We start from the raw sequence: 57671 nt of genomic DNA on the forward strand, positions 1-57671 counted from the left end.
GAGCCGATAGGGGCGTTCGTGCAACAGCCCCCTTATCCTTTACTTAGACTTACTTCACGACATCTCCGTGCCAGTCCTTGATGCCGCCCATCTCAACGATGTTCGTGTAGCCCATATCAGCGAGCTTTTGCGCCGCCTGCTGACTGCGTACGCCGCTGCGGCAGTAGACGAAAATCTTCTGCGCCTTGTCGGGCAGTTCCTTCGGCGGTGTCGTATTGATCGACTCATTCGGAATGTTGATCGCATTTGGGATATGTCCGTCCGCAAACTCCTGCGCTGTCCGCACATCGACAATCAGATATCCTGTCTCCGTCGCCATCATCTTCTGTGCCTCATCCGAGGTCACGCGCTGAAATGCCGCCATTCCCTGCTCCTTCCCCGCTGTTGGCCCGGAGGACTGCGCACTGCCGCAGCCACAGATTCCCAGCGTCAAAACACATAGGCAAAGTGCCATAAATCGTTTACACATAGATACACCTCATCCAAAAAACATTATTCAAGCGGCCCATGCCAGTCTTGAAGACCGCCCATCTCAACAATATTTTTATACCCCATATGGGCAAGGCGATTCGCAACATTCATGCTGCGCACGCCCTTGGTACAGTATACAAAGATCGTTTGATCGCGATCCGGCAGATCCTTTGGAGGATCCTCTCCAATACGGTTCTCAGGGAGGTTTATTGCGTGCGGAATATGCCCCTGCGCAAACTCCTCCGGCGTGCGCACATCGAGGATCACATAGCCCTGCTCTTGCTGCATAAGTACCTGTGCCTCATCGGACGTGATGCGCCGATATTTTGCCTGATCCTTGCGTTCCCTGACGGAGTCCCCTCCGCAGGCGGTCTCGGTGAACGCCATAACTATAAGCAGCAGGACAGCCAACAGTTTTCTCATATATTCCCCCCCAAACGAGTGCAGATAAAACACGGCGGTCTATCGGAAACATATCATAATGAGGCCGCCGATGGAGGGCAGTGCGACAATCCAAAAGCGGAGCACTGTCCGCGGTGCAAGGTGCGTCAATTTTGCACCGCAGTATGAGCCAATCGAGAGTGCAGTAAGTGTCTGAAGAAAGATCCACATCTCAAATTGCCCATAGAAAACATAGCCGATCCCTCCGCTGACGGCAATCGGAACAATGATCATCATCGTCGTTCCAATTGCCTGCAAAAGAGGTACTCCAAAGGTGACCATGAGTGCGATCTGGATATACGCCGCAGAGCCAATTCCAAAAGCCCCCGAAAGCACTCCGCACAGAAAGCCGATGGGCAGTCCATAGAGATAGAGCTGACTCCCCGTGAGAAGTTCCTCGCGCACGTGAATTCGCCGTGCAAGCCACTCTGCCTGATAGATGCGCAGATAGAGGAGAAATGCACTCGAGAGAAGCATCACACCGGTGAGAAGGCTGAGGTTCGGTGCCTGCATATGGTTGGAGATCACCGCCCCAACGAGGGCCCCTAAAAATCCGCCCATACCGAGGACGACGCCTGTTTTTACGACGACCTCCCCCTCGCGGTAGTGACTGACTGCCCCCGAGAGTGTCGTAAACGCCATCGAGCCCAGCGCAACGGCAAGAGCCTGATGAATAGGTACGCCAAACCCCACCACGAGGAGTGTGATAATGACACCACCGCCGCCAGCTCCGACGAAGCCAATAATCCCTCCCATGAGAAGCATAGACAGAAAGAGCATAATACGATTCTCCATAGGAACACGGAGTTGTCCGCTCCCTGTAGACACAAAAGGAGCTGCACAGCAGCTCCTATTTATTGCGATGGTGACGCCTATGGGATTCGAACCCATGAACCCGCCGTGAGAGGGCGGTGTCTTAACCACTTGACGAAGGCGCCACATATGTCAACAGGAGATACTATAGCATGGAATCAGGGAAAAGGCAAGTATTTTTTTCGCCGTTCGTATTAGGCCGAGAGCCGTGCAAGAGCTGCCTTGAGACGCGCAATACCTGCCTCTCTGCCGAGAATGGCGAGGAGCTCCGTCGCACCGCCCGGCGTCACTGCCTGCCCCGCTGCTGCGATGCGCAGCACCCACATAACCGTCCCTTTCTTCCACCCCTCACGCTCGATGCACTCCTCGAGCAGTGCGTAGAGGAGCTCGTTCTCCCAGCGGTCCTCTGGCAGCGCCGCTAAAATATCGATGAGCTCCGGCAGAAGCTGCTGGGCAGCCTCAGGGGTTACCTTGTTTCGCTTGTTCTCATAGAGCGCGGCATCAAACGGCGGCGTCTCAATCAAGAACTCAATCGCAGGGCGCACATCGGAGAGCTTCGCAACGCGCGTGCGGAGGAGTCCCGCAATTGCCGCCCACTGCTCCTCGATGTGCTGCGGCAGCTCTCCGGCATAGGGACGTGCCGCCGCAGCGAACGCCTCATCCGACATCGCTTTGAAATACTCTCCACTCATCCAGCCTAGTTTATCATAGTCAAAAACTGCCGGCGATTTGGAGAGCCCCTCGATGGAGAACGCCTCAATCAGCTCATCCATCGAGAATATTTCCTGATTTGTCGTCTTTGGGTTCCATCCGAGGAGTGCCACATAGTTCACAATCGCAGCAGCGGGATAGCCCATCTTCACAAGATCGTCAAAGCTCGTTGCACCATGCCGCTTTGAGAGCTTGCTCGTCTTTCCTGTCTCATCGTCACGACCCATGACAGGAGCGAGATGCACGAACACAGGGGGTTCCCAGCCGAATGCCTCGTAGAGGAGGACATGCTTTGGCGTCGAGGTGATGAACTCCGTTCCGCGGATGATATGAGACACCTTCATCAGGTGATCATCAATGACATTTGCAAAGTTATAGGTCGGCATGCCATCACGCTTGAGGAGCACTTGATCCTCGAGTTCCGTATTCGGAATCGTGACGTTGCCATGCACCACATCGTGAAACGTTGTTTCACCGACCAGCGGCATCTTCTGCCGAATAACATATTCCTCGCCGCGTGAGAGATGCTCCTCCACCTCGCTGGGACTAAGATCGCGGCAAGTGCGCGGATAGCCGCCGAAGGACTTTCCCTCCTCGGCGGATTCCTCAGCCTCCTCGGCATGATGGCAGAAACAGCGGTAGGCGTGCCCACTCTCAACAAGCTGCTCTGCGTATTTCTTATAGATCTCCATGCGCTCGCTCTGAACATATGGACCATAGGCACCGCCGATCTCATCGGGCCCCTCATCGGGAACAATCCCTGCAGCATCGAGTGTGCGCCGAATGAACTCCACTGCATCCGCAACGTAGCGATTGCGGTCAGTGTCTTCAATACGCAGGATAAACGTCCCGTCGTTTGCGCGGGCAAATAAGTACGCATAGAGCGCTGTACGCAGGTTGCCAATGTGCATATATCCCGTCGGACTCGGTGCAAAACGGGTGCGAATCTCCGTATTTGTCAACTCATTTCCTCCCAAAACCAATTCCATGCGTCAGCCGCGCAAATAGCTGCACAACGCACGGAACATGATGAGTGAACTCATCGCGCCCGGATCCTCGATCCCGATGCTGCGCGGTCCAATGAGAGCGGCACGTCCCCGTCGTGCCGCAATCGTCTTTGTGTACTCCGCCCCCATACGTCCGGCATTCAGCGCATCCTCGAGACATTCGCGCAGGCTCTTTCCGTCTGCATTTTCAGCACGGAATGCATCGCGAATGGGGATGAGCGTATCGAGCATGGTCTTGTCACCGCGTTCAGCTCGCCCGCGGCGCTGGATCGCATCAATTCCGGCACTAAAGAGCTTCTCGAAGCTCTGTACGTCGAGCCGCGTCTTATCGTTTACGGCTTCGCTTGCCCGCATAAAGGCAATGCCATAGAGAGGTCCTGCAGCCCCTCCCACATTCTCGATGAACGCTCGCCCAATGTGATAGAGCACATCTTTGACGGGCGCATCGGGAGGCAGGTCTGCCAGCTGCTCCTTTGCGGCAGCGAAGCCACGCGCCATATTGAGACCATGATCCCCATCTCCGGTCTTTGCATCCACGGCTGTGAGGTAGTCCTTCTGGGCCATAATTGCGGTGATGACCGCATTCACCGCATCCCGAACATTTGCCATCTAAATCGCACCAACTTTCCCTGTAGTTGAATTATTCCATATTCTCTCGTATATTATAACACGGGATTTTCTCAAGGAAAAGAGGCTGAATATATTTCGATAAAGTTTTCCGAAAAGACAGATTTCACATTCTTACAACAAATTCCAATTCCTCTGTTTGTCAAGTCTTGCGACGTACTTTTTTTTATGATATCATAATGAACAAGAAGGTGAGCCTTAGATGTGCGTGTGCCTTAGCAATGTCTAACCTACAGATCTTTTAGGGAATCCGAATTGATTCCGATGAACGTGATGCACTTCGGTGAACGCGGCAGTCGGACTTAGGGTACCCACCTGCTTTACGCAGGTATAGACATATAAGTCATACGGCATTTCAGACCCCTCTCTTGTGGTCAGAGCGGAACTGCCCCTGCGGCGGCTCCGTTCTGACCTTTTTGCATCCGGTCCTAAGCACAGATTGGCAGGATTTTTTCAAAAAGAACCGAATAAATAAAAATAGTATACGTTAGTTTTCAAGGGAGATCGAAATGCCGGATCTGGATAAAACAAATGAAGAAATGAGTGCAGATGCCCCCGCAAAGAGACGCGGCCGCCCGAAGAAGCACGTGCACGAGGAGACGGAGGATACGTCTGCCAAAAAGCGCGGGCGCCCCAAGAAGAGTGATGCAGGCACGCCGCCGTCGCCCCTGCGCCACGAGCGTCCGACAGAGCTTGTCTTTGCACTCGATATTGGAACACGCAGTGTTATCGGCATCGTTGCCGAGCAGCGTGATGGTCTGCTCCATATTCTTGCAACGGAACGCATGGAGCACAAAACGCGTGCAATGCTTGACGGACAAATTCATGATGTGCCGCAGGTCGCCGCTATCATCCGTGAGGTCAAACGCCGCCTCACCGAGCGGACGGGTGCACTCCAAAGTGCTGCTGTCGCCGCTGCCGGACGAGCCCTCTACACCATGACGGCAGAAGCCGAGCAAGACATCTCAGGCATAATCACCCCTGCACAGCAGCGTGACCTTGACTTTGCCGGCGTACAGGCAGCACAGCGAAAGCTCGCTCACTCGCATACGGTCGACGATCCGACGCGCTACTACTGTGTCGGCTACAGCACGATCCGCTACACGCTCGACGGCAACGAGCTCAAGACACTTGTCGGACAGCGCGGGCGACACGCACAGGCAACAGTCATCGCAACCTTCCTCCCCCGTCAGGTCGTTGACTCCATGCAGTCGGCGCTGCGTGAGACACATCTCGAGATGCGTGCGCTCACGCTCGAGCCGATCGCGGGCATCAACGTCCTCATCCCGCCGACGATGCGCCATTTGAACCTCGTCCTCGTGGACATCGGTGCGGGCACCTCTGATGTCGCCATCACACGCGGCGGCTCTGTCATCGCCTACGGCATGGTCCCCATGGCCGGCGATGAGATCACAGAGGCCATCTCACGTGAGTACCTCCTCGACTTCAACATCGCTGAGGACATCAAGCGCAAGGCCGCAGACGGACAGGATGTCTCATTCACGGACATCCTTGGCATGAAGCTCTCACTCACTGCCGAGCAGGTCGTTGCAGCAATCCGTCCCGGTGTTGACAATCTTGCAAAAGCAATTGCAAAGCAGATCATCGAACTCAACGGTGAGCCGCCGCAGGCAGTCATGCTCGTCGGCGGCGGTGCACTCACCCCCATGATGCCAGAGCTTGTTGCACAGGCACTGGATATCCCCGTGTCACGTGTTGCCGTGCGCCAGCCCGACGAGGTGGACGGCGTTGCGGGGCTCCCGGAGGAGCTTCATGCTCCTGATGCGGTCACACCGCTTGGCATCCTGAAGATTGCCTCGATCAACACCCTGCATTTCCTAGCTGTCTGGATCAACGACATCGAGTACAGTCTCTTCAACTTCCGCGAACTGAATGTCTCCGACGCCCTGCTTGCCGCCGGCATCAACCTGCGCAAGTACAACGGCCGCCCCGGCATGGGACTCATGATCACCGTGAATGGTGAAAGGCGCAGTTTCCCCGGCACGATGGGCACGCTCGCACAGATCACCATTGACGGCAAGAGTGCAGACCTTAACTCCCCCATCCATGACGACTGCCGGATCAAGCTCGTTGCGGGTGAAAATGGCACACAGCCTGAGATACACCTCAGTGAGGTCATTGGTGAGCTCGACAGCTACCCTGTGGTTCTCAATGGCGAGGAAATTACTGTCACCGCCAGTGTCCTTATCAACGAGAATACTCCCGAGGGCGATCCCGTCCTCCGCGACGGCGATGTCATCGTCTCAAGACGCGAGCGCACCCTCGGCGAGGTGCTCCGTGCCGCGAACCTCCCCCCGACAGGACGACGTATTTCTTATACACTGAACGGAGAGGCACGTCGTTTCTCGAGTCTGCCGAAAATCACGCTCAACGGCGCAGCAGCACCGCTCTCAACGATGCTGCATGAGGGCGATGTCATTGAGTACGAGGAAACTGCCATTCCGACAATTGAGACCGTACTTGATCTCTCTGCCTCCTCCTATGCAATGATCACGTACGAAGGCAGGGAGCATGCCGTACCTGCTTCTGGGTTTGCACTTACCATCAACGGCCGCGAAGCCTCGCCCGGCACTGTAGTGGAAGACGGTTCGGTCATCACACATCAGAAGGGCTCCGGCAGTGCCAACGTAAGTGAAGCACTGCTCGCTGTCGGATTTACTCCGCCGCCTGCGACCAGCCGTGTCACCTTCACCATCCTCGTCAACGGAGTCAAGGCAGATTTTACGAGTCCCATTCACACAGGCGACACGCTCGAGGTTGCGTTTACTCCGCTGGAGTCACTCAACAATACATCCGATGTCTCTCCTGCTCCCGGCACTCCTGCTGCCAGCGCCATTCTGGGCAGCATTGCTGCACGTGCGGCGCTCACACCAACCGATGAGACATCGTCCACAGGTGCACCTGCTCCACAGAGCCCGAGCGGCACAATCACGATTGACTCTCTCATGCGCTACGACTGATCTTTGCATCATAAGAGGGCGTTCTATGAAGCATATTGCTTCATAGAACGCCCTTTTCGTTGTCATTGCGCAGAGACTTCCAACGATCATGCAGCCAGAACCACTCCTCTGGATACCTCCGCACCCATTCCTCAATGCGCGTGTTGATCGTCTGCGTCATACGCCGGATATCTGCCGCGCGATCATCCGTCTTTTCGACCATGAGCCCCTTTTCCACAGTGAGAACATGATGCCCATCCGCCTCTCGATGAATGAACACGGGGAAGATCGGTACATCGCAGCGCCGTGCAATCGCCGCAGCGCCCGTGAAAGCGTTCGTTCGCTGCCCGAAGAAGTCAATGATGACACCATCACGCAGCGCAGGATCCTGATCGCTGATGAGACCGATAATCCAACCTGCATCGATCATGCGGAACATCTCACGTACGCCCGTATGATAGGTGATGTGCATACCTACGAGGGCACGGTATTCGTTGATGAAGCGATCCATCCCTGCTGCGCTCTGCTTCTTTGCCACGCCGACGATAGGAAGCCCCGCACAGGCGAACGCTCCGCCCATTAGTTCCCAGTTGCCGCTGTGAGATGTAGCAAAGATTGCCCCTCTCCCCGCTGCGACGGCCGCACGAACCTCATCCAACGCGCCTGTGATCGAAACGTAGTCCTCCATGCGCGTCCTCATGACAGGAAAGCGCAGAACCTCCATCAGCATGGGACCAAAGCGCAGACTGCTCGCCCGCGCGATGCTCTCTGCCTCTGCCTCCGACGTGCCGAGACATCGGATGATCTGCTCCTTTGCGAGCAGCTTTCGCTTGGTCGGGACAAAGTTCCACGCCATCCGTGCGAGGCCCGCTCCGAGTGCCATCGCGGTATTGTGCGGAAGGAGACAGATGAGGAAGCTGAGGAGTTTCACCCCATAGTACGAGAACATCTCAGGGTTTCCCGCGCAGGTCCTCGAGTTCTTTTTCGAGGGTCTTGATCTTTTTCACCATCTCGGGCAGGCGCCGGATGGCAGCCTGAACACGCAGCCACTCCGTATGCGGCTGTACGGGGAAACCCGCACAGAAAACGCCCTCAGGCATATCCCCGATAATTCCGGAGCGTGCGGCATAGACCGAGTTCGCCCCGATATTAATGTGCCCAACCGTGCCGACTTGTCCGCCAAAGGTGACGTTATGCCCCACCTTCGTCGAGCCGGAGATCCCCGTCTGGGCAACAATGAGACAGTTTGCCCCAATGTTGCAGTTGTGTCCGATGTGGACGAGGTTGTCGATCTTCGTCCCCTTTCCTATGACGGTAGTCCCAAGGGTTGCACGGTCAATGCCGACATGCGCACCGATCTCCACATCATCCTCAATAACGACACCACCGACCTGCGGCACTTTCGTATGGACGCCCGCCTCAGTCGTAAAACCAAAGCCATCCGCCCCGATGACCGCACCGCTATGAATCGTACAGCGTGCACCAATACGACAGTGCTCCCGCACCGTCGCACTCGGATAGATGACCGTGTGATCGCCGATCTCACTGTACTGCCCAATGTATGCATGGGGATAGATGGTCACGCCTGCACCGAGGACAGCGTGATCATCAACATAGGCAAAGGGAAGAACCGTCACGCCCTCCCCGATTCGTACATCCGCCCCGATGTACGCCTCATCACTGATTCCGACAGCATGCTCAATTGGCGGTGTAAAGATTGTCAACAGCTTTGCAAATGCCGCCTTTGGATCGGACACGAAAACAACGGGGCACGAAAATCCATCCGTGCCGATTGGTAGAAGGAGCGCCCCTGCCTTTGCCGCGGTACGTGCCGCATCAATATGTGGAGGCACGGCGAAGGCGAGATCATTCTCGTGTGCTTCGTTGAGTGCTGCGAGGCTGCGGATCACGCGTGTACCATCACCACTGACTGTGCCTCCGACAAGCTCCGCAATCTCATTGACTGTCTTTTCCATGCTTCATGCCCCTTTTATTGGAGTTTTTGAATCACTTGATCCGTAATGTCCATACCGCCCATAAGTACGCTCGGGTATGTCTTGGAGGAGTCCATGACAACGTCTAATTTTTTTTCCTTCACGATATCCTGTACAGCGACATTCATCTTCTGCTCCAGCTGAATGCTGTACATCTGGTTGAGCCCCGCCATCTTGCGCTGGGTCTCCATCTGAAGCTGCTGCGCCTCCTCCGGCGTCATCGCAGGGTTCGCTTCGAATTTCGACTGCGCCTCCTGCTGCGCCTCCATGAGTTTTTCGTTTGCCTCAGCAACCACCGCCTTAATTGCGGGGGCCTCCTCTTGGACGCGCGTGCGGTCGAGAGTTCCGATGTGAACCTGTCCACAGCCCGCGGCAAAGACAGGCAGAGCGAGAAGAGCGACCGCAGCCGCCTTACTGATATAGTTCATTTGTAGATTAGTCCTTTCGTTATTTGATGGTCTGCATTTCACGCACCATCTCAGCCGTCACATCATGTGCGGTAGCACTTATGATCGGCGCATAGCGGCGCACTGTAAATGGCTCTGTCTCCGCCAGCAGGGTCACGCCACTGAGTTGCGGGGAGGCAAGCACAAGAGAGAAATGGTGCTGGATGGCAAGCTTGGCCGCACGGCTCCGTATGTCACGCATAATCTCGGCCTCGAGCGCCTCTGCCTCGCTGCGTACGACGGCAAGCCGCATAACGCGTGCTGTGAGTGCAGTCTTTCCGTCGTGTGCCGCGAGTGCACGCGCCATCTCTGAGGCGCTGCGCTCCTCCACCTCTTTCTTGAGGCGTTCCGCTTCAGCCTTCTGTGCAGCCACGGTGTCCTGTGCACGCTTCGTCCAAGCCGCCTGTTGGGGCTCCATCCGTGCAGCAACACGAGCGCGAATCTCCTCTTGCCATTGGTGATACAGCACCATCTGACGTTCAGCGCGCTCCTGTTTGAGCACCTCACGCTCTGCTTCCCACCCGGCACGCTCGCGAGCGAGCTCCTCCGATGAGACGTCGGGACCGTGCATCGCACGCTGATTATCAATCTTGAGGTTGATATTCAGGATAGCATTGAGATACTCGTCATCGATTTCCTTTTTTCGTGCCTCATATTGAGCTTCCGTTTGCTTGCGATAGACCTCCGTGAGACGCTTCTGCTCACGCTCAAGTTCCACGCGCGTCGAAATGACCGTCTGCGCATTTTTCTGCCAAACCGAGTCATCAAATGGTGCTTCATCTGTCTCCGGCGGCTCAATCTCGGGAGATTTCGGAAGATCGCGCAAGAGCAGAGTAAGCGTTCGTTCCTCGGCACGCAGTGCGGAGAGTCGCTCATAAGACGGATGGGCCGCCAGCACCTCTGCGAGACGCATCGTGCCGATATCGCTTTCTTCCAGCGGTGGCTGCCGATCTCTCATGAGGAAGAACACAGAGATGAGGAGCGCAAGGAGGCATGCTCCGCCCACGAGGATTTCCCTGCGTTTCGTCTGCCATAGATTTCCCACAGCACACCTCCTGCATTTGTCCGTTTACAAAAATGTACCGAGCAGCGCTCTGCCCGGTACATATGCGCGGTTTCTGAGAATTACTTGCTCAGCTGCTTGACGACATCCTGCGTGATGTCCTGGCCGCCGTAGACCACAGCGCCCTTCTCGATGACGACAGAAAGCCCCTTCTTCTCAGCAACGCTCTTGACCGCGTCCTGGATGCTCTTCTCGATGGGCTCCATCAGCTCTTCATTCTTCTGCTGAAGACGCTGCATCGTCTGCTGGTAGTAATCCGACTTTTCCTGATCGTTCATCTTTGCAGACTTCGTCTCGAAATCCGCCTGTGCCTCCTGCGAAGCTTTCTGCATCTCTGCATTGGCTGCTGCGAGCTGAGGATGCTGGCTGCCGACCTGGCGATAGTCCACAACGCCGACGGAGGAGGTAGCTGCCGAGGCAATGCCCGAGCCGCTCTGTGTGAGTGCGAGTGCAACCACCGAGCCGACGAAGACGACGGCGATGAGAATGCTGATAATCTTAACCTGCTTCTGCTGCAATTTGATCATGAATAAAATCTCCTTTTCTATCCGACCTGTCGGTATCGTGACCGAACGCTCCTATTATAACAAAGAGCGGCGCTCAGTTCAATATTATTTTACAACGCGCTGGGCAACCATCGGTCTCTCCGAAAACTCCATATTTGCGAGTTTAGGGCAGCTGAGAGGATTGTTCAGCCAGTTCTCATGCGTAAAGGTCGCATCCACGATCTTGGGACCGTCCTGAAAGCGATAGGTGGAGCTGTAGACGCCATCCACAATGCTCTGGTGGACGAGGGTCGCCTTGCCGTACAATCCTTCCATATCACTGAGAGTCAGATCCGACCGGAGGCTGTCAAAATTTTCCTTCGTGATGACATTCTGCGCATCACGTGCCCCCTGCAGCGCACCGGGGCCCGGTGCACGCTCTGCAGTCTTTCCGCCGCCGCAGCCCGCAACAAGCATGGAGGACGCTGCGAATGCCGCTGCCACAAGACCGATTTTGCTGACCTTCATCATGACAATCCCTCTTTCTGATCAAACTCTCCTATACTTTTTCTATCATACACTATTCTGTGCGTTCATTCAAGGAGAAATCCTCACGGGATCGCCGCTGCACGTCGATAGACACGCAGCTTCGTCCGCCCCTCTGTTGGCTGCGTGCCAAGGAGTTCCCACTCCTGCGCGACAAACTCCGCCTCAAAGGCGTCAAATGCATGACGCTCAAGAACGAGGTAAACCGTTCGGTCGATCGGCAGCTCGTCCAGGGGGAGGAATGGCATGACATTCTTGCTGTTCCAGCTCATCTCCTTCGGCGCACGCTCGGCAATCTGCTCACGCGTTGCGAGGGCATACATCGTATGCCCTGTATAGTAGGGCACCGTCGCCGTGTAGTCCCCATAACAGACTAAGAGGTCGTCCGGCTTCATCGTCTGAGAGAGAATCGATGAGATTTCCTTGCCGCTAAAATGCCCGTCACTCTCTGAGTAGTTCGTCACAAGAGCAACGACGACAAGGTAGAGTGCCATGCCAAGAATCGCCCCCGTCTTAAGTATGCGCGGGTTGCGTGAAAGGAGGCGTGCCGTTAGAATCGCCGTCGGCAGAAAGGCAGGAAAGCTGTAGGTCGGATACTTCGTTGCCATCAGCTGAAAGAATACGGGAACCACGATTGCCCAGACGAGCAGGAAGAGAGACCGTACATCGATGATCGGCTGAATGCGCCACGCACGGTAGAGCGCAAGCGGCAGGGCAAAACTCCAGGGGAACATCCCGAGGAAATAGATACCAAGGTAGAAGTACCAGACATCCCACTTCGCATGCTCAGATACGGTCGCACGCAGGACGTTATGAATCCCGAGAAAAGTATTGATGAAATCCGCCCCGTGGGCAAAGTACATATAGAGATACCACGGTGCACAGACTGCCGCAAAGACGAGAAGCCCTGTAGGGAGCGCAATGCGCCCGAATGCAGACAGATCACGCCGGATGAGAAGGAACACGAGGATCACGAGCCCCGGCAAAAGGAAGCCGACCGGCCCTTTCGTGAGAACCCCTAGTCCGGCAAAGGCGTAGGCGATGTAGAAGAATCCTCGCCGCTGCTCATAGTAGCCTAGGAAGAACGCCCCCAGTGTGCCCCCGAAGAATACAAAGAGGCTCATATCCGTAAGAATCAGCTTTGCAAGCACGGAGTAAAGGACGCCCGTCCCAAGAATGATCGTCGACCAGAACGCCGTTCGCTCATCGTAGATCCTGCGTGCAAAGACATAGGTCAGGAGCAGGCCCAGCGACCCAAAGAGCGCAGGGAAAAACCGCGCAGCAAAGTCCGTCACGCCGAATAGGGAGAACGCTGCAAGGAGCTCCCAATAGAAGAAAATGGGCTTGTCGTACCAATAATTACCGTAGATCTGAGGGGAGAGCCAATCACCTGCAGAAAGCATCTCCTTCGCCGTCTGCGCGTAGTTTACCTCGACAGGCGCCGTCACGGCCAGCTGTCCATTCCCCCAGAAATAGAGCAGGACAAGGCATAGGATTGCTGCGCTGCTCGTAAGCCGTTCGTTCATATGCCGTCCTCCCTGTGTTCCTCTTCTGAAGCGTGCCTATTATCGCAGGCGATCAAATAGAGCGGTCGATTTTTCACCTCTTGCAGAATACGTGCAATATATTCACCGCATACACCGAGCATCATCATCTGCATGCCGCCGAAGAAAAGACTGCACACGACAATTGTTGACCAGCCAGGCACTGTCGCCCCGCTGAGCGTCTCAAAGAGAACGTGGAGAAAGAGCAGAACGGCGAGCAGCGCAGACAAGACGCCCACGTAGAAGGCGACACGCAGCGGCTGCACTGAGTATGCCAGAATCCCATCGAGCGCAAACGAGATCATCTTGTGCAGAGAGAATTTAGAACGCCCTGCAAAGCGTTCATGCGCTACGAACTCAACGATTGTCTTGCGAAAGCCCATCGCTCCCACGATCCCACGGATAAAGCGCGCGTGTTCCCGGTAACGGCGCAGAGCAAGCACAGCCTTTCGATCCATCAAGCGGAAATCCGAACCGCCCTCCTGGATCTCCACATCCGAGAGTGCGTTGAGGAGGCGGTAATAGTACTTTGATGTGAATCGTTTGAAGAGGGAGACCCCCTCTGTCGTCAGGCGAACCGTCTGGACGATATCATATCCCGACTCCCATTTTTCAAGGAGGATAGGCAAAAGTTCCGGCGGATGCTGCATATCGCCGTCCATCGTGATGACGGCATCACCATCTGCATGATCTGTTCCGCAGGTAAGTGCCAGCTGATGTCCTGAGTTGCGTGCGAGAAAGATCGACTGCACATGCGTGTCGCGTTCCCCTAGCGTACGGAGAATCTCACGGCTCTGATCTCGCGATCCATCGTCAATAAACAGGATCTCATATTCGTAGGGCAGTCTCTCCATGACCGTCTCGACCGCCTGGACAAAATGCTCAATATTATCCTCCTCGTTGTAGACTGGGACAACGATTGAAATCCGCTTCAAAGAGCCTTTCCTCCTTTCATTTAGAAATGTCCAATCAGGCGCAGCCAGGTATCATTGCGATCGACCATCCCCGCGAGGCTCAGGAAATCATGGAGCTGATACCGCAGTTCCCACTCCCATGCCCCTGTATTCGTCCAGTGCTCATACCGCAGGAGCCAGCGTGGATGAATCTCATAGCTCCCTGCAACGGAGATTTCCTGATCTCCCAACTCGCAGCGCAGCTCCCCCGTCAGTTGGGGAAGCAGTGCACGCGCATACCCTATCCGCCAGTCAAATCTCATATCCTCAGGCGCTGCATCCGTCTCAACATAGAGCTCATCCCGCGCGCTGAGCATCTGCCCTGCGTGCAGACGCACATGCAGATCGCGCTGCTCATTGCTGCGCTTCTCGTGCGTACGCCCAATATCGAGCCAACCGGTGAGGCGCAGACGATACCGCGTCGTATCCGTCCGACTCATGACCTCCATGCGTTCGCCCGGTCTAATCATCACACGCGAGCTGAGATGCAGAGGGCGAAGATTACCCGCATGATCAAGCCCCTCTGCAAGCTGCTGTTCAAATACAGAGCAGTGACGCGCAACGAAGGCAACGGGCACGCCCACAAGGCGATTTACCGCCGTCTCCATCGCTGCACGCTGCGACAGCAGCGTGACATTCGGGATCGTATTCGATCGCATGGAGAGATCCACTGTACGCACAACAGGCAGTCGTGGATAGACTGTAAGATGTATCTTTGCTGAGGGGTCGACCACAATATCATAGTCCGCACGGAACTCGGGCAAATGTTCCTCCATATAGGCGGTCAGGCTCTTTTTTAGAGCACCCGCTGCCCAGTCGGCTGCCGCCACGGGCAGTCCCACGAGGGCCTCGGAAAAGACTGTTCCGACATCTGCAAGATCAGCGCGTACAATCTCCTCTACAGCGGGAGGCATCCCCTCCACCTCCATCTCTACGGATACGCTTTGAATCGTATCCGTCCAGGGTGCAAGGTGGATCTCGACCACCGTATGCCGCGCAGGACGAACGACCACCTCCGTCACTGTGTAGCCGACGAGCAAGCGGTCAAAGACGGCACCGATGATCTCTGCCTCCTCCGCCGCTGAGACGGATGCCAGGAGGCGCCCCTCCATACGCTCGGAGGCAATCGCAGCAATGGTACGCTCCATACGCGTGCGCACGATGGGCGGGATATTTTGATTGCCTATGACAATAGCCGCAGTCTCCTCCACACGGGAGTCCTCTGCGGCATATGCGGGGGCACACAGCCCCCATCCAGCAAACAAAATGAGGAAAAGAAGACACCAATACACGCGCAGGGATATTCCCTGCCGCATCAGAACGTTCCGCCGACGCGGAAGTGGACGCGTCCGCCCTGGGACCCACGGCCATAGTCAAGGCGCAGCGGTCCAATCGGCGTATTGAGACCGAGGCCAATGCCAACACTCACATGCATGTTCTCCGGCATAAAGCCGCTCGTCCAAGCACCGCCGTAATCCGTAAAGAGCGCTCCTGTCACCTTAGACACAATGGGGAAGCGGTATTCTGCTGAGAGGAGCGCCATGCGCGTACCGCGGAACTGATCCTCGCGGTAGCCGCGGATCGTATCCTGCCCGCCCACACGGAACTGACTGTACTCCGAGATCGTTCCCTTACTGATGCCATACTGTCCGCGCAGGACAAATACCTGCGCACGGCCAGCCTTCAGGTAATGTGCATCGCCGAGCGTATACTTCTGATACGAGAAGTCGCCTCCGAATCCCGCAAACTCTGCCGAGAGCGAGGCGCGTGCGCCCATCGTCGGCTCGTAGATATTATCGCGCGTATCCGTTACGTGTTCGAGCGTAATGCTGCGCGTCGTGCCAAAGTTGTTCTTGATCCACGCAGAAGCCCCGCTGCGATTTCCCGCATTACCAGACTCCGTGTGTTTGACATATTTGTCCTGGCGGTTGCGCAGCGTAACAAAGTTCGTCGAATACTCGCTCATCGGCCGGCTGAGGGTAAACTCACCGCCTGCATATTTACGCATGAACGACTCCTTGTGGTTGCCGTTCTCATCGTAGTCATCGTATTCATAGGTGCGGTTGTAGAGACGCAGTGTCCCCGCCGTCTCCTTCTTATCGAGCCACGGACGGCGATACATAAACGTATAGCCGCGCGCATCCGTATCATCACCACTCATTTCATAGCTGAGGCTGATCGTGTCGCCCATGCCGCGGAAGTTCGTGTCGCTGACACTCACCATGCCGACCATACCGTCAGAGCTGGAGTAGCCCGCGCCGATGCCGAACGAGCCCGTGCGCTTCTCCTTGACATCCAACTCCATGATAACCGCATTCGGCTCCACGCCCGGATTCATCTTGACATTGACATCCTCGAAGAAACCGAGGTTATAGACACGCTGCATACTGCGGCGCGCCATGTTTGCATTGAACGGCTCTCCGACCTTCTGCCGCATCTCTCGAAGGATGACGTGCTCCTTCGTCTTCTTGTTGCCCTTGACCTTATACCCCTCGAGCATGCCCTCGCTGATCTTGATCGTGAGCGTTCCGTCCTGTGCGATGTTGAGATCTGTGATCTTCGCAAGAATGTAGCCGTCCGCACGATACTTCTCCTGGATCGCCTGCACATTCTCCTGCAGAACACGCGAGTTCAGAAGTTCACCGTTTTTTACTGTGACAAGCCCCATCAGAGTCTCTGTCGACTCGACCGTATTGCCCTCGATCTTCACTTCCTTGAGCTCTGGATTCTCGAGAACATTGTAGGTCAGAACGACTCCCTCCGGCACCTTCTCAAAGGTCGGATAGAGATCGTAGAAATACCCCGTCGCATAGATCGCATCACGATCTCGCGTAAGGCCTTCCTCTGAAACAGCATCGCCCACATGCATCGCAAGCGCTGCACGCGCCGTCGGCTCTGTTGCCTCCGTTGCACCGCTGAAATTGATTTCTACAATCGTCTTGCCGATCTGTTCTGCAAGATAGTTGGAGATCTCCTGCTCTGCGGGGCGCTTTTCCGCCCATGCAGCAGCACGCTCATCCGAATTTGTGGGAGCAGGCGCTGCAGTGAGTGTCGGCGCATCTGTGACAACCGTACCTGTCGAGTCCATCACAGCAGACGGCGCGGCATCACTCAATACCGGTGCATCTGGTGCTGCAGACGCGGATGCCGCAGTCTCTGCGGCGGCCTCCTCTGCCGCAAACGCATGCGGCAGAGTGAATGCAGATACCCCTACACTAAGGGCAACGGCGAGTGTCAGTCTCTGGTATTTCTTGCTGTTCAAAGGCGAAACCTCCTACATTGCGCACGAACTGCGCTATTTCAATCCACCCGCAGGATTCGCGGGAGGACAGATCGACTATTCTCTTAAAATCTTGCCGCCGACCTGCATAAGCCGCTGCAAATCGGCGTTCGGCATGTGCACAGACGCCCTGGACATCAAATGCGGAGATACAGGTTCTGTATCCGCAGCGCGCCCCGATTCCTCGACGCGATCCGCTGCCGGGGGTGATTCACGCTCCGAAGGTACATATTCTGCGCTCTGTGTTGCAGCCGGCAAAGGCTGCTCCGGCGGATGAAATGCTGTTGGATCCGGCACGGGAGCACGTGCTTCCACAGATATTGCCGCCTCCTGCGCCGCAGGCGGCGGAATGGTCTCAGGCACCGCAGTCTTCCCCCACAGCATCCACGCGATGACGCCTGCCGCCGCGATCGACGGCACGAGCCATGTGCTCCACCGCTGGAAGCGAGCGCGACGGTCGGCCGCGACTCGCGCAAGCTCTGCACGCGCAAGCATGAGCTTCAGATCGCCCGCAAGATCATCCTCACCGGCGAGCGCATTCTCCGCCCCCATGAGCCAGTCACGTGCCGCACGAATGGATTTTGCACGCTCTCTGCGATCCGCATCCACCGCTGCTCCTCCTCCCGAGATTATACTACAGTCTATAGTCTGGATTCAAGAAGTTAAAATTAAAGCTTGGTACTAATTTTTAATTCTGCCAATGCTGCATAAAACGGGAGAGCATGCCGCGAATGCGGCGGATGCCATGCTGCTGCAGCCGATAGATGTGCGCCGGCGTCACGCCAAGCGTTTCTGCCATAGTCTGCGCACGTGCACCACCGATGGTCACGCCCTCGAGCACAAGGCGCTCCTGTACGGGAAGACGCTGCATCGCTGCATCAAGTACCCCAAGCAGCGCGTGGTGTTCGGCAAGTTCTGCAACCGACGGCTGCTCATCGACAAGCATTTCCTTCGCCGTCTCCGGCGTCTCCGTTTCAGACTCGAGGCAGGGCAGATCGACGTTGCCCTCGCGCCTAAGAAAATCCATAATACGACCGCGTACCCGATGTACTGCGTAGAGGCTAAACGCCACATTTCGCGCGGGATCGTAGTGCTCCACCGCCTCGATCAGCCCAACCGTTCCCTCCTGCACCGCATCCATCACAGCAGGCAGCGAGCGGTACGGCGAGACTTCACGGAATACGAGCGGCTGATAGCACTCAATGATTCGTTGGCGTGCCGTCTCATCTCCGTGCTCCTTATAGGCGCACCAGAGTGCCCCCTCCTCCTCCGGCGTAAGCTTTTGGACGGCAGAGAGTTTTTTTATGTATTCCGTAAACACAGACACACCTCCTTTAGAAACGTATCCTGGCCTCAACACTGATGAGTTGATTCGAACCCTCACGATCATATGAGATGCCGAATCGTTCGTTGAAATCATATTGTATGCCATAGCGACGCTTATCCGACGCGCCGCCAAGCCCCTGCACATAGCGTACAAGTATACGATCCCCAAAATACTTGCCGATCTCCAGATTGTATTCATTCTCGTTCTTCCGAACCGCCTCATCATCCCGCGTTTCAAAGAGCGCTCCGCTCCCGCTTGAAAGGCGAAACACGTCCAGATGGAGGAAGTTCTTCACAGAGTCCTCCACTTCGGACAGGATGCTCATCTGCAGGCCGATGGAGAGGATATCTGCTGCCGTAATGCCGCCCTCGCCATTCTGGTAGGCGCTGCGCAGCGTAAGCATGCGGATGATCTCCTCCTCCGACATCTCAGGACTCGAGCCAAGACGGAAATCCATATGATCGAGGGGGCCATGCGCGGAGAGGTAAACGCGGGTCCGCACAAGACGCGCCTCAGCGTAGAATGAAATCTCCGGCAGGAACGACTCCGGCTGGTTGAACGTCGCCGTCCCTTCACGGATCTTGAAGACTGTTCTGAGATAGCTGACCGTATCTCCTCGCCGTACGCCAATCATCCCCGTTGTCCGCGGATGATGCGTCGTCCCGCCGAAATGAACATGGCCGGACGGATGAATATCGTAGAAATTTGGGCTGAAGAAATGGACATGACGATTGACATTGAGATCGACATCGAGGATGAAATGCGGCAATGCATCATCCGTATCCGGGATTGATGGGATCGAGATGAGTGCTCGATCCAGCTCGATGCTGCCAGAGAGTTTCGGCAGACGCTCGCCCCAGTATTCATCCTCTGTCAGGCGCAGAGAGCCGCTCAAAGGGCCATCGAAGAACGATGTTTTGATGGCAAGCGCATTCATGACGAGTGCAAAGTCATACCCCGTTGGCTCCATGCCTCTCAGGTCCATGCGTCCCGTCATCATATAGCTGCCGTCTCCCATACGCCCCGTGCAGGAACGTACAACAAGCGCATCGCCGAGCGCATCAACCTGGATATCCATATTCGTGATGGGATTCTCGAGATATTTGATTTTCAGTGCACCGTCTGTGACGCGCACAGATCCATCCAGACGCGGTGCAGCGAGCGTTCCGTGCAGCTTCAAGCTGCCCTCCGTAGGCCCGAGCGCCCACTCCACATGCTTGGAGAAAACGGGCAGGAGGGAGAGATCGGCATTGTCAAGCGCGATTGTCAGATCGATCTCGTCGTAAGCGTTGATATTTTCATCGCGGTCGGCCGTGAGAGCACGCAGAGGCAGCTTGCCATGGGCACTCGCCGTATAGGCAATGCCGTCGATGTACTTCGTCACCATGAGCTGCTTCAGATCAATGACCGAGTTGCGCAGCTGTGCCGCACCGAGCAGCTCATCGAACGAGTTGCCCCGCATCCCGCCGCCCTTTGCCGCAAAATGGAGGTCGGCCTCCGGGTTCTGCGTACTGCCGCCGATATGTGACGTCAGCGTCGCCGTTCCCGTCACCTCTTCCTCCACACCGGCAAAGCGAGTGAATATGCCGAGCGCAATATCCGAGGCCGCAATATCGACATTCACCAGCCCATTGAAGTCGGCGGTTCCCGTTACAGAGAACGCCCCCGCCCCCTGCTCACCCGAAAGTCTGCGCAAGCGCAGGACATGGTTCTCGAGGCCGATATCAAGCATGAGATGACGGATGGGGTAGGACGCAAGTGTGCCTTCTCCAATCTCACCCATGAGCACAATCGACGGATTGTCAAGAGTTCCGCCAAGCTGCACTTTGCTCGTGATCGTTCCCGTGAGGCGCTCTTCCTTCTGATTTGCAAGCGCAAGCAGCGCCCCGACATCCATTTGCCCGATATCCATCATCCCGCCGATCGTCTGCGTATCTATATCGTAGCGCAGACGTGCCCTTACCGAGCCCTCTGTTCCCTGACGGAATCCCGTATCATCCAGTTCGATGATCCCATTTTCATAGTGAGCAAAGCTGCGAATCTCCGTCAGTTCCACGCTGTTCATCGTGATCGCATCTGCCTTCAGCTCTCCGCGGAAAATCGGATGGGAAATAGTACCCCCGACTTTTCCGTTGAACACACCGTGTCCCGAGACTTCATAGGGAAGTTTGTGTTCAAATCGTTTCATGTCGAGATCACGCACCTCGGCATCGAAATCGAGCAGTCCCTGCGTATTGATCGTACCATTCAGCACCATATCCACCATCGGCGAATAGATGTGAAATACCTGCACACGGATGATCCCGTTATCGAGGAAGTAGTCACCGTCCATACCTGAGAGCACCGCTCCGGCATAGCTGCCGCGATAGAAATGAACATAACCGACTGCATGGGGGTTATCGAGCGTTCCCGTGAACTTGATGATGTTGTCAATATTGCCTGTAATCGGCTGATCGGGCGCAACGAGCGCGGCCACATCCTCCATGCGTGCACCCATCGTATCAATCTGGATGTCGAGGCGGCGCTCGCCCGTAAAGCCAATCTTCCCGTTGACGAGCCAGACCTCACGACCACCGCGCTCCATCGAGAAGTCATAGATGCCAATGCCGGAAAGCGAACCGTCAGCACGGAAAAGGAGGCTGTCAAATGGCTGATACATGAGGTCGCCGTTCATCGCAGAGACGCGCATCTCTACGTAAGGATCACGGATGTCTCCATGTATCTCTCCGCTGAAATCCGAAATTCCGGAGAAATGCAGCCGATCGTCTAGATCGTTCAACAGAGAGAGATCCGCATTTCCGCCATAGAAACGCAGATCGAGGCTGGAACCGCCGATGATCCGCCCCTCGACCCCGAGGTCTGTATCATTTGCAAGGTTTAGGCTCAGGAAATCGATCGTGATATCGCTTCCACACATCATAAAGGATGCACTCGCGCGCTCAATCGGAATATTGCGGTAGCTGCCGTCCAAAACCTCCGCACTTCCATAGACAGCAAGTGCGGAGCGTTCCGTTCCCTGCCCGCTGATCCCAAGGTCTGCATGCAGATGCCCCTCCACACCATCCGGGAGAGACAGATCAGCCGCACGCAGCTGTGCGAGTGCAATATTATCTGCCGTGAGATGTGCCGTGTAACTACGGTCTGCGGTATCAAAGAGCCCCGCGCCTGAGAGCTTGCCGCCAAAAAACTCCGCCGTCAAGTTTTCGAAGGAAAGAACACCATCCGCATAGGAGACATCTGCCTCTGCCGCGCGGAAGGAGGTATCATACGCCCTCCCCTCTGCCGCTGTCATTCGTCCCCTCACCGAAGGGGATGCAACGGTTCCTGTCACATGAAGATCTGCTGTCACAGCGCCTTCATAGGGGCTGTTCGTGAGAATTCGATCAATGGCAAAATCCTCCGCGCGCACACGGAGGTCGAGATAGGGGGCATCCGTATCGAGACGGATCGTCCCGTCCACACGAGCGATCTCACCCATTGCCTCTGCAGTCGCAGCCACAAAGAGAGCGCGCTCATTAAATGTAATCGCCGTGCTTGCCAGATGCAGCTCTGTACCATAGAGCTCTGCCGCGCCATTGGCACCGTCAACACGCCCCTCAAGTGTCATGATGCCGTCCACGCGCCGCAGCTGCATTCCCACATGATCCGCATGGATATCATGAATGTGCAGATCGCCAGGCAGCGTTCCCGCAGGGAAAAAATTCAACAAGGGCGTCAGATCGGCATCGTCTGATATCAGATAGAGTTCCTGCGAGCCTCCGACATAGTTGCCGCGCACATGGAGAGGAACTCCTGTGAGTGCGCCCACGAGATCATAGGAAATGTCGCTGCGGTCGATCTCTACCGTGCCTGTAATCCCGTCCAATTCATAGGTGCGGCCATCCGCAGTGACGGTTGCTGTCGCATCCTTCGTGCGGATTCGGCCTTCGAACGAGCTCGGTTCCGTGTCGTTCGCGCCAAGATCGTCGTAGTTCCACGTGCCGTCCGCACGCTGTACGACCTCTATATGTGCGCCCGTAAGCAGTATTTCGTCAATCGAGGTTTCCGGCGCTGAAAGCAACGAAAGCAGACGAAGTGTCACCCGTGCCTCATCAGCACGGAGGACAGGCTCCGCCTGCTTATCATAAATCACAACATCATCCAGTTTCAGCTCATGCAGAGAACGGATCTCCACTGCACCGATGTGCACAGCCGTCCCCAGCTTCTGCGCCAGGAGGCTCTCCGCCATCCGCCCGGCCTCAGCCATAAACGACTGGGCGCGCACAATGTGGATGAGACCTGCTGCGCAGATGAGGGCCACTGCCAGCACCAGCGCCCCGACATACGCTTTCCGTCTCATAGAAAACCTCTTATTTGCTCATCTCCGCCTCATAGGCAGCATTTGCCGCCTTCACACGCGCTGCTGCAGCCGCTGCGGCATCCATAGACACATGCGCAGGGACGGGGCGCACCTCGGCCCTCTTTGGTGTCTCAAAGAGTGCATCATCGTGCAGACGTGCCTCCGTGCGCACGGCGGGAGGACGTTTGCCCTCTGCCTCGGCCGCACGATAGCGTACCGCATCGAGATCGACAGGCACTCCCATCGCATTGTCAAGGCGCGCCTTGCTCGTATTGTAACTGTAGAGAGCGGTCGAGTAATTCATGCGTGCGATCGTCAGATTGTCCGACGCGCGCATGACCTCAAGATTCGTCCCCACACCCGCATTGTAGCGGACACGAGCGATGTTATAGTCCTCTTCCGCCTGCTTTACTGCTGTTTCCGTCGTCTTGATATTCTGCTCAGCCGCGCGCAGATTCAGATACGCCGTATGGACATCGAGGCGGATCTGCTCATCCGTCGCTGCGAGTGCCTCCTCCGCCTTGCGGAGCGTCGCCTTTGCCGCATCCACCTGCGCCGCTGTCACACCGTTGTCAAAGATATTCCACGACGCGCTGATCCCTGCCGCCCACTGATTGCTGCTCGTGTGGTCATCCTTGAATGGCCGCTCGCCCGCAATCGATCGCGTCGCTGCTGCGTTCACCGTCGGATGATACCCCGCCTTTGCCGTACGCACGCCCTCCTCTGCCCTCTTCACGGCATAGACTGCCGCCGCGCCGTCTGCGCGGTAAAGCAGCCCATAGTTCGTGCAGTCCTCGAGCGAGAGTTCATAGTTCGTATAGCGCAGTTCATCGTTGATTGTGAGCGTCGTATCCGTCGGCACGCCGATCACATTGTTCAGCGTCGCCACAGCGACTTCATAGTTGTTCTTCGCTGTCGTCAGATTCTGCTGTGCATTCGCAAGCTCCACCTCCGAGGCAAGCACATCGGCACGTGCTACCGTGCCAACGCGGAACTGCGCATTCACATCCGCGAGATGGGCCTGCAGTGTCGCTACCGTATCCTCGCGCACCTTCACCAGATTGTGCGCCTGCAGAATGTTAAAATAATCCACCGTTGCCGTTAGGCGGATCGCCTGCTTCGTCTGCTCGAGCACAAGGTCCGCCGCACTCAGCCCGTAACGCGCTGCTTTCCGCTGCGCATTCAGCGCAGCATTATAGACAGGCATCGAGATCGTGCCCGTATTGCCGTAGTTATAGTCGTACTTTTTTCCCGTCATGCGTGCCTGCGCATACGCCTCACCGCCGATGCGGTTCGCCGTCGCCGTCCATGTCAGCGTCGGTCCCATCGAGCGGTTCGCCTGTGCGAGGGAAGCATGCGCTGCATCCACATCCGTCAGCGACTGCTTGATCGTGCGGTTGTTCTCAAGTGCCATCTGTACGGAACGCGAAAGATCCACCTGCATCGTCTCCGCCGAGACTGTACCCGTAAAAAGCCCAACAGAAGCAGTCAGGGCAAGTCCCCGCAGCAATCGTTTGGCAAAACGTTCCCTAATTTTCAAAACTATTTCCTCCTCGTCCGTTAACAGGATACACCCGAACGGCGGGCTGCTCCAAACACAGTCAACACCAAGAAATCGTATAGACAGATGCTCTAATTGTATCAGCTTCGCCCCTTTTTTTCAAATAAATTTATTGTTAGCTAGGCGAAAAAAACCGCCATCCAAGATGGATGACGGCTCTGTGAAGCAAAAGGTTTATCGTTTCATATTGATGAGTGTTTCCAGCATCTCATCTGAGACCGTGATAATCTTCGAGTTCGACTGGAAACCGCGCTGCGTGATGATCATGTCGGAGAACTGGTCGGCGATGTCTACGTTGGACATCTCAAGTGCCGAGGTAGTGAGCTCTGTGCCGATGTCAGACGCACCACTGATCGTACGCGTACCAGAGTTGTTCGACTCCTGATAGAGGTTGCCGCCCATCTTCGTGAGACCGGACGGGTTATTGAACTGCGCCATCGCGATCTGAGCTTCCTTCTGACGAACGCCGTTCGTGTATGTGCCCGTAATGACACCCGTGCTGTCAATATCAACACTCGCGAGTGAGCCAGCTGCATTGCCGTCGGAGGATGCTGCAATCGTCGACGTACCCGAGTACTGCGTAATCGCCGCAAGGTTCATACTGACCTGCTGGGGAGCCGCCCCGTTCTGGTAGGTGAGATTCAAGGATGCCTCTCCGCTGAGATATGCACCGGAGGTGTCAAACTTGAGATCAGTCTTTGTGAGGCTGACTGTTGTCGTCGTCCCGTCAGCCTCCTGGATTGTGTATCCATCACCACCACTGCCCAGTGAAATCGTCCACTTGTTGTTTGCTGACTTGGTATAGACAATAGGCACTTGATGTGCAGCACCAAGCGAATCATACACCGTAATCTGCGTCGTCACTGAGGGATAGAAGGTATCGCCCGACGTATAATTCTTCGCAACGAGACCCGCCAGTGAGGTGCCACTCCGTGTGTTAAGCGTAACATCCGAGACAAACTTATTGTTATGCGTATACTCCGTTGCACGAGAAGTCGCCTGAATCGTGCCGTCTACATGAGTTGCGGCAACACAGGTAAAGTTCGGGTTCGACGCATCAAATGCAGGGGCCACCGCCGCCTTCGTCTTGATGCTGTTGCCATCTGCGGTAGCCACAATTGCGCCTGCATTGGCCTGAACTTTCTCGATCTTTAACATTCCCCGGTAGGTATCATTAACCGCATACGTAAATGTCGTCGGATTGGGAACCTCAACCTGCGTAATTCCAGGAGGTTCTGTGTTGGAGAGGGTCAGTGTCGTAATTCCTGCGGTAGGGGAGTTCGTAGCAGCCGCCGTTATCGTACCTGTCAGGGCAAATGTCCCGCCCACCGAATAAGACCCGGAATCGCGGTTAACGCCGGTGATTGTACCAGTAATGGCCCGTGGGCTCGACGCATTGGTTGGGTCAATTGCCAGATCAAGGGAAACCGTTCCCGCCCCTGCAGCCGTAACGCTTGTCATCTTGGATACATAAAGAGTTCCTGTTGGTGCAGAGCCGACCGTCTGTACGGTATCCGTCGGCTGGTTGAGCTTAATACGCTCGCCCGTGCTCATCGTCAGTGTATAGCGGCCCTTCTCCGTAGCAGAGTAACTGGACACCGTCGCGGAGGTTCCATCTGCATATTTTACGAGAACATTTGCCACCTCGTAACCAGGCGTGGTTGCATTGAGATTCTTCGTATAGGAAGCCGTTGCGGTCATTGTCGCTTCCATGGACTTGCCCGCAGGAATCTTAATGTTTGTCGTGCTGTCGCCCGCAATCGAAATACGGCCATTATTTGCCATATATCCCTGCACATAGAGACCTGTGCTGGGGATCGTCAGATTGCCCTCAGCATCAAACGAGAACGCACCATTGCGCGTGTAGAACTGCTGATTGCCGCGCTTCACAACAAAGAGCCCGTCGCCGCGCGAGATGGCAACATCCGTGTTCTTTCCCGTCTGCTGGACAGAACCGTTTGTATAAATGAGGTCAGTGCTCGCAACGCTCATACCAAGGCCAACCTGCTTCGGATTCACGCCGCCGATATTCCCCGTCGGCGAGGATGCCCCCGATAGGTTCTGCGAGATCATATCCGCGAACGTAACGCGGCTCGCCTTAAAGCCCGTCGTATTGACGTTCGCAATGTTGTTGCCGATAACATCCATTCGGGTCTGATGGCCCTTGAGGCCGGAAACACCCGAGAACATTGAACGCATCATTTCTGCATCTCTCCCTTAAAATTTCTACAAAATCGCATCACAGTTGATGTTATCACGGTGTTTCTCGGTCAGCTTCCACGCTGAGCACAAGAAACATCCATGGGTAGAGACGTTCCGTGTCCCCTGCCGACGCGTGCGCTTCCCTGCTCGGCGCCCTCTTGTACAGCAGGATGTATCCCCATATTTTCACCCTTCGCTTTTATGATAGTTTTGCACAAGACATTTTATAAAGACTATATCGTCATCTTTTTATATTTACTTAAATGATTTATAGATATGTTTTACGATGATATTTTTTTTGTAAATATATTGCAGGAGAACTCTGGCATTCCATAAAATACTTGCATCTGTATGCGAAATACGATACGATAACAACGGGTATGATTTTTCGGAAAATTGCAGCATGATGTTGGTTGCAAATCATCCAACAGAGGAGGAGCCCTATGTACGAAAACATCAAATTAGCTGTGCAGGACGGCATTGCAACAATCACGATCGATCGACAGGCATCGAACAATGCGCTGAATGCCCAGATGTTCCGCGATCTCATCAGCACAGTTGAACACTGTGATGCGGATGATGCAGTCAAGGTCATCATCGTCACGGGCGCAGGAAAGAATTTCTCTGCCGGCGGCGATATCAAGGAGATGGCGTCGTTCGACTTCATCAGCTATGATCTCTCCATCCTGACGGGACAAGCATCGCTCGCCCTGCGCAAGTGCTCGAAACCTGTGATCGCGATGGTGAATGGTGCAGCAGCAGGTGCGGGCTGCGGCATTGCACTCGGTGCAGATTTCCGCATCATGACGGAGGAGAGCTGTCTCCTCACGGCGTTCTCGAATGTCGCACTCCCCGGCGACACAGGCTGTATCTACAACCTCCATCAAATTGTCGGACTCGCCAAGACGATCGAGCTGATGGCACTCAGCGCACCGATCTACGGCGAGGAGGCTCTGCATCTGGGGCTGGCGACACGTCTCGCTCCCGAAGGCAAGCTAGAGGAAGAAACGCTCGTATTTGCAGGCAAGCTCCTGCATCGTCCTCTCGGTGCACTTGCCATGCAGAAACGACTCTACTACGAAATTTTCTACCGTGACTACATGTCCTACAGCCGCCTCGAGTCGGAGAATCTCGCAAAGGCAGGCGCATCCGCTGACCACCGCGAGGCGGTGACAGCGTTCCTCGAAGGACGCAAGCCAACGTTCAATCAGTCTAATTAAACAGCATTGCCGCTCGACTTGATACGCTCCCCAGTGGATGCATAATGTACGCGTCACAGGGGATACAGTATCTCCCAACACAAACACCGTCTGTCCTTTTGAGACAGACGGTGTTTTGTTTCTAAAATCAAAACTCCTGACGCACGCCGGTATAGAACGCGCGGTGCTTCGAGTCGTTCACGTCGTTCCACTCGCCGAAGAGGTAGGTGCCGCCCTTCACCTGGTACTGCGCACGCAGACGGAGGGTGACGTCGTTCGGATCATAGGCATCGGCGGAGAATTTGAACTTCTCACCTGCGTAGGCATCGACACCGATACCCGCCACACCCGCAACGACGCCCGCGCGCGCGCCAAACGATGTGCCGCGCGTGCCGACCTGCGCGTTGAACTTGTCCCCGCCGCCGATGTCGTCAACACCGAATGTCGCATACATCCCCTTTTTTTCACCAACATCGAGGTTGAAATTCGTCCGCCAATCGTCCATCTTGCCGCTGTATATCGCATCCACCTTCGGCGTGACCTTGACGTTCTGCAGGCGTCCCATCAGGCCGCCCGCCTTGTCCGACATCGTGCGTGCATTGTGGATGAGCGCACGCGCATCCTCCTGCGTCTGCTTGTCGCCCGCGACCGCTTCGATGCCCTCGGCGATGCGCAGAATGCGCTCGGAGGATTCCGTGATGTTCGCGAGAGTCTTCCTGATATTTTCCGCTGTCTGCGGATCTGCGCCAACGGTCTCAAGATTTGACATGATGCGTTCGACGCTTGCCGTGGTCTGTGCAAGATTCGCCGACATTGTGTTCATGTTTGCAAGCATGGTGTGCAGATTGCCGCGATTCTCATTCGCCATCTGCTCGAGTGTCGCCGTCAACCCGTCGAGATGCGCCGTCATCTGCTCCATGTTGACGACGAGCTGGACCATCGAGGTCTGGAAACCGGGCGCACCAACGATGTTGTTGATGGAGGTGAGCATTGCCTCAACCTGGATGATCATCTTGTTCAGCTCGGTGAACATCGTGTCCATGCCCATCTCGTCCTCACCGTAGAGATACTCGCCGTTTGCGTAAAAATCCATATGCGAGGACGGCGTGATGATAATAAATTTATCGCCCATGATGCCGGGCTGCCCGATGGTAACAGATGAACCGCGCGGGATCTTCACCCCATCCTGGATACGCATTGAGACGGTGACGCCGAGGCCGTCGCTTGCAATCTCCTCCACCTGGCCGACAGGAACACCCGAGAGGAGTACCTGCGCCTCGGGGTTCAGCCCAACGGCGCGTCCGAAGCCGGCATAGAGCATGTAGTCCTGTCCTCCGCCAAGACGCAGCCCGCCGAAGAACATGACGATTGCAACGAGGAGCGCTGCTCCCCCCAGCGTAAACGCCCCGACCTTTGCCTCTGCACTCATGCCTCTGCCTCCCTTCGATGATGGAGCGTACGGAAAAACGCCTGTACACGCTCATCTTTTATATCCTGAAAACGCTCGACCGTATCCACGGCAATGAGTGCCCCGTCATAGATCATAGCGATGCGGTCGGCGATGCGGCTCGCACTCGCCATGTCGTGCGTGACGACGACGGAGGTCACATCAAGCTTGCGCTGCATATCGATGATCAGTTCGTCAATCTTTGCTGTCATGATAGGGTCAAGCCCCGAGCTTGGCTCATCGTAGAAAATGATCTCCGGATCCGTCACAATGGCACGTGCCAAACCCACGCGCTTTTTCATGCCGCCCGAGAGTTCCTGCGGCATAAGTTTCTCGACACCTGGCAGACCTACAAGCTCTAGTTTCTCCTCCACGATGCACCGTATCTCCGCCTCACTCTTATCCGTATGCTCGCGCAAGCCGAATGAGACATTCTCACCCACGCTCATCGAGTCAAAGAGCGCTGAGTATTGGAATACCATGCCCATACGCAGCCGAACACGATCGAGCGCGTCCTCACTCAGAACGGCGATGTTTTCCCCGCCGATGTAGATCTCACCCGAAGTTGGACGATCCAGCCCGATCATCAGGCGCAGCAGAGTAGACTTACCCGACCCTGAGCCGCCGATGATGGCGATGGTCTCCCCCTTCTCGATTGTCAGGCTGATGTCCTTCAGCGCCTCTTTGTCTCCAAAACGCTTGCGGACATTGTTCAGTCGTATCATAGCGCACTCCTAGAAGAGGAAAAACGTCAAGACGGCGTTCAGGATGAAGATGACAATGATGGAGACAACGACGGTCTGCATAGTCGCCTTGCCGACGCCCTCCGCGCCGTTCGGAGCGTTCAGGCCGTAGTGACAGCCGAGGACGGCGATCACGTTGCCGAAAAAGATCGCCTTAATGAGTCCGCCCGTCATGTCGTAGATCTCCGCGAACTGTGTGATGGAGTGTGTGAATGTGTAGGGCGAAATGCCGGAGTAGTGAACTGCGGTGAGATACCCCCCGAGAACTCCGATGACATCACCGAATACGGTGAGGATCGGCACGACGACCATGCACGCGAGCATACGCGGCACGATGAGGTAGTTCACGGGACTGACCGCCATGACGCGCAGAGCATCGATCTGCTCCGTGACCTTCATCGTAGAGACCTCCGCCGTGATCGCCGCACCCACGCGCCCCGCGCAGACGACACCGACAAGGACGGGACCAAGCTCACGTCCGATGCCGATGGCGATGACCGCGCCGATGGTGCTCTGCGCACCGTAGCGGATGAACTCATGAGCGATCTGGAGAGTCAGAACAATTCCTGTGAAAAGAAGTGTGAGTCCAACGATAAGGAGAGAATCTACGCCGAGATGCGCCATCTGGTAGATGATGCTGCGCACACGAAGGCGCTGTGTGACTTGGCGCGCCGTCTCTCCATAGAGGAGGGTGATGCGCCCGATGTTCGCAAGATGAGTTAGGACAAAGCGTCCCACCACCTCGAAGATGCGCTGCATCGATTCCCTCCTTTCGCAGATGTTGTATGTGGCCCACCACCGCAAGCGGTCACCCTCCCCCGTCATATGGGGGAGTACTTGGAGAACGACATATTAACTTCCCCGTCGCTGCGGGGGAAGCGGCGCGGAGCGCCGATAGGGGCGCTCCCAAATCAACGGATATATTTCTCCGCCTCACTTCGCGCAAGTTCATCACAGCGTTCGTTGCGCGGATTGCCCGCATGCCCCTTGACCCAGTAGAACTGAATGCGCCGCACGGCAAATGCTGCGTCGATTTTCATCCAGAGATCCTGATTGAGCACGGGCTCTCCGTCCGCCTTCTTCCAGCCACGCTTCTTCCATGCGGGCAGCCAGAACTTCGTGAATGCATTCTTCAAATACTGGCTGTCCGTATAGAGGGCAATGCGTGCGCCTTCGGGTACGGATGTGACTGCCATGAGCGCCGCTGTCAGCTCCATGCGGTTGTTCGTCGTCTCAGGATCGCCGCCGCTGTGCTCTGCAACCTCTCCCGTCGCGCTATTCTCGATGACGGCAGCCCATCCGCCCGCACCTCCAGGATTTCTGAGGCACGAGCCGTCCGTGTGGATGATATAGTCCGCATCGACAGGTTCTTCGACCTTCGGTGCAGATTTTTTTTTCACCGGCGTACCACTCTTTGCGGAATACGGTGCGGACGAGCCATCCAGCCAGTCACGTGCCTCCGCCTCCGTCATAAAGCCCTTATAGACAGCGCCCTGAAAGCCCTGCACCTGCGCAGCACACTCTGCCCACACGGTAAACAAGCCCGTTTTGCGCCCGCGCTTCACGGCGTAATATTTCTTTGCCACAATACACCTTTAGTACGAGTACCGATAGCCAATCGACAGCCCAACGCCGTTATATCCGGGGTTCTTCGTCCGCTGTCCGTTCGAGACGTGGTGTCCGAGGTAGGCAACACTGAGCGCGTTTCGATCGTTAAAGTTGTAGGTCAGACGCGGCCCGACACGCCAAAGGAATCCATAGTTTCTTGTATGTGCAGGATGCACGCGATTGTAGACGAGAACTGCCCCCGTAAAGTCAAAGGATGCCTCCCATTTTTTCCCGAGCGGATGCGTCCAGCGCACCATGTACGCAGGTCCAGCACCGACCGCCGACGAGTCAAGTTCGACATTCGGCCGATCCTTCTCCGCCCACGATCCAACCGGGCGTGAGACAGTCAGCCCCCAATGAAGCGTCATGCCGTGCATCTCTTTGTACTGGCGAAAAACGTGCAGATTATAGAGGTCGATGTGACGGCGCTCCCCACGCTGCTTTAGAGCGTCGACCTGGATCTCCGCCTTCTTGTCCTGTGCAGAGGAGTCGCCCATGTGCATCTCCATCGTGTTCGTATCTGCCGTTTCTGTATGTGCGGGATCTGCCCCTGTCACAGCGGGCAGGGAAATTGCCCCGAAGAATGCCAAGGCAGCAATTTGTGCTTTTTTGAATGACATATCCGTCACCTCCAACGTGTAAAAAGCTCCGCCTCAATGCCGAGGCGGTCAAGTATCTTTCCCACCATCATGTTGACGAGATCGTCCAAGGTCTCAGGTCTGTGGTAAAAGCCCGGTGCGGCAGGCATGACGATCGCACCGGCACGCGCGAGCCGCAGGAGGTTCTCGAGATGAATCTCGTGCATCGGTGTTTCCCTTGGCACGAGGAGGAGTCGTCGTCCCTCCTTGAGCGTCACGTCCGCTGCTCGCGTGAGGAGGTCGTCCGTCACGCCGTGTGCGACCGCGCCCGCCGTCTTCATCGAGCAGGGCAGAATGACCATCGCATCCATGCGGAACGAGCCGCTCGCAATTGCCGCGCCCACGTCGTCGTTCGGATAGAGACGATCCACACGCCGCGCAAGGTCCTCCTCCGTGATGCCGCATTCGTATTCTAAAACGCGGCGTCCACTATCTGTGATAACGGCATGAACTTCGATGCCCTGCTCACGCAGCACATCGATCAGGCGGACAGCGTACACGCTGCCGCTCGCACCCGTGATGCCGACAATCAGCTTTTTCATCGGATGACCGTGACGCCGCCCATGTATGGTACAAGAGCCTTCGGCACGACAACAGAGCCGTCCGCCTGCTGATTGTTCTCAAGGATCGCTGCCACCGTACGACCGACGGCAACCCCCGAGCCGTTCAGCGTATGGAGGAAGGCAGGCTTTGCCCCGCGCTCGGGGCGATACTTGATGTTTGCACGGCGCGCCTGATAGTCCGTACAGTTCGAGCAGGACGAGATCTCACGATATTTGTTCTGCGCCGGCATCCAGACCTCGAGATCGTATGTCTTAGCTGAGGTAAAGCTCATGTCACCCGTGCAGAGCTGGATCACACGATACGGCAGTTCGAGCGTTTTCAGCACGTCTTCCGCGGCCTCCACCATCGTCTCGAGTTCGTCCCAGCTCGCCTCGGGCGCGACAAATTTGATCAGCTCCACCTTGTTGAACTGGTGCTGACGGATCAGTCCGCGCGTGTCACGTCCCGCACTGCCTGCCTCCGCACGGAAGCATGCTGTATAGGATGTGAAGTACTCCGGCAGCTGCTCCGCATCCAGAATTTCGTCGCGGTGGTAGTTTGTCGTCGGCACCTCCGCCGTTGGCACGAGGTAGTAGTCCAGCCCCTCGAGCTTGAACATATCCGCCGCGAACTTCGGCAGCTGACCTGTCCCGACCATGCTCGACTCGTTTACAATATACGGTGCTAGCATCTCCGTGTAGCCGTGCTTCTCCGCGTGGAGATCCATCATGAAGTTAATGCACGCTCGTTCAAGCCGTGCGCCAAGTCCTTTATAGAAGGTAAAGCGCGCGCCCGTGACCTTGGCCGCACGCTCCGCATCGAGCACGCCAAGCTTTTCACCAATGTCCCAATGCGCCTGCGGCTCGAAGTCAAACGTACGCGGCGTACCCCAGCGGCGCACCTCAGGATTTTCCGACTCATCCGCACCGATGGGAACATCCGCCTTTGGCATGTTCGGGATCTGCAGGAGCAGGTCACGCAGCTTCAGCTCCACATCGCGCAGATCCTCATCGAGTGCCGCGATCTCATCGCCGAGTGCGCGCATCTCCGCAACGACATCGTCCGCACTCTCGCCCGCCTTCTTGCGCATGCCTACCTCCTTCGAGACGGCGTTGCGGCGGGCTTTCTTCTCCTCCACATCCTGAAGAATTACGCGGCGGCGCTCCTCAAGTTCCGTGAACGACGAGAGATCGAGTGCGTTGCAGCGGTTCTTCAGCATCTCCTGCACCTGAGACAGATTCTCGCGCACAAATTTCATATCCAACATTCAAATCACTCCATTATAGATTGTTATCTGATATCATAGTACAAAGACCTCTGTTTGTAAAGAAAAGCCCGCTTCTTCATCCGCATTTCACATAGTCATAGTAGAATCTATGGGAAAAGGAGAGCACTTTAATGAAAATATTACCGTGGGCGGGGGACGCCGTCTTTCCCGCCCTCTGCGAAGCACTGCTCGCATGGCGCAAATCCGCGCCTGATACGCGTGATCTGCCGTGGCGCGACGAGCCGACGCCCTATCACGTCTGGATCTCGGAGATCATGCTCCAACAGACCCGCGCTGCCGTTGTGCGCGGCTACTATCTGCGCTTTCTCGATGCACTGCCAAGTGTTCGCGATCTCGCAGATGTGGACGACGACGCACTGATGAAACTGTGGCAGGGACTCGGCTACTACAGCCGCGCCCGCAACCTCAAGCGTGCAGCAGAAATCATCGTTCGCGAACACGAAGGACAGCTGCCAAACGACTTCGACGCACTGCTGACCCTCCCCGGCATTGGACGCTATACCGCGAGCGCGATCGCATCGTTTGCCTACGGGCAGCCGCGCCCCGCCGTCGACGGCAACTTCCTGCGTGTCGCCGCACGCGTCACGGCAAATCCCATTGACATCGCAAAGGACGCATCAAAGCGCGCACTCGAGGCGGCACTTGCCCCCTCCTATTCGAGCGGACGCGACGCAGGGCTTCTCAACGAGGCATTCATGGATCTCGGTGCGACTATCTGTCTGCCAAACGGCGCGCCGCTCTGCCACACCTGTCCCGCCGCACGCCTCTGCCTCGCACACGATCGCGGCACGGAGCAGGACTATCCCATCAAGACCGCGCTCAAGCCTCGACGCAAAGAGAAGCGCACCGTCCTCCTCCTCTCCTGCGGTGAACATATCGCCATACGAAAAAGGCCCGCGAAGGGGCTCCTCGCAGCTCTTTGGGAATATCCGAATGTAGACGGCAAGCTGTCGCGACGCGCTGTTTGCGCCCATCTCACGGCAGAGGGTTTCAATGTGCGTGACATCGTGCCGCTGCCCCCTGCGCTCCATATCTTTTCCCATATCGAATGGGAACTGACGGGCTGGGCAGTCACGGTCGCCGACACGAACGAGCCACCGCTGATGGCAGCAGAGGAAATCGAGAGCGCACAGCCCCCCCTTCTCTGGGTACGCCGCGAAGAACTCGCTGAACGATACAGCATCCCCGCCGCATTCGGCTACTTTACGCCGCAATGAAAAATCCCCGCACGTTGGCGGGGATTTTTCATTGCAGATATTACGGCTGAAAGATCAGCGTCTTTTCAAACCAGAGTTTGATGGGATACCCCTGATAGACAATAGGTGCAAAGCGCATACGCCAGAATGCCTCCTCTGCCGCCTGTCGGAAGCCGAGGTTCGGTGCATCGGTGAGGATACGGACGGACTCAATGCCGCCGTCCGTCCCGACGAGGACGCGCCCCGTCACGGATACGGTCGCAGAGTAGCCCAAAGAACGCGCCTCCTCCGGATAGTATGCCTCCGCATCGCGCAGAATGCGGTAGGAGATTCCAGCGGCAGAGGAAGCAGTATACGAGCCGTCACCGTTATCAGAGAATCCATCCCCGAGTCCTGCCGCTGTTCCCATTCCGCCCCCTCCCGCACCAGACGATACGCCATCTCCACCGCCAGCCGCAGCTCCCGTACCTGCAGCGGCGGCTGTATCGCTCCTCTTCGTGTCGCTTGGCGCGGCATCATCCATTGCGGGTGCGAGTGCATTTTCCGCAGGAGGAACAACACGATCCATCTCCTGTGCCGTTGGCGCTGCAGCCGCCTTGATGCTCGGGAGCAACGATGGTGTCGACGCACTTTCTGTACGGTCTTCCCTCCGTTCCTCCGACGCAGCAGGGGCACCGCCCGCACTGCCCTCATTTGCTGCCCCCTGCACCGCCGCCGCAACTTGAGTCTCAGATAGGAACCCCACTTGAAGCGGGGTTGTCGGAATGGGTGGCGATACGAGCCAGTCCAACCCAAGCAGGAGCAAGAGCCCTACAACAGCTGCATGGACGGCGAGTGAGAGACCCCCATAGATTTTCCACGAATGTGTCCGCATGGCATCACCCCGGTGTATCGGTCGCGATATAGACCTTTTCGATTCCGAGGCGTTTCACCACATCCATGACCTGCACGACCGTCCCATAGGAGGCCGCCGCATCTCCACGCAGAATGACGGAGATGTCCTCACCGTGCGCCACGTCCTCCGTGAGGCGTGCCGTGAGATCGCGCAGGCTCATGAGGTCGCGCTCGTAGTAGATGCCACCGTCCGCTGTAATCGTGACAGGGATGTTGCGCGTCATGCTGACCTTTGCGCTCTCCGCCTGTGGGAGCGTAAGCGGCATACTCTTCTGTACGACCATCGAGAGCATGCTCATCATGAAGAAGACAAGCAGAAAGAAAATGATGTCGATCATTGGAATGATCATCAGCTGCGGACGTTCCTCCGGCGGCAGAAGATCAAGCTTCACGGCGCTCACCCCCAACATGCGCCAGATACATCGTCGCAGTGTATTCCACGTCTGCAATGATACCATTCGCCCGATGTGAGAGATAGGCGTGAAGACTGAGTGCAAGGATCGCCACGAGAAGGCCGCTCGCCGTCGCGACAAGTGCCTCTCCGACGCCGCCCGTGATGGCAAACGGCTCGCCCTCAGCAACGGACAGCACACTGAATGAGCCGATCATGCCGATGACCGTACCGAGAAGGCCGAGGAGCGGCGCCATTGTCACAATCACGCTCAAATACTCAAGGTAGCGACGCAGTTCGAGTGCCTTTTTCTTTGCCGATGCCTGTACAACTTCCTCCTGACGCACATTCGTGTGCGCACGTTCTGCAAGTGCCGCAAGCAGAACCTCCCCCGCCGCGCAACCTGAATTCCTGCATATCTCAGAGACACGATCATAGTTCTCAGCAGCAAGTGCCGCATTGACCTCGCCACTGAAATCCGCAGACTTTGCCGCCTGTCCCCGATAATACGAGAAGCGCTCGAGTGCAATCATCACACTGATCAACGAAGCAAGCCCGATTGGAATCATCGCAAGCCCGCCCTTAGCGAGCAGTTCAAAAATCTCCATTGTTCCCCGCCTTCCTTAGAAGCTGTACCGTGCGCCAACGAAGTATGTGCGTGGGAAGCCGGGGGTCAGTGTCCACATGCCTTCACTGGCGTACTCATAGTAGGTTTTGTTAAGGACATTGGTAACACCGCCGTACCACTCAAGATTGTCATTTTGCTTGAACTTAAAGTTTAGATCCAGAAGGCCATAGGACGCAATGATGCTCCCTTCGTCATGGCGCTTGGACTCTTTGACAAAATTGTTGTATGAGCCAAAGTATGTATACTTCGCACCGACACTCCACTTCTTATCAAACGCATAGTTCGCTTGAATGATCGCCTTGTGCTTCGGCACAGACACGAGTCCGCTGCTTGTGAAGTCGATTGCATCCTCGCCATACTCATCCAGGACGGCACGCCCCTGCGCAGTATACGTCCGACGACCGTGCAGATAGGTATATCCCTCGGTGAGATCAAGCTTGCCGAGTCTCTGCTGCAGCGTCAGCTCTACACCGCGGCGCTTGACATTGAACATATTAAACGTCTTGTACTCCGGTCCATAAGCGCCAATAAAATACGGACGATTTAACTCGTTGTCCGTTGCAGACATAAACAGCGTCAGATTTACCGCCGTCGCACCAATCTTATCTCTCATGCCAATCTCGTAGAGATTATATCGCTCCTCCGTGGCAGAAGTGCCCCGATAAACCTTGCTGGATGCATCCGCATATACTTCATCCGCAATCTGCAGCCCATCGGGGCTGGTAAATCCGCGTTCCCAGCGGGCAAATACACGTCCAATTGTACCGTATTGATAACCGAGTGAGAGTTCGGCCGCTGTATTCCATCGGTGCGACGTATCCTTGCCGCCGATTGGCCGCCTCAACGTTCCGCCCTGCTTGTCAAATCCATAGATCAGATCCTCGCGGCGAACACCTTGCGTAAAGGTAAATTTCCCGTTCTTCATCTGGTTCAGCAGATAGAGTGCTCTCGTCTCTTTCTCGTAATTAAAGGACATTGGCTTTCTGCCGGAGATATAGTTCAGATGGGAGGACTGATTCACCCAGTCTACACCGATGAGCAGGGAGTTTTTCTTACCATAGGCATAGTCGAACTTCATCCGTGTACCGTAGGAATCATGGTTCATACGCCCATCGATGATTTTTGAGTTCTTATAGTCTCCATCTGTATAGAAGAAATCACCGCTGAACTTCCACTTGCTGCCAAGATTCTGGTTATAGGTGAGGTTATAGGTATTGAGCGCACGATCACCATCGTTGTATTTGCCGTCGGAGGGGCGTGCATTCCTGCCGTAGCGTTCCACCGTACGGCGTGAAATATTTTGTACAAACCGACTTTCTTCTTCCAAATGACTGAACCGGAACGCCACAGAGTGATCCGCATCCGCATCGTAGCGCAGTCCCGCAAAGAGATAGTCGCTGTTGCGGAAGGTGTTCACGAAGTAGAGATCACGCTCCAGCTTATTATAGCCGCCCTGCAAGGTAAGTTTCTGCCCCACCTTATCTCCATAGTTGAATCCCAATCGATACCCGTCCGAGTTCCATTCCGTGGTCAGTGTCCGCTGCGGTTTGTTCATGCTGCGCAGATTCGTCGTGATGTTGATGATGCCGCCCGCCGCGCCGCTGCCGTAGATGACAGAGCCGCCGCCCGGGATGATCTCGATCTTCTCGACCTGCTCCACCGGCACATAGTCATAGTTGTTCGGCAGGGGATGCGTCACCATCGTCGTCATCGGCGCACCATCGATCAGTACCTGTATATTGCGGTGTGCCTGACCGGCTCCCTGTCCGCGAATGTCGATCTCTCCCCAGAACGATGCGCCGACACTGATGCTCGGCTGATCCTTGAGCACGTCGGAGATGGTCTTGTATCCCTTCTCCTCAATGGCGCGTTTCGTGATGACGATCACCTGCTTTGTATCGCGCAGCTTCTCGATCTCTACATAGTCGGGACGGACGTAGGAATCAGAGAGCTTGATCGGCGCCGTGGAAGATGCGGCTTCCTGTACACTTTTCGCCGTCTGATCGTCTTGTTTCTCTGCCGCAAGAGAGACGCTCGCTCCGCCCCCAATGATCAGGGTGCCACACACAAGCAAACGCAGATAAAAATACTGACTCTTCGAGATCTTGCGTCGTTTCATCACATACTCCATTTCTCTTGACACAAACAAATATGGCGCTCATGTTCTTTAACAAACAAGTCGCAAAACATTAAGAGTTATCTTATCAATATGGATTCTCATTGTCAACATCTTAAAATAAAAAGAAAACTAAAATAGGAGTGTAATTTTTCGTCTGCTTTACGAAAACACAACTCCTATTTTAGCTTTTTGTTTCTTTTTATTATATATTACACAGCTTTTCCAAGGTCACGCGACTGTGTGCGCATGACGGTATTGAGATCGGGCGCAGCATTTGCCTCGGCAGCAGCCCGCTCCTTCTCACGTTCTTTTGCGATGAGATCCTTCAGCATCTGCATGTGCGGGTGGCTCTCCATCTCCGGCGAAGGCTTGCCCGCGAGCGCCGCTGCCATCTGCTCCGGCATCCCGTCGGGGAACATCGCCTCGAGCATGGAGCGCACAGACTTCGGAATCATATCCTGCAGGGCGACGTTCTCCTTGCGGAGTTTCACCTCGTCCTCCTGCGTGAGCGCATACGCCTCGAGGAAGCCCTGGATGAGGTTGTCGTGCCAGAACTCACCCGCGAGCGTCAGACGGAAGCCCGTCGCCGTGCGCGTAATGAGTCCGTTCTCCGCCCATGCGGCGAGGAGCGGTTCCATTTCCGCAGCGAGATCAACGCCGTATTTCTTCTTGAAGAACGGTGCATAGAGGTAACCGTGCTCGATCTGGTCACCGATCTCACTGTGCATACGGTGTCCGTCCGCCTGCTCACCCATGAACTGGAAGGGCTTTGCCCCCTCCTCGACCATCTTCTCATACGGTGCAAGCCCGCCGTGGTTGCGCCACATCACCTCTCCGATGAACCCGCCTGCACCCGAACCGAAGGCGAGGACGTCGTTGCCGCGTTTGGCAAGTGTGTTGTACATGCTGCGCTCACGGTGATCGGTCGTCCAATGCGTCGTGTCGATGCGGCTCGCCATCGGATTCTCCGCGACGATTTCGAGTCCGCGTTTGAAATACTCGGACTGCTCCTCCGTCGTCGGGAGCATGGGCAGGTCGCCCGACTCGATGCGGCGTGCCAGCTCACTCGACGGGAACACGTTGAGCTGATAGAGATCGCCGCCCGCAATACCGATCTCGAACTGCGTGCGCACGTCGTTCTCCCAGACCTCCATCGACTGATAGGGCAGCCCATAGATGAGGTCGGCAATGACAACGGCGCCCTGCTTCTCCACCATGCGGCGCAGCGTCTCGATGACGGTCTCGCGATCATCGATGCGTCCGATTGCCTGACGGACGCGCGTGTCAAAGGACTGTACGCCGAGGGAGAAGCGGTTGATGCCCGCATTCATCGCAGCCTCGACCTTGCTCTCCGAGAGGTCATGGATGCGACCCTCGAGCGTGATCTCGCAATCGCTCGTGAGCGGCAGCCGCTCACGTACCGTACGCACAAGCCGCACAAGATCGGCGTCACTCAGAGCTGTCGGCGTACCGCCGCCAAAGAATACCGCCTGAAAGGGTGCGCCCGTCACGTATGGCGTATCCGCAGCCGCCTCGATCTCCTGAATGAGCACATCGACGTAGTGATGCGCCGCCTCCTCGCGCGTGAAATTCTGGAAAAAGCCGCAGTAGCTGCATTTCTTGTCGCAGAATGGGATGTGAATGTAGACGGCACGCTCATCCGCCGGATCGGGCGTCTGCGCCATCAGATCCGCCCAGATGCTCGCCTGCTCCGCCTTGTCCCCGATCATGCGCTTGCCGCCTGCGCCGGGATGCACGACGCGCTTTTTCGTAAAGGCACAACCGAGCGGGTTCGTAGACTTTGTACCAAGCAGCCAGCCGCGTGCCTCCTCCGAGAGCGCAGCGAGTTTTGTCTCAAATGTATTCATGAGAGTGCCTCCTTTGCCGCCGCAATGACCTGCGCGAAATCGTTTTCATCCGGGTGACTTGCTGCCGCCGCATAGCGCACCGCATTCTCCTCAGTGAACGCATGCACATTGTCCTTCGGCATACTCTTGAACATCTCGATGAGCATCGGGTCGATCGCGCCCTGCACGAGGATCGCGCCCAGGATCTCATTCGACGCATCGAACAGTGTACGGATATTTTCGATGCACTTCGCGCAGTGCTCCGAGTCCGGCTCTGCGCCAAGCGTGCCATAGATGAACACGCGCCGCCCGCGCAGGCTCTCAATGTACTTCTTCGCCGCAGCATCCGCCGTTCCACGGTCGATCCATGTACCAACACAGAGCGTTGCACTCTCTGGCACTGCCGACGTGTCCTTGACACTGTGGCAGGATGCGTCGAGTGCCTCCGCCAGGTGTTCCGCGACCTTCTTCGTATTCCCCGTACGCGAGGAGTAGATCACAGCAATATTATTTTTCATAAATACACACTCCTGTATATCAATATGAATATCTTCATTGTTTGATTCATGTATATAATATAACAGGTCTTCCAAAAAATCAAGAGTTTTTTGTGAAAATCATAAAAAATAATTATGAATCAAATTCACGTTTACATTCTTATATAGGAATATTATAGGCATACATACTCGTTCTCAATTATATTCTCAATTATATCAAGCTATTGAGAATATAGTCATTCATATTTTCTTCAGAAATCAATTCTGCTTTATTTTTATATTTTATTGAAATATTATTCACTATTCTATTCTATATATAACTTCTAACTATATTTATTCCAACAAAAAACACCGCCGAAGCGGTGCTTTCCATTGTGTAAGCTCAGTGTGCGCCGTGTCCGTGATGACCGCAGTGCTCCCCGTGCTCATGATGTCCGTGTCCACAGCCGTGACCTTCATGCCCCTCATGACCGCAGCCATGCCCGTGTGCATGATCCTTGCCGTGCTGATGTTGGTGGCGGTGTGTGCACTTGCCCTCATCCGCACTTCTCTCAAGCGTTCCCGCGAGATGCTGCTGCACGACCGCATCCGCGCTGCCCTTCACGCCGGATACGAGCGTAATGCCCGCCTCTGCAAGTGCCGTCCGTGCACCCGCGCCGATGCCGCCACAGATCACAACATCCGCTTTCGCGTTGTGGAGGAAGCTCGCAAGTGCGCCATGCCCCTCACCGACCGTGTCCACAACTTCCGAGGACTGCACCGTGCCGTCCTCGACATCATAGAACTTGAACTGTTTTGCTCTGCCGAAATGCTGCTCAATCTTCTCATTTTCATAAGGTACTGCGATTCTCATTGTATGCTCTCCTTTATCCTGAATCCCGAGGACTATCGGATGTTCGATCCGATATGCGCCGCCTGCAATGCGAATGCGCTTCCCGCAGATGATTGCCTCCGCGAGCTTGTAGCGCGCCGCCTCGTAGATGCTCGTCACCGTCGCACGGGACACGCCCATCGCGGCGGCACATTCCTCCTGCGTCTGCCGCCCATAGTCGATCTGACGGATCGTCTCGAGCTCATCCAGCTGGAGGACAACGGACTCCTCCGTCTCCTCTTCCGCATCCTCCGGCGCAAAACTCCAAAAATCCGGATAAGCGCCGATGCGTCGGCATCTCTTTGGTCGCGGCATAGCTCCTCCTTTTCTTTCATATGACAGTTATAATCTTAGCAAAGTTTTCAGCATATGTCAATTATGTTTTTCTTGTGCTTGACAAGGTATGATAGAATAAAGGTGAAAGTTTATTGTATTTTGGGAGGAAATGGTTATGAAAAAGATGATTGCAGGGCTCTTTGCGGGACTCATCCTCGCCACAGGCGCACAGGTACTCGCCTATGGCTGCGAAGGCGGGGTATGCGAACTGCCGCAGCGTCAGAACACGGCGTACTGCTATGGCGGCAATGCAGGTTACTGCTACGACGGCGACTGCGCACAGACATCACGCGATGCGTGCGCAAATCAGAGACGCGGCGGCTGCGGCTGCTATCGTGGACGGTAATTGAGCGACAGAGTGGGTCTGCTTGGAGGATATCATCTTCCAAGCAGACCCACTCTTTATTGTGGCAGGATATGTACATCCAATGACGAATCATAATCCAAATACAAAAACAGCCCCTCCACCAAAGCCGCTCGCATGGTGGAAAAAGCTGCTGATCGCTATGTTCGGCACATACATCGCGGCAAAGGTTTTCGGTCTCATCATCCCCGATGTCAGTGCCGCAGGTATGTTCCCTCACACGGACGGGGATGGACATACAGAGAAGTCTCCCCCAACAGACGAATATCCAGACGATACATGGGACTATCCTATGGAAGATCGATACGAGGATGAGGATGATCTGCCGCCCGCAGAGAATCTCTATGACGATTGGGACGACTGGAACGAGGGGTATGACGACGACCATTTCAGCTGAGGCGAGCGACGGTACGAATGTATAACACATACCGTCGCTCCTCATGATGTCAGTATATTTCCCTCCGATGCCCGATGGCAAGTGCAAGGATGACAAGACGATCGTCCTCGATGGCACAGATCAGGCGATAGTCGCCGATGCGGTAACGCCACTGCCCCTTTCGGTTCGCCGTGAGTGCCTTGCCAAATGCACGCGGATTCTCACAGTGGATAAGATTTTTCGTAATCCAGCCACGAAGGATACGCTGTGTATAACGATCCAGCTTCTTAAAATCCCGATCAAACGAGGCAGTTGTCTGTACTTCGTACTTATTCAAGATCTAGTTCCTTCCACAACTCCTCAATCGGCTTCGCCTGCTTACCATCTTTTAGATACTCCGCATACGCCTCCTCGGCAAGCGCGATATCGTACTCATCCTCGATCTTTTCAAAGAGCGCCTGCTTGAATGCCTCACCGAGGGAGATCGCGTGCAGCTTCGCATAGCTCTCTGCTAGCGCCTTCTCCGTGTCTGTCAGTCGGATCGAAAAACTCATTGTCATCCCTCCTTTTTGATTACAATGTACTACACTAAATTTTCTTTGTCAAATTCTATTTAAGATGAACGCTCCTCCCCGATAATACTATTAGAAGGAATTGTATCCCACGGATTGGAGATGGTAACATGCGTATTGGAGAGAATGCAGGTAAGCTCCCATTCCTGCATACGGAGAACGCAGCGGCAGGAAAATCGGAGCAGAAGAAAAGCACGGTGACAGATATCCTGAGCCGCGCGGTCGAGGTCTATATCAGCGCAAAGGGGAAATCCCTGAACGAGAGCGCAGATATGGAGGAGGATCTGACCCCTGCAGAGCTGGCACTTGCGGCAAACGAGAAGGAAATCGCCGACAAGAAGGCAAAGAAGGCGCAGGCAGCGGAGATTGAGAAGCGCATTCAGACGGATGAGAGCCTCACGGACGAGGATAAGACAAAGCTGCAGAAGCAGGCGAACGATCTGAAACGTGCGGGCATGACGGACGAGGACAAGCTGAGCGAGCTGCACGGCAAGGTGGATGCGCTCGAACAGCTCGTAAGGGACGGACTTGTGACGGATGATGAAATCAGCAAACAGCGTTCCCTCTACCACCGTCAGATCAGTTTCTTGAAAGGCTCAATGGCGGCAAAGGACGAGCACATCCGAAAGCTGCGCGGACAGGCGCTGCAGGAGCGTGCCGACCGCGATGCGGAGATCACAAAGGCGCAGGAGAAGGAACGAGCCGCACTTGCAGCGGCGCAGCCGGATGATCTAACCGCACTCGCCGCCCTCAGAGAGTACCAAAAGACTGCCGCTGCAAAGAAACACGCAGACCGCAGCACAATCGTCGTCCCAAGCAATAAGAGTACAAGCGATACATAGGAAGCACTGCACGCAAACGGCGGCAGCCCGCGAGGAAAACCTCGCCGGACTGCCGCCTTATTTTCTATTGTATCGCCGCTCAGATCAGTACCGCCGGTTCGTACTCCTCGGGGAGAATGCGGCGGAGGAAACGGCGGGTGCGTTCCTCGCGCGGCGCGGTGAAGATCTCGTGCGCCCCGCCCGCCTCGACGATGACGCCGTCCGACATAAAGACGACCTGCGTCGCGACATCCTGCGCGAACTTCATCTCGTGAGTGACAACGATCATCGTCGTCCCCTCCCGGGCAAGCTGCTTCATGACCTGCAGAACCTCGCCCACGAGCTCGGGATCGAGCGCAGAGGTCGGCTCATCAAAGAGGATGACATCGGGCTTTGCCGCAATCGCGCGTGCGATGCCGACGCGCTGCTGCTGCCCGCCCGAGAGCTGCGCGGGGTAGTAGTCCGCGCGCTCCGCCATGCCGACCCTCCGCAGAGCCTCCATCGCGATCGCATGCGCCTCCCCCTTCGGGATGCCGCGTCCGACGGTCAGCCCGAGCGTCACATTCTCGAGCGCGGTCTTGTTGGCAAAGAGATTGTAGTTCTGAAAGACAAACGCGGTCTTTTTCCGCACATCCGCAACCTCCCGATGCGAGGCATCCCGAAGGGAGAGCTGCGCCCCGTGGAAGTCCATCGTCCCTCCGTCAGCACGCTCGAGAAAGTTGAGACAGCGCAGGAATGTGGTCTTTCCCGAGCCGCTCGGTCCGAGGATAACGACAACATCTCCCTTTGTGACGGAGAGGCTGACATCCTTCAGCACCTCGGTGTTTTCAAAGTTCTTTCGCACATTTTTTACTTCCAGCAACATAACGCCGCCTCCCTAGTTCTGACCGCGGAATGCTCCGACACGCCGTTCCGCCGCCGCGAAGAGCAGCTGAACGATGGTGCAGAGGACAAGATAGACAAAGAACACATCGAGATATGCCTCGATGTAGTTATAACCGTAGGACGCGGCGATCTTGCCGACTGCCATGATGTCCTTGACCGTCATGAGAAAGGCGAGCGATGTGCCCTTGATGAGATTGACCGTGATGTTCGCGATGCTCGGCAGCGCGACGACGAGTGCCTGCGGGATGATGACGTGCACATAGGTCTGAAATGCACTCAGCCCGCCCGCAAGGCCTGCCTCGAACTGCCCCTTCGGGATGGCGAGCAGAGCGGAGCGAAACGCCTCCGTGAGCAGGGCAATCGTGTTGACGGTAAAGATAAAGACGGCGTAGTAAAACGGATCAACCGCCTCAAATACGTTGATATCCAGCCCCAGATCCTTGATGAGCGCATTGATGAGACTCGGCAGAAGGCTGTAAAGCAGGAGAATCTGAAGGATGAGCGGCGTGCCGCGCACAAAGGAAACATAGAGCCGCGCAATCGTCCCGCCGATGCCCTGCCCGCGCACGCGCAGGACGGCAAAGCAGAATGCAGCGGGCGCGGCGAGTACAAGGGAAAGCGCGGTCAGTGCGAGCGTCACACCCGCCCCCTGCCACACGAGCAGAAAGGTTTCCTGCATAAAGTCAAGATCCAGTTCCAACGGCTTCCCCTCCTTTCACTGTGCGTCGCTTCACGGCCGCGGCGCGCAGACTCGTTCCTTTATCCAGGTGCTTTTCCGCTGCGCCAAAAATCTGCTCGAGGATGAGTACCAGCACCCAGTAGATGAGCATCGCGGCGAGATAGACCTCGATCCCGTACGCACCGAAGTTCTGTGCGATGATGAGGTTGCCCCTGCCGATCAGGTCGATGAGGCCGATCGTGTACGCGAGCGATCCTTCCTTCAGCAGATTGATGGCTGCATTGCCGAAATTCGGCAGGGCGATGATGGCCGCCTGCCCGAACATGACGTGACGGAATGCCTGAAACGGCGTCAGGCCCGCACTCACTGCCGCCTCGTATTGCCCGCGCGGAACAGCCGTATAGGCCGCGCGAAAAACCTCGGAGATGTATGCGCCGAAGAGCAGCGTGAACGTGATCACAGCGAAGACGGCGCGGTGCAGCGCATTCATATCGTAGTCAAAGAGCGCAAACGCGAGTTTCGGCAGCCCGTAGAAGACGATAAAGAGCAGAACGATGGACGGCGTGCAGCGCATAACATACACATAAGCGAGCGCAGCCCACCGGAGCGGCATGGAGCCGCCGATGTTTGCCCACGCAAGCACGCCGCCGAGCAGCGAACCGAGCGTGATGCTGACGAAGCCCACGAGAAGCGTCACATCGAGATATGCGAGGAGCTGCGGCAGAACCTGCCCGATCATCCCAATGTCAAATGCCCGTGTTTCCATCCCGTGTGCCTCCTTTCATCAGTTCAGGTATGCCGACAGGCTCTCCCCGAAATATTTCTGCTCGAGTTCCGCAATTTTTCCCTCGGCGCGCAGTTCCTCGATCGCCTTGTCATATTCGTCTGCAAAGGCCTGTTCCTTCTTGTTGAAGATCGGATAGGTCGGAATCCCCTTGTAGCGGATGTAGGTCAGCTTGTCGCTGAATGCATGGTAGGGCGCGTCTGCCTTCTCAATGTTGTTCTTGTAGCTCAGCTCGACCTCAAGATAGCCGTCATAGCGCCCCTCCATGACCCAGCTGTATGCATCCGCATTCTGGAACGACTCGGACGAGGTCAGCTTGATCTGGTTGTCGGGGTTCTCTTTATTGTAGGTGTCGATGACCATGTAGCGCGCATCCTGCGGCGCAATCGGGACGAGCTTGCCGCTGAACTTCGCAAAGGACGAGAGATCCTTGATCTCGTTTGCCGTATCCTTGCGGATCGCGAGGCCGATCACACTCGCACCGATGTTGTTCTGCGGGAACACATACTTCTTTTTGCGTGCCTCCGTGATCCAGATGCCCTTCGTACCGACCGTGTACTTTCCGGACTCGACACCGATCAGGAGATCGTCATCCGAGGTCGGCACGAATTTGAATTCATACTGTGGCAGCTTCTTCGCCACTTCCTTCATCACAGCGACCTCGAAGCCGTCCGACTCGCCCTGCTCATTCACGTAGTCATACGGCACATAGTAGTTCGTGTGCGCGACCGTGATTGTCTTCTTGCCGTCTGCGGACTTCGCTCCATCCGAGCTCTCCTTGCCGCAGCCGGCGAGGCCTGCCGCGAGTGCCGCTGTGAGAAGCCCCGTAAGTGCCGCCTTGCCGATTTTCTTGAAATTCATGTCATTCTCTCCTTTATCGCGCGCCCGCTGCGCCGCGTACCCAGTCAAAACGCTTCCAATCAATGTCACGGGGCACAGTGCAGTCCGCGCCGAGAAGGACGCCCGTCCGCCCCGCCGCCGCGAGAATGCGCTGCGTCTCTGCCTCGACCTCCGCCCGTGTGCCGCTATAGAGGATGTCCGTCGGCAGATTGCCGAATCCTCCGAGCAGCGCGTGCTGCGGGAAAATTCTGCGCCCCTCTTCAAGCGGCACCCCCTCGACCACCGCCGCCCAATTGATCGTCTTGGCATCGTAGTCCTTGTACCATTCGAGTTCGTTGCGGTGCCCTGCATAGCCGCATATATGGAGGATATTGTAGGAACTCACCGCATTCGCGGCGCGCAGGATCTCCTTTTCGCCCGGCGCGAACACCTCCTCATAGACGGCGCGGTCAGCCCCCTCACCAACAAGGTTCTGCAGGCTGAAATAGATGCCCGTCACGCTCGCCTCTGTGATCATGCGATGCGCGAGTTTTGCGAGATCAGCGGAGATCACGGCGAATGCCTGCTTTACCGCCTCCTTGTCCTCACGCACAAGCTGTGCGAGAAATGCCTCATCCTCCGCGAGCGTACCCGGCTGCATAAACTTGATCGTCGTCCCCGCGCAGAAGATGTTGTAGAACGTCGCGACCTCCGTGCCGTACCTCCGCGTAATCTCCTTCGCGTAGGCGACCTGCCGCGTAAAGAAGGGATGATCGTCCGGGAGCGGCTGCACCTTTGCGAGCTCCGCCGCCGTGCGCGCCGCCTGCACCGCCGGATTCGGATAGGAGAAGAAGCCGTCCGTCATGATCTTGACGAAGTCGGGCTGCGCCTCCTCGATGAAGCGAATCTCGCCGTCCAAGACCTTCTTCTCAAGTTCCGGATGCGTGTAGGCATCCGCGTGAATCTCATCGTCGAGGAAGTGGAACCAAAAACCCGCAGGCACACGCTCTACCTCTTTGCGATCCATTGCATTCATAACCAGTTCTTTTTTCGATATTCCCATAACGACACTCCATTCTTTAAAATCTTGTTTGCATATATGTTTTTCATTTAACGTGTCGACATCATACAACGGATTAACATAGTTGTCAAGCATGTTTTATATATTTTTTGATTGACATATGCGTGGCAATCCCTTTATAATGTAAAAAGCAAGCAATACATATCGGATAAGTTAGGGAGGATATATGATGAAAGATTTCTCTGCCGAAGTACACGGCTGCCACACATATGACGCAACGGGCGCGCTCACGACGCCCGTCTATCTGTCCGCGACGTTCCGCCATCCGGCATTCCGCCGGAGCACAGGCTATGACTATGGACGTGTCGCAAACCCGACGCGCACAGCGCTCGAGCAGACGATTGCACTCCTCGAGGGCGGCGGACGCGCGTGGGCGCTCTCCTCAGGCATGGCAGCAGTCAACCTTGTTTTCGCTCTTTGCCGGGCAGGCGACCATGTGCTCCTGCCGGAGGATCTCTACGGCGGCACGATGCGGCTAGCGAACGAGATTTACAGCCGCTACGGCATTGACTTCGAGTACATCGACATGCGCGACATCGCGCTCGCCCGTTCACGGATGCGGAAAGAGACGAAGCTCATCTTCATTGAAACGCCCTCGAACCCCATGATGTTCGTCACCGACATCCGCGCACTCGCAGAGATCGCGCACGCACATGGCGCGCTCCTCGCCGCGGACAACACCTTTCTCTCGCCGCATTTCCAAAAGCCGCTCGAACTTGGCGCAGACATTGTCCTAGAGAGCGGCACAAAGTATCTCTGCGGTCACAATGACGTGATCTGCGGCACGCTCACAGTGCGGGATGCGGACTCCGACCTCGCGAAGGAGATCGAGCTGCTCGTCAAATCCGAGGGGCCAAACCTCTCTCCGATGGACTCGTGGCTCATGCTGCGCAGCCTAAAGACACTCGGCGTGCGCGTCGAGCGTCAAGAGGAGAGTGCGCTCACCATCGCCCAGTGGCTGCGCACACTGCCAGAGGTCACCGATGTTTACTATGTAGGTCTCTCCGACCATCCCCAGTATGCACTCCACCAGTCCCAGAGCACGGGCTGCGGCGGCATGATCTCGTTCAAGGTGAAAACGCCTGAGACCGCGCAAAACGTCCTTGCCCATCTAAAACTCATCGCATTTGCCGAAAGCCTCGGCGGCGTTGAGAGTCTGCTCACCTATCCCATCGTCCAAACGCACGCGGAGATGCCCCGCGACCTCATCACGCGCACAGGACTCGACGACCGCCTCCTCCGCCTCTCCGTGGGACTTGAGGATGTAGAGGATCTAAAAGAGGATCTGGCACAGGCACTGAAAAAGGCGGCACAGAAAGGATAAGCATCATGCCCATCAATTTTGACGAAATCATCGACCGCAGGAATACCTCCTGCCTGAAACACGACTTTGCCGTCGAACGCGGCTATCCCGCAGATATCCTGCCGTTCTGGGTGGCAGACATGGACTTCCGCGCTCCTGCTCCCGTCATTGACGCACTCAAAGCACGCGCAGAGCACGGTATCTTCGGCTATACACAGATCAAGGATGACTATTTTGCCGTCCTTCGGAACTGGTTCCGCACACGCCATGCCTGGGACATCGAACGGAGCGAGCTCATCATCACCCCCGGCGTTGTCTTTGCGATTGCGACCGCCATCCGCGCCTTTACCGAGCCAGGAGACGCCGTACTCATCCAGCAGCCCGTCTACTATCCCTTTGCGAACATCATCCGCGACAACGGCCGCACACGCATCGACAATCCCCTGCAGCTCATAGAGGGGCGCTATCAGATCGACTTCGCCGACTTCGAGCAAAAGATCGTCGCACACGGCGTCAAGCTCTTTATCCTATGCAGCCCGCACAATCCCGTCGGGCGTGTCTGGACGCGTGCGGAGCTCGAACAGATCGCCGCCGTCTGCCTGCGGCATAACGTCATTGTCGTTGCGGACGAGATTCACGAGGAGTTCATTCGCCCGGGCTTTCGTCACATCCCGTTCGCCTCGCTCTCAGAGGAGGCTGCCGCCATCACCATCACCTGTACCTCACCGAGCAAGACCTTCAACCTCGCAGGGCTCCAGATCTCGAACATCTTCATCCGAAACAAGACGCTGCGCCGCCGCTTCCAGCAGGAACTCAGCCGCACGGGCTACGACGAGCCGAACACGCTTGGTCTTGCAGGCGCAAAGGCAGCCTACGAGCACGGCGCAGCGTGGCTCACGGAGCTCCTCGCCTATCTCGAGGAAAACACCGCGCGTGTAAAGGCATTTCTCGCGCAGCATCTGCCGAAGGTGAGGCTCATCGAACCCGAGGGGACGTATCTCCTCTGGCTGGACTTCTCTGCCTACGGGCTTTCGGATGAGGCGCTCAACGAGAAAATCATCCGCGACGCGCATCTCTGGCTCGACGACGGCCCCATCTTCGGTGCGGGTGGCAGCGGCTTCCAGCGCATCAACATCGCCTGTCCGTGGAAAACGCTCGAACAGGGGCTCAAAAATCTCACCGAAGCATTCGCCTAAACAACGACAGAAAAAATAGGAGACACAGCATCTTCGCCGTGTCTCCTATTTTTTTGTTATCCGATTTTTTCCAATTCCTTACGCCGTGCCCGCAGAATTTCAAGACCCTGCGGATACTCCTGAAGGAGCAGCAGCAGATTCGCCATCGTCCTGCTCGGCAGAACTTCGCCCGACTCGTACTTCTGGAATGCGCGTGCTCCGCCGCCGAGGATTGTCCCCGCCTGTTCCTGCGTCAGTTGGAATTTCTTCCGAATCGAACGGATTTCGGTGGGGAGGGGAAGTCCCTCAACGCGTGCTTTGAGAATATGCAGCGCCCGATCTGAGCATTTCATATCCTCCCGGGAATGTTCGCCAGTCTTGCCATCGACTGAGTACCAACCGGGCATATCAAAGGTGATACTCTCACCATGATATGTCAATGTCATCGGTTTGATATCACGACGCAGCTTTTCACCCGTCTCACAACTGATAACGACTTCCTCAACCTCTCTCCTTTTCATAATCCATCCCTTCTTTGAATTTAGGGAAGCACTGATAAACTCAGCCGCGCATCTTGACATATCTTTTTTGCCCGCTTGTTGTCGGTAAATCATCCACATAGATTTGGCTATGAGTCCGTTTTTCCTCCTCAATCGGACAGAAAAATCTACGCCAATCTAAGTGTCTATTTTATCAGTGATTCTTTAGTAGTATTATTTTTCTTTAAATGATAGCAATGTAAATTCTGAAATACAGTTATTTGCCGTAAATTTAATGTAAATGATATAATCCCCATCCGGGACATGGTAGACATCATGCCAACTAGCATGGTCGTAATACGCCGTCATCGATTTATAAAACTGTTCTCGTTTCATTGCCGCGACAACTCTATAAATATCCGCTTCCAAATACCCGATTTCCGCTGCTGTTTGTAGAGCAGTATTCGTTACTCTATAATCCGATTGCTTAAACTTTTCCAAGTCATGATGTGGCTTTTTTTTCTCCACATAGATTTCCTCCTTTCTTTTTTCTTTATTTTACACCATATTGGTGTAAAATACAATCCCCACCGAAAAAATTTCAGTGGGGATGCCCTATCATTCATTTTCCCTAAAATACTGCCACGCGTCCATGACATCGAGGAAAGCACCGTCGAAGCCCGCCGCCATGATCTTGTCAAGGTAGGCATCAGGGCTGCCGTAGAGGAGGTCATGCCACTCCTGCGACCAATAGCGTGCCTTGTAGCTGCCCGGCCACTCGGGGTTCGGCTCCGCGAGCCAGTGCGGGCGCTCATCCGTCCACGAGGGCTGCCAGTAGGTGCGGTAGTCCGCCGCCTCACCGACGCTCATGTAGGAGAGGAGGAGCCGCTGTCCGCCGTTCGCCTTGCGCTTGAGCCGCATCGTCTCTTCCTTGGAGAGCGGACGATCCCCGTAGTAGAGATCGACGATGAGGAGGTCATAGTTCGTCTCAGAGAGTGCCTTAATGTACAATTCCCGAGTCTTGTAGTGCTCAGGGTTGAGCAGAACGAGGAAATTCTTTGCCTCTTTCAGCTGTGTGACATTGCCCGTATTCTCATACATCGGGCGACGATCCGGAATTACATCGAGGGCTGTATCCCCTCCATCGGAGACATAGCCCGCCGCAGCCCCCATCTCCTGCGCGGTGTGTATTTTTTTACCCTTCACATAGTCGAGGGTAAAGACCTGCCGCTCTGCGCGCAGCGGTTTTTCGAGCATAGCGGTGAGAAATTCATCCGTCGCTCGATTGTTGCGCCTTGCCTCCGCCCCGTTCTCCGTACGGCCGTCGTAGAAGCGGGACTCCATAAAGAAGCCGTCCAGCACACGGATGAGCCGTGCTACATTCTCTTCCGCATTGTCCTCCGTCACTTCGAGCAATCCCACTCCTCCATTGCCAATGAGCAGGAAGTCCGGCTTTCTTTCGCGCACATAGCTGCCGATCTCTGCCGCGAGATCAACCATCTCCGTCTCCGGTGCAGATATTTTTGCGTCGCCTTCCGCTGCGGAAAAATGACACAGCCCAAAGCCAATGACAACTGTGAGAAACAATTTGGGAATCGACACCATAGAACACTCCTGACGCAAAAAGGCCGCCGCAGAGCAACAAAACGCTCAATAGGCAGCCTTGTGCAGATTACGAAAGCTGATAATCAGCACCGTCACCTTGACGGTCTTCATTTTATCAGCGGTTCCTTACTTATCCTGGAACAGATCCGTCGAGAGATAGCGATCACCGCCGTCGGGCAGGAGAACAACAATGTTCTTGCCCGCGAATTCGGGGCGGCGTGCCAGCTGTACCGCAGCAACAAGCGCAGCCCCCGAAGAGATGCCGACAAGCGCCCCCTCACGGCGTGCGAACTCCCTGCCATAGGAAAAGGCATCTTCGTTCTTCACCTGAATAATCTCGTCATAAACCTTTGTGTCGAGTGTTGTGGGGATAAATCCTGCACCGATGCCCTGAATCTTATGCGGCCCCGGCTTGCCTCCCGAGAGCACAGGAGAGTCAACCGGCTCCACTGCGACAACGTGGACGGAAGGCGCCTTGCTCTTCAAATAGTGTCCAACACCCGAGACTGTCCCACCCGTACCGACACCGGCAACAAAAACATCCACACGTCCATCTGTGTCCTCCCAGATCTCAGGGCCTGTCGTACGCTCATGTACCGCAGGATTTGCAGGATTCTCAAACTGCGAAGGGATGAACGAGTTAGGAATCTCTTTCTGCAGCTGCTCAGCACGTGCAATTGCCCCCTTCATTCCCTGCGATCCGTCTGTCAGGACGATCTCTGCTCCATACGCCTTGAGGAGGTTACGGCGCTCCACGCTCATCGTCTCAGGCATCGTAAGAATCGCCTTATAGCCGCGTGCGGCCGCAACAGCAGCGATGCCAATGCCTGTATTGCCGCTCGTCGGCTCGATCAGCGTCGCCCCTGGCGCAATCTTGCCGTCGCGCTCTGCCTGTTCGATCATAGCGATCGCGATGCGATCCTTCACTGAGCCCGCTGGGTTAAAATACTCAAGCTTCACCAGAATGTTTGCCGGAAGATCGTGCGCTTTTGCAAATTTTTTCGCTGCAAGTAAAGGTGTATGTCCGATGAGTTCTGTGACCGACTGATAAATATTTGCCATGATTCATTCTCCTTTTATAAACGCATTATCTATGTAAACATATCAAAAAAGTATGTTTATATTTTACTCGTTTTTGAGAAATATGTCAAGGGGAAAAAGAAATCGCTGCGCGAAATAAAATTCGCACAGCGACTTCTTTACGTCGGTTCAAAATAGACCTTTACATGCGTGCCCTGCTCAACAATATCATTGACACTGAGGTCTTGGGAGACGGCCGCCCCCGTCCCCTCACTCTCGAAGAGGAGTCCACGCTGTTCAGCGAGGCGCGCTGCCTCACGTATTGACAGCCCCGTGAAATCGGGTACGAGTGCCTTTCCTTCAGGTGGCATTGCTACGGTCTCCATGCGCCGCTCCTCAATTCTCTTCTCTTCTGCAGAGGCGGTTTTTGATGATGTATCCTCTGCATCTTTTGTAAATGGATTGCTCGACGGTTCCACATGAGCATACCGCAGGAGCTGCGCAAAGATACGCGAGGCGACAGGCGCTGCGATTTGCCCGCCGTAGAAATTGCCGCCGCGTGGGTCGTCAATCATGACGAGTACGGTAAAGATCGGATCCTCGACAGGCGCAAAGCCACAGAATGAGGCTATGTAGCGCCCCTCCATATAGCCCGAGGTATCGAGGCGAATCTTCTGTGCCGTTCCTGTCTTTCCTGCAATGCGGTAGCCGCGAACGGCAGCCTTGGAGCCGCCGCCCGTCGCAACGACCTGTTCGAGCAGACCGATGAGCGTTCGATCCACTGTTTTTTGCAGGGTTTCACGAATCGTTTGCGGCTTGCGCTCCTCATAGATCGAGCCGTCTGGATTTTTTATTGTACGCACAATATGCGGCCGCATCAGGGTCCCGCCATTTGCGATTGCGGACATTGCAGTCACGAGCTGCAGCGGGGTCACGGCAATACTCTGTCCGATGGCAGTCGTCGCGATATCTGAGTCACGCATATCCTCGGCCTTGAAGAGGATTCCCTCTTCCTCTCCCGGCAGATCGATCCCCGTCTGTTCGCCGAAGCCAAAAATACGTGTATAGTGCATGAGCTTTTCCGCGCCGAGCGAGAGTCCGACCTGAGCAAACCCCGTGTTGAGAGAGTTCTTTACAATATCGGTGAAGGTAACTGCACCATAGCTCTCATTGCTCCAGTTCTGAATGCGCCGCCCGGAAACCATAACGTAACCAGGATCAAAAAACACCTGATTCGGTGTTACAATTCCTTCCTGCAGTGCAGCACCTGCAACGATTGCCTTGAAGGTCGAGCCCGGCTCATAGATAAAAGAGACGGCACGATTCTTCCAATTCTCCTGCGGATAGTCCCAAAAACGATTCGGGTTGTAAGAGGGGCGCGATGCCATCGCGAGGATCTCACCCGTCTTCGGATCCATGACAATCGCCGTGATGGAGGATGGATTGTTCTCCGCCATCGCACGGTCGAGCTCCTGCTCTACCATGAACTGGATCGTACTGTCAATCGTCAGTACCGCCGTCTTGCAGTAGTCGCCGCGATACGTGCGCCGTCCGAAGAAGATGGAGTCTAGGATTGGCCGCCGCTGTCCGTCGACCGTCAGACGCTCCTCTCGAATCTCCCCCTTGAGCAGGGGGTCGAGGGCCTGCTCCACCCCGTCGAGTCCCTCGTCGTCCGTGCCGACGAAGCCAAGCACATTCGCCGCAAGTGCATCGTTCGGATAATAGCGCTTTGCCTCATTCTGAAATCCGAGGCAGTCACTGTAGCCCTTCTCACGGATGACGGCGCGCACCGCCTCGTATTCACTATGCTCAAGCCGTCGCTTGACCCAGACGAAGCCTCCACCGACAGAAATGTCGTCGAGGATCTCCTGCTCCGTGAGTCCGAGGAGGGGTGCAATATCGGCAGCAATCTCCGCAGGATCGTGCGAATCGTAAACATGGTTTGGGTCAATAAACAGCGATTTCGTCATGCTGCTGACCGCGAGTTCCTTGCCATTGCGATCGAGGATCGCGCCGCGCAGGGACTGGATGCGGAATTCATAGCCACTCTGGTCACGCATGCGTTGTGCGAGCGCATCTCCCTGCACAACCTGCAGATAAGCGTAGCGAAATGTTAGGATGACGAGAAAGGCAAACATCAGAATGGCAACGCGTGCAATACGCCCTTGAACTGTCGCCCGAACATTTTTCATTTTCTCTATGCCCTCCCCTCGAATTGTTTCCCGTGACATCATACCATAACTGCACATGAAAAAAAAGTCGCTGCAATACGCCGTGGCATTACAGCAACTTTTATTACATTAAGCAAGAAAATCAGTGATGATCTTCCTTCTCAGCCTGCTCGATCTCCTCGCGCGTTACGACGCCCTGGGAGATGAGTTCGCTCACCCATGCACCATGGTGATGTGCGGCATACGATGCTTTGATCGTGCCGTCCTTCATGCCGTGGAGAGAGTCAGGGTTGACCCCAGCGGCGAGATAGATATGTCCGAGTGCTGCAGCAAAGCAGACACATGCCGCGATGCTGTGTACGGGGATGGCATATGCGGTGATGGCCGCCGGCAGGAAGCTGTCGCCGATCCAGAGGATGACACCCGAGACGGCAATAACAACGGCAAGGGCAAGCTGCAGGGCGATGTTCATCTTCTCACCGCCATTGTAGAAGCCCTGTGGAGGCATCTCGGGATCTTTGC

The 57671-nt window shown here is 55.7% G+C and carries 55 protein-coding genes, 1 tRNA gene and 1 other RNA gene (1 of these 57 running past the window's edge); 9 read left to right on the plus strand and 48 right to left on the minus strand.

The genetic code is table 11. The features are described 5' to 3' along the window. Nucleotides 1-49: 49 nt before the first annotated feature. From HMPREF1992_RS09085 to dhaL, 6 genes are all read right to left on the minus strand, one after another. Entirely contained in the window at nucleotides 50-469 is a 420-nt protein-coding gene (locus HMPREF1992_RS09085; RefSeq protein WP_037359406.1) for a rhodanese-like domain-containing protein, read from the minus strand. 23 nt (nucleotides 470-492) lie between these two features. Continuing rightward, entirely contained in the window at nucleotides 493-894 is a 402-nt protein-coding gene (locus HMPREF1992_RS09090) for a rhodanese-like domain-containing protein (RefSeq protein ID WP_021685599.1), read from the minus strand. Nucleotides 895-933: 39 nt separating this feature from the next. After that, nucleotides 934-1692, minus strand: a complete 759-nt coding sequence (locus tag HMPREF1992_RS09095; RefSeq protein ID WP_037359481.1) for a sulfite exporter TauE/SafE family protein — start codon at nucleotides 1690-1692, stop codon at nucleotides 934-936. An 83-nt stretch (nucleotides 1693-1775) separates the two neighbouring features. After that, nucleotides 1776-1850: transfer RNA gene (locus HMPREF1992_RS09100), tRNA-Glu, on the minus strand. A 69-nt stretch (nucleotides 1851-1919) separates the two neighbouring features. Next, complete coding sequence (gene gltX / locus HMPREF1992_RS09105; protein WP_021685601.1) at nucleotides 1920-3425, minus strand: glutamate--tRNA ligase; 1506 nt, start codon at nucleotides 3423-3425, stop codon at nucleotides 1920-1922. 3 nt (nucleotides 3426-3428) lie between these two features. Then, complete coding sequence (dhaL, locus tag HMPREF1992_RS09110) at nucleotides 3429-4052, minus strand: dihydroxyacetone kinase subunit DhaL (protein WP_021685602.1); 624 nt, start codon at nucleotides 4050-4052, stop codon at nucleotides 3429-3431. A gap of 209 nt (nucleotides 4053-4261) precedes the next feature. Between dhaL and ssrS the strand changes: the two genes are divergently transcribed. Further along, nucleotides 4262-4436: non-coding RNA, 6S RNA (ssrS, locus tag HMPREF1992_RS11250), on the plus strand. 143 nt (nucleotides 4437-4579) lie between these two features. After that, nucleotides 4580-7051 (plus strand): cell division protein FtsA, encoded by a 2472-nt coding sequence (locus HMPREF1992_RS09115; protein WP_021685604.1) that lies wholly within the window; start codon nucleotides 4580-4582, stop codon nucleotides 7049-7051. 40 nt (nucleotides 7052-7091) lie between these two features. Here HMPREF1992_RS09115 and HMPREF1992_RS09120 read toward each other — a convergent pair whose 3' ends face one another. The 15 genes from HMPREF1992_RS09120 to HMPREF1992_RS09190 form a co-directional block, all read right to left on the minus strand. After that, nucleotides 7092-7979, minus strand: coding sequence for a lysophospholipid acyltransferase family protein (locus tag HMPREF1992_RS09120; protein ID WP_021685605.1), 888 nt, complete (start codon nucleotides 7977-7979; stop codon nucleotides 7092-7094). Nucleotide 7980: 1 nt separating this feature from the next. Continuing rightward, on the minus strand, nucleotides 7981-9006 hold the full coding sequence (lpxD, locus tag HMPREF1992_RS09125; protein WP_021685606.1) for a UDP-3-O-(3-hydroxymyristoyl)glucosamine N-acyltransferase: 1026 nt from the start codon (nucleotides 9004-9006) through the stop codon (nucleotides 7981-7983). 14 nt (nucleotides 9007-9020) lie between these two features. Then, nucleotides 9021-9452: an OmpH family outer membrane protein gene (locus tag HMPREF1992_RS09130; protein ID WP_021685607.1), complete on the minus strand. Its 432-nt coding sequence runs from the start codon at nucleotides 9450-9452 to the stop codon at nucleotides 9021-9023. A gap of 19 nt (nucleotides 9453-9471) precedes the next feature. Beyond that, the gene (locus HMPREF1992_RS09135; protein ID WP_021685608.1) at nucleotides 9472-10515 is read right to left on the minus strand and encodes a hypothetical protein; all 1044 of its coding nucleotides are present in this window, start codon (nucleotides 10513-10515) and stop codon (nucleotides 9472-9474) included. An 80-nt stretch (nucleotides 10516-10595) separates the two neighbouring features. Continuing rightward, on the minus strand, nucleotides 10596-11060 hold the full coding sequence (locus tag HMPREF1992_RS09140) for an OmpH family outer membrane protein (RefSeq protein WP_021685609.1): 465 nt from the start codon (nucleotides 11058-11060) through the stop codon (nucleotides 10596-10598). A gap of 84 nt (nucleotides 11061-11144) precedes the next feature. Continuing rightward, entirely contained in the window at nucleotides 11145-11549 is a 405-nt protein-coding gene (locus HMPREF1992_RS09145; protein ID WP_021685610.1) for a hypothetical protein, read from the minus strand. An 80-nt stretch (nucleotides 11550-11629) separates the two neighbouring features. Then, nucleotides 11630-13090: a glycosyltransferase family 39 protein gene (locus HMPREF1992_RS09150; RefSeq protein ID WP_021685611.1), complete on the minus strand. Its 1461-nt coding sequence runs from the start codon at nucleotides 13088-13090 to the stop codon at nucleotides 11630-11632. Further along, complete coding sequence (locus HMPREF1992_RS09155; RefSeq protein ID WP_021685612.1) at nucleotides 13087-14043, minus strand: glycosyltransferase family 2 protein; 957 nt, start codon at nucleotides 14041-14043, stop codon at nucleotides 13087-13089. Before HMPREF1992_RS09155 ends, HMPREF1992_RS09150 begins: the two co-directional genes overlap by 4 nt. 20 nt (nucleotides 14044-14063) lie before the next feature. Further along, nucleotides 14064-15377: a hypothetical protein gene (locus HMPREF1992_RS09160; protein ID WP_021685613.1), complete on the minus strand. Its 1314-nt coding sequence runs from the start codon at nucleotides 15375-15377 to the stop codon at nucleotides 14064-14066. After that, a complete protein-coding gene (locus HMPREF1992_RS09165; RefSeq protein ID WP_021685614.1) occupies nucleotides 15377-17323 on the minus strand; it encodes an outer membrane protein assembly factor in 1947 nt (648 codons plus the stop codon). The genes HMPREF1992_RS09160 and HMPREF1992_RS09165 overlap by 1 nt, the downstream gene beginning before the upstream one ends. Nucleotides 17324-17398: 75 nt before the next feature. Beyond that, nucleotides 17399-17950: a hypothetical protein gene (locus HMPREF1992_RS09170; RefSeq protein WP_037359409.1), complete on the minus strand. Its 552-nt coding sequence runs from the start codon at nucleotides 17948-17950 to the stop codon at nucleotides 17399-17401. 79 nt (nucleotides 17951-18029) lie between these two features. Continuing rightward, nucleotides 18030-18662 (minus strand): sigma-70 family RNA polymerase sigma factor, encoded by a 633-nt coding sequence (locus HMPREF1992_RS09175; RefSeq protein WP_021685616.1) that lies wholly within the window; start codon nucleotides 18660-18662, stop codon nucleotides 18030-18032. Nucleotides 18663-18675: 13 nt separating this feature from the next. Then, nucleotides 18676-23007, minus strand: coding sequence for a translocation/assembly module TamB domain-containing protein (locus tag HMPREF1992_RS09180; RefSeq protein ID WP_021685617.1), 4332 nt, complete (start codon nucleotides 23005-23007; stop codon nucleotides 18676-18678). 10 nt (nucleotides 23008-23017) lie between these two features. Beyond that, entirely contained in the window at nucleotides 23018-24553 is a 1536-nt protein-coding gene (locus HMPREF1992_RS09185) for a TolC family protein (RefSeq protein WP_037359410.1), read from the minus strand. Nucleotides 24554-24742: 189 nt separating this feature from the next. Continuing rightward, entirely contained in the window at nucleotides 24743-26770 is a 2028-nt protein-coding gene (locus HMPREF1992_RS09190; RefSeq protein WP_037359412.1) for a flagellar hook-basal body complex protein, read from the minus strand. Nucleotides 26771-27213: 443 nt separating this feature from the next. Between HMPREF1992_RS09190 and HMPREF1992_RS09195 the strand changes: the two genes are divergently transcribed. After that, complete coding sequence (locus tag HMPREF1992_RS09195) at nucleotides 27214-27990, plus strand: enoyl-CoA hydratase/isomerase family protein (protein WP_021685621.1); 777 nt, start codon at nucleotides 27214-27216, stop codon at nucleotides 27988-27990. Nucleotides 27991-28117: 127 nt separating this feature from the next. On the opposite strand, the gene HMPREF1992_RS09200 is transcribed toward HMPREF1992_RS09195, so the two are convergent. From HMPREF1992_RS09200 to serS, 7 genes are all read right to left on the minus strand, one after another. Further along, a complete protein-coding gene (locus tag HMPREF1992_RS09200; protein ID WP_021685622.1) occupies nucleotides 28118-29398 on the minus strand; it encodes an MlaD family protein in 1281 nt (426 codons plus the stop codon). After that, the gene (locus HMPREF1992_RS09205; RefSeq protein ID WP_021685623.1) at nucleotides 29395-30141 is read right to left on the minus strand and encodes an ABC transporter ATP-binding protein; all 747 of its coding nucleotides are present in this window, start codon (nucleotides 30139-30141) and stop codon (nucleotides 29395-29397) included. The genes HMPREF1992_RS09200 and HMPREF1992_RS09205 overlap by 4 nt, the downstream gene beginning before the upstream one ends. A 9-nt stretch (nucleotides 30142-30150) precedes the next feature. Then, on the minus strand, nucleotides 30151-30918 hold the full coding sequence (locus HMPREF1992_RS09210; RefSeq protein ID WP_037359415.1) for an ABC transporter permease: 768 nt from the start codon (nucleotides 30916-30918) through the stop codon (nucleotides 30151-30153). 152 nt (nucleotides 30919-31070) lie between these two features. Further along, nucleotides 31071-31745: a ribonuclease HI gene (gene rnhA / locus HMPREF1992_RS09215; RefSeq protein WP_021685625.1), complete on the minus strand. Its 675-nt coding sequence runs from the start codon at nucleotides 31743-31745 to the stop codon at nucleotides 31071-31073. A gap of 9 nt (nucleotides 31746-31754) precedes the next feature. Continuing rightward, on the minus strand, nucleotides 31755-32387 hold the full coding sequence (locus HMPREF1992_RS09220; protein ID WP_021685626.1) for an acyloxyacyl hydrolase: 633 nt from the start codon (nucleotides 32385-32387) through the stop codon (nucleotides 31755-31757). 5 nt (nucleotides 32388-32392) lie between these two features. After that, the gene (locus HMPREF1992_RS09225; protein WP_021685627.1) at nucleotides 32393-32947 is read right to left on the minus strand and encodes a UbiX family flavin prenyltransferase; all 555 of its coding nucleotides are present in this window, start codon (nucleotides 32945-32947) and stop codon (nucleotides 32393-32395) included. Next, on the minus strand, nucleotides 32944-34215 hold the full coding sequence (gene serS / locus HMPREF1992_RS09230) for a serine--tRNA ligase (protein WP_021685628.1): 1272 nt from the start codon (nucleotides 34213-34215) through the stop codon (nucleotides 32944-32946). The genes HMPREF1992_RS09225 and serS overlap by 4 nt, the downstream gene beginning before the upstream one ends. Nucleotides 34216-34346: 131 nt before the next feature. On the opposite strand from serS, the gene HMPREF1992_RS09235 reads away from it, so the two are divergent. Continuing rightward, the gene (locus tag HMPREF1992_RS09235) at nucleotides 34347-35453 is read left to right on the plus strand and encodes an A/G-specific adenine glycosylase (RefSeq protein ID WP_021685629.1); all 1107 of its coding nucleotides are present in this window, start codon (nucleotides 34347-34349) and stop codon (nucleotides 35451-35453) included. A 40-nt stretch (nucleotides 35454-35493) separates the two neighbouring features. On the opposite strand, the gene HMPREF1992_RS09240 is transcribed toward HMPREF1992_RS09235, so the two are convergent. From HMPREF1992_RS09240 to HMPREF1992_RS09270, 7 genes are all read right to left on the minus strand, one after another. Beyond that, on the minus strand, nucleotides 35494-36306 hold the full coding sequence (locus HMPREF1992_RS09240) for an energy transducer TonB (protein ID WP_021685630.1): 813 nt from the start codon (nucleotides 36304-36306) through the stop codon (nucleotides 35494-35496). Nucleotides 36307-36310: 4 nt separating this feature from the next. Then, nucleotides 36311-36718, minus strand: coding sequence for a biopolymer transporter ExbD (locus tag HMPREF1992_RS09245; RefSeq protein ID WP_037359419.1), 408 nt, complete (start codon nucleotides 36716-36718; stop codon nucleotides 36311-36313). Then, nucleotides 36708-37325, minus strand: coding sequence for a MotA/TolQ/ExbB proton channel family protein (locus HMPREF1992_RS09250; protein ID WP_021685632.1), 618 nt, complete (start codon nucleotides 37323-37325; stop codon nucleotides 36708-36710). The genes HMPREF1992_RS09245 and HMPREF1992_RS09250 overlap by 11 nt, the downstream gene beginning before the upstream one ends. A 15-nt stretch (nucleotides 37326-37340) precedes the next feature. After that, nucleotides 37341-39464: a TonB-dependent receptor gene (locus HMPREF1992_RS09255; RefSeq protein ID WP_231366982.1), complete on the minus strand. Its 2124-nt coding sequence runs from the start codon at nucleotides 39462-39464 to the stop codon at nucleotides 37341-37343. Nucleotides 39465-39673: 209 nt separating this feature from the next. Beyond that, the gene (gene hutW, locus HMPREF1992_RS09260) at nucleotides 39674-41332 is read right to left on the minus strand and encodes a heme anaerobic degradation radical SAM methyltransferase ChuW/HutW (protein ID WP_021685634.1); all 1659 of its coding nucleotides are present in this window, start codon (nucleotides 41330-41332) and stop codon (nucleotides 39674-39676) included. Further along, on the minus strand, nucleotides 41329-41829 hold the full coding sequence (locus tag HMPREF1992_RS09265; RefSeq protein WP_037359423.1) for a flavodoxin family protein: 501 nt from the start codon (nucleotides 41827-41829) through the stop codon (nucleotides 41329-41331). Before HMPREF1992_RS09265 ends, hutW begins: the two co-directional genes overlap by 4 nt. A 361-nt stretch (nucleotides 41830-42190) precedes the next feature. Continuing rightward, on the minus strand, nucleotides 42191-42994 hold the full coding sequence (locus HMPREF1992_RS09270) for a DUF134 domain-containing protein (protein ID WP_021685636.1): 804 nt from the start codon (nucleotides 42992-42994) through the stop codon (nucleotides 42191-42193). A 136-nt stretch (nucleotides 42995-43130) separates the two neighbouring features. Here HMPREF1992_RS09270 and HMPREF1992_RS09275 point away from each other — a divergent pair, with 136 nt between their 5' ends. Together HMPREF1992_RS09275 and HMPREF1992_RS09280 are read left to right on the plus strand one after the other, a co-directional pair. Further along, nucleotides 43131-43361, plus strand: coding sequence for a hypothetical protein (locus HMPREF1992_RS09275; RefSeq protein WP_021685637.1), 231 nt, complete (start codon nucleotides 43131-43133; stop codon nucleotides 43359-43361). 22 nt (nucleotides 43362-43383) lie between these two features. Continuing rightward, nucleotides 43384-43776: a hypothetical protein gene (locus HMPREF1992_RS09280; RefSeq protein WP_021685638.1), complete on the plus strand. Its 393-nt coding sequence runs from the start codon at nucleotides 43384-43386 to the stop codon at nucleotides 43774-43776. A 49-nt stretch (nucleotides 43777-43825) separates the two neighbouring features. On the opposite strand, the gene HMPREF1992_RS09285 is transcribed toward HMPREF1992_RS09280, so the two are convergent. After that, the gene (locus tag HMPREF1992_RS09285; protein ID WP_021685639.1) at nucleotides 43826-44092 is read right to left on the minus strand and encodes a type II toxin-antitoxin system RelE/ParE family toxin; all 267 of its coding nucleotides are present in this window, start codon (nucleotides 44090-44092) and stop codon (nucleotides 43826-43828) included. Then, nucleotides 44085-44309, minus strand: coding sequence for a type II toxin-antitoxin system RelB family antitoxin (gene relB / locus HMPREF1992_RS09290; RefSeq protein WP_037359426.1), 225 nt, complete (start codon nucleotides 44307-44309; stop codon nucleotides 44085-44087). Before relB ends, HMPREF1992_RS09285 begins: the two co-directional genes overlap by 8 nt. Nucleotides 44310-44437: 128 nt before the next feature. On the opposite strand from relB, the gene HMPREF1992_RS09295 reads away from it, so the two are divergent. Beyond that, on the plus strand, nucleotides 44438-45169 hold the full coding sequence (locus tag HMPREF1992_RS09295) for a hypothetical protein (protein WP_021685641.1): 732 nt from the start codon (nucleotides 44438-44440) through the stop codon (nucleotides 45167-45169). Between the two features lie 79 nt (nucleotides 45170-45248). Here HMPREF1992_RS09295 and HMPREF1992_RS09300 read toward each other — a convergent pair whose 3' ends face one another. From HMPREF1992_RS09300 to HMPREF1992_RS09320, 5 genes are read right to left on the minus strand one after another with little or no spacing between them, the layout of a single operon-like run. Beyond that, on the minus strand, nucleotides 45249-46013 hold the full coding sequence (locus HMPREF1992_RS09300; protein WP_021685642.1) for an amino acid ABC transporter ATP-binding protein: 765 nt from the start codon (nucleotides 46011-46013) through the stop codon (nucleotides 45249-45251). 12 nt (nucleotides 46014-46025) lie between these two features. Further along, nucleotides 46026-46733, minus strand: a complete 708-nt coding sequence (locus HMPREF1992_RS09305; protein ID WP_037359429.1) for an amino acid ABC transporter permease — start codon at nucleotides 46731-46733, stop codon at nucleotides 46026-46028. Then, the gene (locus HMPREF1992_RS09310; protein WP_021685644.1) at nucleotides 46717-47478 is read right to left on the minus strand and encodes an amino acid ABC transporter permease; all 762 of its coding nucleotides are present in this window, start codon (nucleotides 47476-47478) and stop codon (nucleotides 46717-46719) included. Before HMPREF1992_RS09310 ends, HMPREF1992_RS09305 begins: the two co-directional genes overlap by 17 nt. Nucleotides 47479-47496: 18 nt before the next feature. Beyond that, nucleotides 47497-48357 (minus strand): transporter substrate-binding domain-containing protein, encoded by an 861-nt coding sequence (locus tag HMPREF1992_RS09315; protein WP_037359432.1) that lies wholly within the window; start codon nucleotides 48355-48357, stop codon nucleotides 47497-47499. A gap of 13 nt (nucleotides 48358-48370) precedes the next feature. Continuing rightward, entirely contained in the window at nucleotides 48371-49378 is a 1008-nt protein-coding gene (locus tag HMPREF1992_RS09320) for a uroporphyrinogen decarboxylase family protein (protein WP_037359435.1), read from the minus strand. 187 nt (nucleotides 49379-49565) lie between these two features. Here HMPREF1992_RS09320 and HMPREF1992_RS09325 point away from each other — a divergent pair, with 187 nt between their 5' ends. Together HMPREF1992_RS09325 and HMPREF1992_RS09330 are read left to right on the plus strand one after the other, a co-directional pair. After that, the gene (locus tag HMPREF1992_RS09325; protein ID WP_037359439.1) at nucleotides 49566-50720 is read left to right on the plus strand and encodes a PLP-dependent aspartate aminotransferase family protein; all 1155 of its coding nucleotides are present in this window, start codon (nucleotides 49566-49568) and stop codon (nucleotides 50718-50720) included. A gap of 5 nt (nucleotides 50721-50725) precedes the next feature. Beyond that, entirely contained in the window at nucleotides 50726-51895 is a 1170-nt protein-coding gene (locus tag HMPREF1992_RS09330; RefSeq protein ID WP_021685648.1) for a MalY/PatB family protein, read from the plus strand. 56 nt (nucleotides 51896-51951) lie between these two features. On the opposite strand, the gene HMPREF1992_RS09335 is transcribed toward HMPREF1992_RS09330, so the two are convergent. The 6 genes from HMPREF1992_RS09335 to HMPREF1992_RS09360 all read right to left on the minus strand — a co-directional run. Next, the gene (locus HMPREF1992_RS09335; protein ID WP_037359442.1) at nucleotides 51952-52395 is read right to left on the minus strand and encodes a type II toxin-antitoxin system MqsA family antitoxin; all 444 of its coding nucleotides are present in this window, start codon (nucleotides 52393-52395) and stop codon (nucleotides 51952-51954) included. Nucleotides 52396-52587: 192 nt separating this feature from the next. After that, nucleotides 52588-52881 carry a type II toxin-antitoxin system MqsR family toxin gene (locus HMPREF1992_RS09340; protein ID WP_021685650.1) on the minus strand — a complete coding sequence of 98 codons (294 nt, stop codon included), beginning with the start codon at nucleotides 52879-52881 and terminating at the stop codon, nucleotides 52588-52590. 90 nt (nucleotides 52882-52971) lie between these two features. Next, complete coding sequence (locus HMPREF1992_RS09345; RefSeq protein WP_231366983.1) at nucleotides 52972-53955, minus strand: endo alpha-1,4 polygalactosaminidase; 984 nt, start codon at nucleotides 53953-53955, stop codon at nucleotides 52972-52974. Nucleotides 53956-54084: 129 nt separating this feature from the next. Beyond that, complete coding sequence (cysK, locus tag HMPREF1992_RS09350) at nucleotides 54085-55020, minus strand: cysteine synthase A (RefSeq protein ID WP_021685652.1); 936 nt, start codon at nucleotides 55018-55020, stop codon at nucleotides 54085-54087. Between the two features lie 137 nt (nucleotides 55021-55157). Further along, nucleotides 55158-57170 carry a penicillin-binding protein gene (locus HMPREF1992_RS09355; RefSeq protein ID WP_037359445.1) on the minus strand — a complete coding sequence of 671 codons (2013 nt, stop codon included), beginning with the start codon at nucleotides 57168-57170 and terminating at the stop codon, nucleotides 55158-55160. A 121-nt stretch (nucleotides 57171-57291) separates the two neighbouring features. Further along, nucleotides 57292-57671: the 3' portion of a formate dehydrogenase subunit gamma gene (locus HMPREF1992_RS09360; protein WP_021685655.1), read on the minus strand. The gene runs 316 nt beyond the window's last position; 380 of the gene's 696 nt are visible here — the last part of the coding sequence; its start codon lies beyond the right edge, outside the window; its stop codon occupies nucleotides 57292-57294.

This window comes from Selenomonas sp. oral taxon 892 str. F0426, assembly GCF_000468035.1.
In the GTDB taxonomy this organism is placed as follows: Bacteria; Bacillota; Negativicutes; order Selenomonadales; family Selenomonadaceae; genus Centipeda.

Coding starts and splice junctions, on each gene's coding strand:
- HMPREF1992_RS09085 (WP_037359406.1), bottom strand. CDS start 469: ATGTGTAAACGATTTATGGCACTTTGCCTATGTGTTTTGACGCTGGGA.
- HMPREF1992_RS09090 (WP_021685599.1), bottom strand. CDS start 894: ATGAGAAAACTGTTGGCTGTCCTGCTGCTTATAGTTATGGCGTTCACC.
- HMPREF1992_RS09095 (WP_037359481.1), bottom strand. CDS start 1,692: ATGCTCTTTCTGTCTATGCTTCTCATGGGAGGGATTATTGGCTTCGTC.
- gltX (WP_021685601.1), bottom strand. CDS start 3,425: ATGGAATTGGTTTTGGGAGGAAATGAGTTGACAAATACGGAGATTCGC.
- dhaL (WP_021685602.1), bottom strand. CDS start 4,052: ATGGCAAATGTTCGGGATGCGGTGAATGCGGTCATCACCGCAATTATG.
- HMPREF1992_RS09115 (WP_021685604.1), top strand. CDS start 4,580: ATGCCGGATCTGGATAAAACAAATGAAGAAATGAGTGCAGATGCCCCC.
- HMPREF1992_RS09120 (WP_021685605.1), bottom strand. CDS start 7,979: ATGTTCTCGTACTATGGGGTGAAACTCCTCAGCTTCCTCATCTGTCTC.
- lpxD (WP_021685606.1), bottom strand. CDS start 9,006: ATGGAAAAGACAGTCAATGAGATTGCGGAGCTTGTCGGAGGCACAGTC.
- HMPREF1992_RS09130 (WP_021685607.1), bottom strand. CDS start 9,452: ATGAACTATATCAGTAAGGCGGCTGCGGTCGCTCTTCTCGCTCTGCCT.
- HMPREF1992_RS09140 (WP_021685609.1), bottom strand. CDS start 11,060: ATGATCAAATTGCAGCAGAAGCAGGTTAAGATTATCAGCATTCTCATC.
- HMPREF1992_RS09145 (WP_021685610.1), bottom strand. CDS start 11,549: ATGATGAAGGTCAGCAAAATCGGTCTTGTGGCAGCGGCATTCGCAGCG.
- HMPREF1992_RS09150 (WP_021685611.1), bottom strand. CDS start 13,090: ATGAACGAACGGCTTACGAGCAGCGCAGCAATCCTATGCCTTGTCCTG.
- HMPREF1992_RS09160 (WP_021685613.1), bottom strand. CDS start 15,377: ATGCGGCAGGGAATATCCCTGCGCGTGTATTGGTGTCTTCTTTTCCTC.
- HMPREF1992_RS09180 (WP_021685617.1), bottom strand. CDS start 23,007: ATGAGACGGAAAGCGTATGTCGGGGCGCTGGTGCTGGCAGTGGCCCTC.
- HMPREF1992_RS09190 (WP_037359412.1), bottom strand. CDS start 26,770: ATGATGCGTTCAATGTTCTCGGGTGTTTCCGGCCTCAAGGGCCATCAG.
- HMPREF1992_RS09195 (WP_021685621.1), top strand. CDS start 27,214: ATGTACGAAAACATCAAATTAGCTGTGCAGGACGGCATTGCAACAATC.
- HMPREF1992_RS09200 (WP_021685622.1), bottom strand. CDS start 29,398: ATGAGTGCAGAGGCAAAGGTCGGGGCGTTTACGCTGGGGGGAGCAGCG.
- HMPREF1992_RS09205 (WP_021685623.1), bottom strand. CDS start 30,141: ATGATACGACTGAACAATGTCCGCAAGCGTTTTGGAGACAAAGAGGCG.
- HMPREF1992_RS09210 (WP_037359415.1), bottom strand. CDS start 30,918: ATGCAGCGCATCTTCGAGGTGGTGGGACGCTTTGTCCTAACTCATCTT.
- HMPREF1992_RS09220 (WP_021685626.1), bottom strand. CDS start 32,387: ATGTCATTCAAAAAAGCACAAATTGCTGCCTTGGCATTCTTCGGGGCA.
- HMPREF1992_RS09225 (WP_021685627.1), bottom strand. CDS start 32,947: ATGAAAAAGCTGATTGTCGGCATCACGGGTGCGAGCGGCAGCGTGTAC.
- serS (WP_021685628.1), bottom strand. CDS start 34,215: ATGTTGGATATGAAATTTGTGCGCGAGAATCTGTCTCAGGTGCAGGAG.
- HMPREF1992_RS09235 (WP_021685629.1), top strand. CDS start 34,347: ATGAAAATATTACCGTGGGCGGGGGACGCCGTCTTTCCCGCCCTCTGC.
- HMPREF1992_RS09240 (WP_021685630.1), bottom strand. CDS start 36,306: ATGCGGACACATTCGTGGAAAATCTATGGGGGTCTCTCACTCGCCGTC.
- HMPREF1992_RS09250 (WP_021685632.1), bottom strand. CDS start 37,325: ATGGAGATTTTTGAACTGCTCGCTAAGGGCGGGCTTGCGATGATTCCA.
- HMPREF1992_RS09255 (WP_231366982.1), bottom strand. CDS start 39,464: ATGAAACGACGCAAGATCTCGAAGAGTCAGTATTTTTATCTGCGTTTG.
- hutW (WP_021685634.1), bottom strand. CDS start 41,332: ATGAATACATTTGAGACAAAACTCGCTGCGCTCTCGGAGGAGGCACGC.
- HMPREF1992_RS09265 (WP_037359423.1), bottom strand. CDS start 41,829: ATGAAAAATAATATTGCTGTGATCTACTCCTCGCGTACGGGGAATACG.
- HMPREF1992_RS09270 (WP_021685636.1), bottom strand. CDS start 42,994: ATGCCGCGACCAAAGAGATGCCGACGCATCGGCGCTTATCCGGATTTT.
- HMPREF1992_RS09275 (WP_021685637.1), top strand. CDS start 43,131: ATGAAAAAGATGATTGCAGGGCTCTTTGCGGGACTCATCCTCGCCACA.
- relB (WP_037359426.1), bottom strand. CDS start 44,309: ATGAGTTTTTCGATCCGACTGACAGACACGGAGAAGGCGCTAGCAGAG.
- HMPREF1992_RS09295 (WP_021685641.1), top strand. CDS start 44,438: ATGCGTATTGGAGAGAATGCAGGTAAGCTCCCATTCCTGCATACGGAG.
- HMPREF1992_RS09300 (WP_021685642.1), bottom strand. CDS start 46,013: ATGTTGCTGGAAGTAAAAAATGTGCGAAAGAACTTTGAAAACACCGAG.
- HMPREF1992_RS09310 (WP_021685644.1), bottom strand. CDS start 47,478: ATGGAAACACGGGCATTTGACATTGGGATGATCGGGCAGGTTCTGCCG.
- HMPREF1992_RS09315 (WP_037359432.1), bottom strand. CDS start 48,357: ATGAATTTCAAGAAAATCGGCAAGGCGGCACTTACGGGGCTTCTCACA.
- HMPREF1992_RS09320 (WP_037359435.1), bottom strand. CDS start 49,378: ATGGGAATATCGAAAAAAGAACTGGTTATGAATGCAATGGATCGCAAA.
- HMPREF1992_RS09325 (WP_037359439.1), top strand. CDS start 49,566: ATGAAAGATTTCTCTGCCGAAGTACACGGCTGCCACACATATGACGCA.
- HMPREF1992_RS09330 (WP_021685648.1), top strand. CDS start 50,726: ATGCCCATCAATTTTGACGAAATCATCGACCGCAGGAATACCTCCTGC.
- HMPREF1992_RS09335 (WP_037359442.1), bottom strand. CDS start 52,395: ATGAAAAGGAGAGAGGTTGAGGAAGTCGTTATCAGTTGTGAGACGGGT.
- cysK (WP_021685652.1), bottom strand. CDS start 55,020: ATGGCAAATATTTATCAGTCGGTCACAGAACTCATCGGACATACACCT.
- HMPREF1992_RS09355 (WP_037359445.1), bottom strand. CDS start 57,170: ATGAAAAATGTTCGGGCGACAGTTCAAGGGCGTATTGCACGCGTTGCC.